This window comes from Achromobacter sp. D10, assembly GCF_035282245.1.
In the GTDB taxonomy this organism is placed as follows: Bacteria; Pseudomonadota; Gammaproteobacteria; order Burkholderiales; family Burkholderiaceae_B; genus Achromobacter; species Achromobacter insolitus.
On the sequence record NZ_JAYJLE010000015.1, the window covers coordinates 56,244 to 111,844 of the forward strand.

Consider the following 55,601-nt stretch of genomic DNA (forward strand, 5'->3'; position numbering starts at 1 on the left):
CGCCAGACGGCTGATTTCCTCGAACGAGAGCAGCGCGGAATGCGGCATGAAGGTGTAGCTGCTGTCGAAGACTTCACGCGGCATGCAGTACGTGCAGCGGAAATTGCAGCGGTCCGTGACCGAGATCCGGAGGTCGCGCAGCGGCCGCGCGCGCTGGTCCCGCGCGGGCTGCCCATGCGGCGGCAACTCGCCGGGCGCGACGGGCGCCAGAGGACCGCCGCGGCGATCGGCAAGAAAGATCACTTTGCTCATGGGGACATCATATCCCGGCGCATCGCGTTCCGTGCTCATGAAAAGGCCTCTTCCAGCGTCTGCAGCCGGCCCGTGTCCCGGGTGTCGTAGCCCGCCAGCTGGCTGACGTAGCCAACGTAGTCCGGACTGCGCATGATGGAGAGCAGGTCGCGCATGGCTGGCGTCTCCAGGGAGGACTTGCGGATGGCGAAGAAGTAGCGCTCGCGCACGAGCGGGATGAAATCCAGGCCGAAGCGGGAGGCGGCCGTCTCCACCCCCATGCCCGTGTCGGCCATGCCGCTGGCGATATGCGCGGCAATGGCCATGTGCGTGAATTCGTTGGTTTCGTACCCCTGTACCTCGCTGATGGAGACTCCCGCCCGCTGCAGCATCAGGCCCACCAGATAGCGGGTGCTGGAGCCGATCTGGCGGTTGACGAAGCGCACGTCGGGCCGCGCCAGGTCCGCCATGCCGCTGATCTGCTTGGGATTGCCCGCGGTCACGAACAGGCCGGCATTACGCACGGCCAGGTGGATGAGCATGTACTCGTCGGCGTGCAGCCATTGGGCGTAGCGCTCCATGATGGGCGCTTCGAAATCGCCCAGCGGCACCTGAAAGCCCGCCAGGTCGCATTCGCGCCGCTCCAGCGAGGCCAGCGCCTCGATGGCGGTGCGGTAACGCAATTCCAGGCCGGGCTTGCGGTTGCCCATATGCTGCATCAGCGATTCCACGGCGAAACCGTGGCTGGCGTGCAAGCGCAGGTGCGGGCCGCTTTCGGGCAACAGGCGCTCCAGTTCTTCCTGCAATTCCGAGGCCATGCTGTCCAGCGTGGGCATCAGGCGCGCCTCGATGCGGCGGTTGGCCCACAGCAAACGCTGGGCGAAAGGGGTCAGCTGCGTGCCCTGGCGCCGATTGGTGATGAGCAGCTGGGTACCGAAGATGGCCTCGAAACGGCGCAGCACCCCCCAGGCATGCCGGTACGACAGTCCGCAGGCGCGGCAAGCGCCCGCGATGTTGCCCGTGGCGTCGATCGCGGACAGCAGGGCGAGCATGTCCTGCAGCGGGACGGGCGCCGGGTCGTCATCTCCGCCCAGAGTCCATTGCGGCCGCAGGCCGATACGGAACTTATATGTCATTTATTTCTTATTGAAGAGGGTGCATTACCCCGTTAGAGTACACAAATAACGCGGCTTGAGGGATTTTTATATGTTTTTAAAAACATATAAACAGCAAGCTCCCACCCGCCACAACAGCAACACAGGAGGAGACCGACGTGCACCAGCGCGAGGCAACATCCGATCTGGCGTCCAGCGGCGGCGCGCGCGGCGGCCAGATGGCCCTGGACGCGGCCCGGGCGTCCCACACCCCGGCCATCGCGGCCACGGCCCGCATACTCGCCCGGCTGAAGGACCAGCCCGGCCCGCTGCTGCCGGTGCTGCACGCGGTCCAGGATGAACTGGGCTGTATTCCGGCCCCGGCGGTGCAGACCATCGCCGAGGCCCTGAACCTGTCCCGCGCCGAGGTCCACGGCGTCATCACCTTCTATCCCCATTTCCGCAGCGAACCCGCGGCGCGCCACACCCTGGAGGTCTGCCGCGCCGAAGCCTGCCAGGCCATGGGCGGCGAACATCTGGCCGCCCATGCCCGCAGCGCACTGGGCTGCGACTTCCACGCCAGCAGCAAGAACGGCGACTTTTCGCTGGAACCGGTGTACTGCCTAGGCCTGTGCGCGCAGTCGCCGGCGGTGATGATCGACGGCCGCCCCCACGCCCGCGTCACGCCGCAAAAACTGGACCGCCTGCTTGCCCGCACCCTGGAGGCCAAGGCATGAGCCTCCCTATCGTCATCTACGTGCCGCGCGACGCCGCGGCGCTGGCCATGGACGCGGATACGGTCGCTCGCGACATCGAGCGCGCAGCCGACGCCCGCGGGCTGTCCGTGCAGATCGTGCGCAACGGATCGCGTGGCCTGCTGTGGCTGGAGCCCATGGTCGAAGTCGTTACGCCGCAGGGCCGCATTGCCTATGGACCGGTGCAGCCCGAAGACGTGGACGCGCTGTTCGACGCCGGCTGGCAGAGCGGCGGCGAGCATCCGTTGCGCCTGGGCCTGACCGAAGAAATCCCCTACCTGAAGCATCAGGAACGCCTGACCTTCGCACGGGTCGGCGTCACCGATCCGCTGTCCTTGCAGGACTATGCCGCGCACGGCGGCTTGCAGGGGCTGCAACGCGCGCTGGCCATGGAGCCAGGGCAGATCATCGACGAAATGGTCGCCTCGGGCCTGCGCGGCCGCGGCGGCGCGGCATTCCCGACCGGCATCAAATGGAAGACGGTGGCCGGCACCCCCGGCGACCAGAAGTACATCGTCTGCAACGCGGACGAAGGCGATTCCGGCACCTTCGCCGATCGCCTGCTGATGGAAGGCGACCCTTATGTGCTGATCGAAGGCATGACCATCGCCGGCCTGGCGGTGGGCGCGACCTACGGCTACATCTACGTGCGCTCCGAGTACCCACAGGCCATAGCCACGCTGGAGGCCGCGATCACGCGGGCGCGCAGCGTGGGATGGCTGGGCAAGGACGTGCACGGCAGCGGCCGCCGCTTCGATCTCGAAGTGCGCAAGGGCGCGGGCGCCTATATCTGTGGCGAGGAAACGTCCCTGCTGGAAAGCATCGAGGGCAAGCGCGGCGTGGTCCGCGCCAAACCGCCCCTGCCCGCGATCTCGGGCCTGTTCGGCAAGCCCACCGTGATCAACAACGTGATTTCGCTGGCTACCGTGCCCATCATCCTGGCCAAGGGCGCGGCCTATTACCGGGACTACGGCGTGGGCCGCTCGCACGGCACGCTGCCGTTCCAGCTGGCCGGCAACCTGAAGCATGGCGGACTGGTCGAGAAGGCCTTCGGCCTGAGCCTGCGCGACCTGCTGTACGGTTTTGGGGGCGGCAGCGCCTCCGGCCGGCCGCTGCGCGCGGTGCAGGTGGGCGGCCCGCTGGGCGCCTACCTGCCCGAATCGCAATGGGACGTGCCACTGGACTACGAGGCATACATCCAGATATCGGCCATGGTGGGCCATGGCGGGCTGGTGGCGTTCGACGACACCGTCGACATGGCGCGCATGGCGCGCTACGCGATGGAGTTCTGCGCGGTCGAATCCTGTGGCAAATGCACGCCTTGCCGAATCGGCTCCACGCGCGGCGTGGAAACCATAGACAAGATCGTCGCGGGCGGCCCCGGCCGCGAACAGCAGGTGCACCTGCTACGCGACCTGTGCGACACGATGCTGGGCGGCTCGCTGTGCGCCCTGGGCGGCATGGCGCCCTATCCCGTGCTGTCGGCGCTGAACCACTTTCCGCAGGACTTCGGCATCGAGTCCTCCCATTCTGCCGCGCACGCGGCTTGAACCCGAGACCGTCATGCTAGAAACCGTCATCAAGCGCGATCGCGACATGGGCACGCCGGCGCGCGAGTCCGCCGCAACCGTCACCCTGACCATAGACGGCCAGGAAATCACGGTGCCCGAAGGCACCTCGCTGATGCGCGCGGCCGCCGAGGCCGGCATCAATATTCCCAAGCTGTGCGCCACCGACAGCCTGGAGCCCTTCGGCTCCTGCCGGCTGTGCCTAGTGCAGATCGAAGGCCGCCGCGGCTACCCTGCCTCGTGCACCACGCCCGCCGAAAACGGCATGGTGGTCCATACCGAAACGCCCAAGCTGCACGACCTGCGGCGCGGCGTCATGGAACTGTACATTTCCGACCACCCGCTGGACTGCCTGACCTGCCCGGCCAACGGCGACTGCGAACTGCAGGACATGGCCGGCGTGGTGGGGCTGCGCAACGTGCGTTACGGCTATGACGGCGCCAATCACCTGAAGAGCGAAAAGGACGAGTCCAATCCGTACTTCACCTATGACGCGTCGAAGTGCATCGTCTGCAACCGCTGCGTGCGCGCGTGCGAGGAAACCCAAGGCACCTTCGCCCTGACGATCTCCGGCAAGGGCTTCGAGTCGCGGGTATCGCCGGGGCAGGACCAGCCCTTCCTGGACAGCGAATGCGTGTCCTGCGGCGCCTGCGTGCAGGCCTGTCCGACCTCCACCCTGCAGGAAAAGACCGTCATCATGATGGGCCAGGCCGAACACTCGGTCGTGACCACCTGCGCCTACTGCGGCGTGGGCTGCGGCTTCAAGGCCGAGATGAAGGGGCAGGAAGTGGTGCGCATGGTGCCCTGGAAGGACGGGCAAGCCAACCGCGGCCATTCCTGCGTCAAAGGCCGCTTCGCCTGGGGTTACGCGACGCACAAGGAACGCGTGACCAAGCCCATGATCCGCAAGCACATCACCGATTCCTGGCAGGAAGTGTCCTGGGACGAGGCGATCAACTATGCGGCCTCCGAATTCCGCCGCATCCAGGCCCAATACGGCCGCGATGCGGTCGGCGGCATCACGTCGTCGCGCTGCACCAACGAAGAGACCTGGCTGGTGCAAAAGCTGGTGCGCGCGGCCTTCGGCACCAACAACGTCGACACCTGCGCGCGCGTCTGCCATTCGCCCACCGGCTATGGCCTAAAGCAGACGCTGGGCGAATCCGCCGGAACGCAGACCTTCGATTCCGTCATGCACACCGACGTGGTGATCGTGATGGGCGCCAACCCGAGCAGCGGCCACCCCGTGTTCGCTTCCCGGTTGAAGCGCCGGCTGCGCCAGGGCGCTCGCCTGATCGTGATCGACCCGCGCCGCATCGAGCTGGTGAGTTCGCCGCACATCAAGGCCGACTTCCACCTGCAAGTGCGCCCCGGCACCAACACGGCGCTGCTGTCTTCGATGGCGCACGTCATCGCCACCGAGGGCCTGATTGCCGAGAACTTCGTGGCCGAGCGCTGCGAAACCCGCGCTTTCAATGAATGGCGCGATTTCGTATCGCTGCCGGAGAACTCCCCGGAAGCCATGGAGGAAATCACCGGCGTGCCGGCTCAGGCCGTGCGCGGCGCTGCGCGCCTGTACGCCACGGGCGGCAACGGCTCCATCTACTACGGCCTGGGCGTGACCGAGCACAGCCAGGGCTCCACCACCGTAATGGCCATCGCCAACCTCGCCATGGCCACCGGCAACGTCGGCCGCGAAGGCGTGGGCGTGAATCCGCTGCGCGGCCAGAACAATGTGCAGGGTTCCTGCGACATGGGTTCCTTCCCGCACGAGCTGCCGGGGTACCGCCACATTTCCGACAACGCGGTGCGCGCGCAGTTCGAACAGGACTGGGGCGTCACCCTGCAGCCCGAACCGGGCCTGCGCATCCCCAACATGTTCGAGGCCGCCCTGGGCGGCTCGTTCAAGGGGCTGTACTGCCAGGGCGAAGACATCGTCCAGTCGGATCCCAACACCCAGCACGTGGCCGCATCGCTGGCGGCCATGGAGTGCATCGTGGTGCAGGACCTGTTCCTGAACGAGACGGCAAAGTACGCGCACGTCTTCCTGCCCGGTTCTTCGTTCCTGGAAAAGGACGGCACCTTCACCAACGCCGAACGCCGCATCTCGCGCGTGCGCAAGGTGATGGAGCCCAAGAACGGCAAGTCCGACTGGGAAGTGACCGTGGCGCTGTCCAATGCGCTGGGCTATCCCATGGACTACAAGCATCCCAGCGAGATCATGGCCGAGATCGCGCGCCTGACCCCGACGTTCGCCGGCGTCACCTACGAAAAACTGGACAAGCTGGGCAGCCTGCAATGGCCCTGCAACGACGAAGCGCCAGACGGCACCCCCATCATGCACATCGACGAGTTCGTGCGCGGCAAGGGCAAGTTCATGATCACCAAGTACGTGCCCACGGACGAACGCAGCACGCGCCGTTTCCCGCTGCTGCTGACCACGGGCCGCATCCTGTCGCAATACAACGTGGGCGCGCAGACCCGGCGCACGCCCAACGTCATGTGGCATGGCGAGGACGTACTTGAACTGCATCCACAGGACGCCGAGGACCGCGGCGTGAAGGAAGGCGACTGGGTCGGCATCCAGAGCCGCGCCGGCGAGACCGTGCTGCGGGCCACGCTGACCGACAGGGTGCAGCCGGGCGTGGTATACACAACCTTCCATTTCCCCGAGTCCGGCGCCAACGTCGTCACTACCGACAGCTCCGACTGGGCCACCAATTGCCCCGAGTACAAGGTGACGGCCGTGCAGGTCACGCGCGTGTCGCAGCCTTCGGAGTGGCAACGCCAGTGGTCGCGCTTTGCGGACATCCAGCAAAAGCTGCTGCACGAGCGTTCGCGTGAAGGCGAGACGGCGCTGGCCGGGAAATAACCGCCAGCCCGAACCGCCAGGACGCCTTCATGCCCACGCCACCGACTTCCCGCCCCGACTGCACGCAGGTCCAGGTCTCGCGCGTGCGGGGCGGAGTCCTGTTGCCGGGCGCCGAAAGCGACTCCGTGGCCGAGGAAACGCCGGTGGCGCTGGAGTTCAATGGCATCAGCCACGCCACCATGCTGGCCACGCCCGCCGACCTGGAGGATTTTGCCGTGGGCTTCTCGCTGTCCGAAGGCATCATCGACAGCGTCAGCGACGTGCGTGGTATCGACCTGCTGCCGCAATGCGACGGCATCGTCGTGCAGCTGGAAATCTCCACCGCCTGCGAAGTGCGGCTGAAGTCCCGCCGACGGGCGATGGCAGGCCGCACGGGTTGCGGGCTGTGCGGCGTGGAAACACTGCCTGAGGTGCTGCGGCCGGTGGCGCCGGTCACCAACGGGGCGCCGGTGCGCATCCAGGCCGTGCTGGCCGCCATGCGCGACATGCGCGCCCGCCAGGCACTGCACGACATCACCGGCGCGACCCATGCCGCGGGCTGGGCCGGCGCGGATGGCGCGGTGGCGTTGGTGCGCGAGGACGTGGGCCGGCACAATGCGCTGGACAAGCTTGTGGGGGCCCTGGCGCGCCAGGCCATGCATGCCGGTGATGGCATTGTGGTGGTGTCCAGCCGCGCCAGCTTCGAGATGGTGCAGAAGACCGCGGCTGCGGGCGTCGCGGTGCTGGCGTCCGTTTCCGCGCCCACGGCGCTCGCCATCCGTCTTGCCCACCAGGCCAACGTCAGCCTGCTGGGCTTTCTGCGCGGCGAAGACGCCACGCTGTATTCACACCCCCAACGCATCATCTCCTGAACCGGACCTCACGCACGCATGGAAATCGGCAACCTGATCCGCATGGCCAACCGCATCGGCCAATTCTTCGAAGCCATGCCCGACCGGCAGGAAGCGCTGGAAGGCGTGGCCAACCATATCCACAAATTCTGGGAACCCCGCATGCGCAATGAGTTGCTGGGTTTCCTGGAACGGCATCCCGACGGCAACGCCACAGACGAACGCCTGCACCCGCTGGTGCTGGAAGCGGTTACGCAGAACCGCCAGCGCCTCACCCCGCTAGCCCGGGTGGCCTAGCCCGGCGCAGCCTGCCGCGGTTGGGGCGCGAAGCTGCTACATTGGCAGCCCGCCCCTTCTTTTTGTCTTTCCCCATGAACACCCTGCCCTGCGCGCCCCGCCTTGCTGGAGCGACACGTTGACCGTCCCCGAAATCCGCTGGGAAGAAAACCAGACCCCGCACTCTGCCCGCTGGCGCTCGGAATCGGGCGCCGCGCCGCCCAAGCGCGTAGTGGTCGCGGATGACACCCTGACCGCCGACATGGCTTACCGCCAGGCCTGCGAAGGCGTCGGCCTGCTATGGCGCGGGGATTTCCAGAATGCGCGGCAACTGCTGCAGGCCATGACCCGGCGCGTGGACAAGCGGCCACGCAAACCGGTGGATACCCTGCTGGACGCCTTTAACCAGCACCGCCAGATCCAGTCGCAGCGCGCGCGTATCCTGGGCATGCTGCTCATTCCGTTCGACGCCGGCCATGGCATTCCGCTGCGCCGCGCACCGGACGCCCGGCAGGCCTGCGAAGAGGCCCATGGCCCGGCCGCCGAACCCTATGTCGCATCGCTGCGCGAGTTGCTGGGCCTGATCGGCGCCTTCGAATGGCGCAAGAAAGGCGTGGAAATCCCCGCCCTGAATGCCCGCATCCATCCGCACTACGGCGTGTTTTCGCCGCTGCGCGGCGAATACATAGATCTGGTGGCGCGCACCCCGATGCCTCGCGGCAGCGTGGCCTTCGACGTCGGCACAGGCACGGGCGTGCTCGCCGCCGTGATTGCGCGCCGCGGCGGCAAGCGTGTCATCGCCACCGACATGGATCCCCGCGCCTTGGCCTGCGCCCGGGAAAACCTGGAACGGCTGGGCCTGTCCAAGCAGGTCGAGGTCGTTCAGGCGGACCTCTTCCCCGAAGGCCGGGTGTCGCTGATCGTCTGCAATCCGCCGTGGTTGCCCGCCCGCCCCAGTTCGCCCGTGGAACATGCGGTCTATGATCCCGACAGCCGCATGCTGCGCGGATTCCTCAATGGCCTGACGGCGCACCTGACGCCCAACGGCGAAGGCTGGCTGATCCTGTCGGACCTGGCCGAGCACCTGGGCCTGCGCAGCCGCGAAGCGCTGCAGGAAATGATCAGCCAGGCCGGCCTGCGCGTCATCGAACGCATCGACACGCATCCCACGCATGGCCGCGCGCAAGACGCGAGCGATCCGTTGCACGCGGCCCGCTCGAAGGAAGTCACATCCCTGTGGCGCCTGGGCGCGGCCTGACGCGGCCCGGCCTGACGCGGCCCGACCTGACGCGGCCCGACCTGACGCGGCCCGGCCGGGCTAGATGCTAGGCCCGGCCGGCCGCCACGTTTACGCTGATCGCGATGATGAAGACGTTGAAGAAAAAGGCGATGACGCTGTGCGTCAGCGCGGTGCGACGCACGCGCCGGTTCACGATCTGCACGTCCGACACCTGGAACGTCATACCCAGCACCAGCGCGAAATAGGCGAAATCCCAGTAATCGGGTTCGTCAGTGCCCGGGAAGTCCAGGCCCTTGTGCATGGCGTTGCCATGGCCGTAGTAGCCGTGCGCATAGTGCAACGCGAAGATCATGTTCATGTAGAGCCAGGACAGGATGATGGTCGCGGCGGCGGCCAGCATGGCGAGCACGCTGCTCACCCCGCCCTCGCCTTGCAGCTCCACCCACAAGGCCATCATGACCATGCAGGACAGCGCCACGCTGCTCCACAGCACGCCGGTGCGGCCCACGTCCTGCTGCTGGGCGTGCCGGCGCATCGCCGCCGCGCTGGTCCGGCCGAAAACCCTGGCCGTCATCAGCAGGAAAACCAGCGCCCCCGCATCGAATCCCAGCAATAGCGCCAGCACCCACGGCACGCCCAGGGCGTACAGGCCGCCTGCCGTGGCCAGAAGCAAGCCGGCGCAAGCGACGAGCCGGCGATGCGCATGGAAGAACGGCAGCGCGGCGCCGGAAGCGGAATCGTCCTCGGGCTCGAAATCCTTGACCGGCGGCATGCGGCGCTCCTTGGCGTAAGCAGACCCCGTGGGGCCCGTTGACGCTAACGCTAACCGATGCCGAGCAAACCGACCAGTGCACCGCCGAACAGCAGCCACAACGGGTGGATGCGGGTGCCGCTGCCCAGCAGCGCCACCACTGCAGTGATGGCGCCCAGCAGCCAGGTATGCACCGAGGCCTCGGTAATGAGCGCCGCGCTGGCCGCCACTAGCCCCACCGTCATGGGAAAGATGCCTGCCTGTATGACTCCGCGCCACGGGCGGTCCTTGAAGCGTTCCCACAGTCCCAGGGCGATCACGGTGATGAGGGAGGACGGACCGAACTTGGCGATGGTGGTGACCAACATGCCCAGCCCGCCCGCCACATGCCAGCCGACCAGCGTGACCACCATCAGATTGGGTCCCGGCGCGGCCTGTCCCAAGGCGAACAACGCGGAAAAGTCCGCCGCGCTCATCCAGCCGTGCACCTCCACCACCTGGCGCTGCATCTCGGGCAGGATGGTGTTGCCGCCGCCAAACGCCAGCACGGACAGTTCAGAGAAGATCAGGGCCAGGGCGATCAGTGTGTGGATCATCGACGTTGCCTCCAGACCATCAGAATGCTCAGTGGCGTCAGCACCGCCATGGTGGGCAAGAGAGGAATGCGCAGCACGGCGATAGCGATGAAACAGGCGGTAGCCACCACGCCGGCCAGCCAGTCCCGCCGCTTGATGACCGGCAGCCCGATCTTCACCGCCATCGAGATCAGCAGGCCCGCGGCGGCCGCCGCCAGTCCGGCGAACAGGTGCTGGATATGCGGGTCGTTCTGGAAACGGTCGTACACCATGCCCAGCAACACCACGATGGCGGACGGCGCCAGGATCAGCCCCATCAACGCCGCAAAGGCTCCTCGCGGACCGCGGAATTTCATGCCCAGCGCCACCGACAGGTTGATGATGTTGCCGCCGGGCAGGAACTGGCACAGGCCCAGCAGATCGGTGAATTCGGCGCCGCTGAGCCAGCGGTGCTTTTCGACGACCATACGCCGCGCCAGTGGCAGGGCGCCGCCGAAGGCCGTCAGGCCCAGCATGAGAAATCCGTAGAACAGTTGCCCGCAAGTGGGCGCGGGCCGAAGTTCGGCCTCAGGGATGGAAGGTGCTGCGTTCATCATTTTTATGCCGGCGCCGGGGGAAGGGCGCGGGGTGGAATATGGGGAAACCAACGAGATTGCAGCCTACTCTTCGGTTCGGATAATGTCTAATATATGACTATCTATATATTCATATCGGTTAAATATGGCATCCGTCGATCTCAGGCTGCTGCGCTACTTCCTGGCCGTCGCCGAGGAATCCCATCTGACCAAGGCCGCCGCCCGGCTGGGCATACGCCAGCCGCCGCTCAGCCAGCAGATCCGCGTGCTGGAACAGGAATTGGGCGTCACGCTGTTTCACCGCCTGCCGCGCGGCATGGAGCTGACCGAAAGCGGCCGCGCGCTATTGGACGATGCGCGTAACATCGTGACCCTGGTGGACCAGGCCGTGGAAGGCGTGCGGCGCGTATCGCAGGGAGAGGCGGGACGCCTGACCGTCGGCTTCACAGGATCGGCCGCTTTCCATCCCTTCGTGCCATCCGTCATCCGCCGTTTCCGGGAAGCCGCGCCGAACGTGCGGCTGGTGCTGGAGGAAAGCAGCACGGGCGAACTGATGGAGGCCGTGGGCGCGGGCCGCGTGGACGTGGCTTTCATCCGCGGCCCCTACGGGCTGGGGCCCGGCGTGGTGGTGGAGACCGTGCTGGAAGAACCGATGCTGGCTGCTTTTCCCGCCGACCACCCTGCCGTAAAGGGTCGGTCGCGCAAGCGCATCGCGTTGTCCGAGCTGGCCGAGGAATCCCTGATTCTCTACCGCCGCCACAGCGGCCCCGGCCTGTACGACGCCATCATCGCCGCCTGCGGCGCCGCCGGCTTCAGCCCCCGCGTGGCCCAGGAAGCGCCGCGCATGCTGTCCACCCTCAGCCTCGTGGCGGCGGGCCTGGGCGTGTCGCTGGTGCCCGCGTCGCTGCGCCGCGTGAACATCGAGGGGGTGGTCTACGTCAACCTGGCCCAGCCCGCGGAACTGCGCGCGCCGCTGAACCTGATCTGGCGCGACGAATCCCTGTCCGGCGCCGCCCGCAAGCTGATCGACGAGGCGCGCCGGCAGCGGGAGGAATCCCTGGCCTGAACGCGCGGCGCTACACTGCCCGGCACCCGCACTCCGCATTGCAGCCATGTTTTCAGATTCACCCATAGGCATATACGACTCCGGCGTCGGCGGCCTGAGCGTGCTGCGCGCCATCCGCGACGCCCTGCCCCACGAATCCCTGCTGTACGTGGCCGATTCGGCCCACGTGCCCTACGGCGAAAAGACGCAGGAGTATGTCGAGCAGCGCGCCAGCATGCTGGCCGACTACTTCGTGTCGCGCCAGGCCAAGGCCATGGTGGTGGCCTGCAACACCGCGACGGCGGCCGCCATCGCCCAGCTGCGCCAGCGCCACCCAGGATTGGTCATCATCGGCGTGGAGCCCGCCATCAAGCCCGCGGCGCACCTGACCAGCACCGGCGTGGTGGGCGTTTTCGCCACCACCGGCACCTTGGCCAGCCCAAAGTTCGCTTCGCTGGTCCAGCGCGAGGCGCCCGAAGTCCGCATCCTGTTCAAGCCCTGCCCCGAGTGGGTGCGGCTGGTGGAGCAAGGCGTGCTCGGCGGCCCCGAGGCCGAGGCCGCGGTGCGCGCCCCCGTGGCGGAGCTGCGCGAAGCTGGCGCCGACGTGCTGGTGCTGGGCTGCACGCATTTTCCCTTCCTGCGCGAGGCAATCCAGGCAGCCGCCGGCCCCGGCGTGCCGCTGCTGGAAACCGGCGCGCCCGTCGCGCGCCGGCTGCGTCACCAGTTACAGGAACGCGGCCTGCTGCGCGCCTCGGGACCGGGCGCACTGCGCCTGGAAACCAGCGGCGCGGCGGATTCCCTGGGCACGCTGGCGAGCCGCCTCCTGGGACAGGCGCTTGCAGCGCACACGCTGGAGCCGCGCTGGCGCTGAATGCGCCCGGTTTGATCCCGCGCATTCCGCGCCTGTCGGATTCGGCCAATAATTCGGATACAGTGAACGACAACGCCGCCCGCGGCGCGCACAAGGAGACGCTCATGAAACGCATCCTGATCCCCGTGGACGGCTCGCAGCCGGCCGTCCATGCGGTCCAAGCCTTGCTCGACGCCCGCGACTACGACCCGGTCGAACGCGTGGAGCTGCTTACCGTCCAGATCCCCCTGAAGGCAGGCAAGATCGGCCGCGGCTTGTCGCAAGCCGAAATCGACGCCTATCACGAAGAAGAGGGGCGCAACGCGCTGCAAGCCGCCAGCGACCTGCTGACCCGGGCGGGCGTGCCCTTCCAGGCGCGCGTGGAAGTGGGCGCGGCGGCGGAGACCATCGTGCGCGTCGCCGACGAATCCGGCGCCGACGAGATCTACATGGGTTCGCGCGGGCTGGGCTCGGTGTCGTCCTGGTTCCTCGGGTCCGTCGCCACCCGCGTGCTGCACTTGACGGAGCTGCCCGTCACCCTGGTCAAGTAACCGTCAAGGAGCATCCATGCTGAACATCCTGGTCCCCGTAGACGGCTCCGACAACGCCAACCGCGCCGTCCTGTATGCCCGCCAGCTTGCCCAAGGCGCCGGTTCCGCGCGCGTCCACCTGCTTAACATCCAGACTCCCGTGCAGGGCCGCGCGGGCCTGTCGCGCCTGATCACGCAGGACATGATCGACGAGTTCTACCTGCGCGAAGGCCAGGAAGCCACGGACGAGGCGCGCAAGCTGCTGGACGTGACCGGCACCGATTACACCAGCCATGTCGAATTCGGCCACGTGGCGACGGAAATCGCCGGCTACGCGCAAGACCATGGCTGCGCCCGCATCGTCATGGGCACGCGCGGCAACGGCTCGCTGACGAACATCCTGATCGGCTCGGTGGCCAACCAGGTGCTGCAACTGGCCGAGGTACCCGTCACGCTGGTCAAGTGAGCCTGGGCGCCGGCCTCAAGCGGCCGGCAGCCACAAGCACACTCTCAAGCCGCCCAGCGGGGATCGCTCCGCTCTCACCTGCCCGCCGTAAGTGCTGGCCAGGTCGCGCACGATGTCCAGCCCCAGGCCCGATCCCGGGCGCTGTTCATCCATGCGCACACCACGCAGGAAGATGAGCTCGCGCTCCTCGTCGGCAATGCCGGGACCATCGTCGTCGATCTGGATGAGCAACTGGCCGGCGCCGGTCGCAAGCGCCGTGACCTGCACCTGGCGTTCCGCCCATTTGCAGGCGTTATCCAACAGATTGCCGACCATCTCCTGCAGATCCTGCTCTTCGCCACGGAACACCAGGCCCTCGGCAAACGCGGGCATTTCCAGCAGCAATCCGCGCTGCGCATACAAGCGCTGCATGACGCGCAGCAGCCCTTCGATGGGTTTGCGCAATGGGGTGCGGCTGTCGGCCGCGCCGGAGGCCGCGGCGGCGCGGGCGCGCGCCAGGTGATAGTCGATCTGGCGGCGCGCCACGCCAACCTGTTCCTGCACCAGCGCCGCCAGCGGCCCCTCTTCGCGCGCCGCGGCATTGCCGAGGATCGTCAGTGGCGTCTTTACCGCATGGGCCAGGTTTCCGGCCTGCGTGCGTGCGCGTTGGACCATGTCGGCGTTGACATCCAGGACACGGTTGAAATCATCCACCAGGGGCTGGATTTCGCTGGGAAAGCGGCCTTCTATACGCGTGCTGGCGCCCCCGTGCTGGGTGGCCAGCTGACGCCTGAGCCTTGCCAGAGGCCGCAGCCCGACCACCACCTGCACCACCGCGGCCACCGTCAGTCCTGCCGCCAGCGCGCCCAGCGAAATCAGCAGCATATGGTTGAAGCGGCCGATGGGCTCGGCGAGCACCTGACTGTCGGCGGCCACGATCAGGCGCAGCGGCGAAGCCTCGGTCTCTGCGGGCTCGAGCGTGCGCGTCAGTGCCGTCAGGCGGTGTTTTTCCGGACCCGCGATGTCGTAGATGCCGTCGGCGCTGTCCGCCGCGGGAATCTCCAGCACCTGGTCCCAAAGAGAACGCGAGCGCGCCGCGCCCACGGCTGCCGGGCGGCCCTGTTCATCGAGCCGGTCGATCTGCCAGTACAGGCCCGATAGCGGCTGCTCCAGGCGCGGATCGCTCAAAGGCGGCGACACGACGAGGCGGCCGTCCGGACCGGTGTTCACGGCGGCCGTGAGCTGATTCAGGTGCAGGGTCAGTTCGGCGCGCAACTGTTCGGTGATGTGCTGGCGGAACAGGCTGGCCAGGCCCCACCCGGCCAGCACTACCGTGATCAGGATCCAGGCCAGCGTACCGGCCAACAGACGCCAGCGCAGCGAGCCCGGCGCGCGCGCGCGTCCGGCCATCATGCGGCGCATGCCAGGCGGTAGCCCAGGCCGCGCACGGTTTCGATGGTGTCGGGCGGCAGTTTCTTGCGCAACCGCGCGATGAACACATCGATGGTGTTGGAATCGCGGTCATGGTCCTGGGCGTAGACGTGCTCCGTCAGTTCGCTGCGCGAAATGACTTCGCCCGCGCGCTGCATCAAGACGGCCAGCACCTTGAATTCGTGGCTGGTCAGGGACAGCGCCTGGCCGTCGACCGTGACCTTGGCCAGTCGCGTGTCCAGCATCAGCGATCCGCAGCGCCACTGCGCGCTGGCGTGGTTGCTGGAGCGGCGCAGCAGCGCCCGCACCCGCGCCAGCAGCTCTTCCATGTGGAAGGGCTTGGTCAGGTAATCGTCGGCGCCGGCGTCGATGCCGGCGACCTTCTCATGCCAGTTGTCGCGCGCCGTCAGGATCAACACCGGCATGCCCTGACCGCCGGCGCGCCATTGCTTGAGCACCGTCAGGCCGTCCATGACCGGCAGGCCCAGATCCAGCACGACGACGTCGTAGGCCTCGACCGCACCCATGTATTGCGCCGTGCCGCCGTCCGCCGCGGTATCCACCGTGTAGCCCGCCTGGCGCAAGGCATCGGCCAGCTGCGCGGCCAGCGTGGGTTCGTCTTCGACCACCAGTATGCGCATCAGTGCTTGTCCCGGAATTGGATGTCGCGGCCCTTCACGCCCAACACCTTGCCGTCGCGTGCATCGATCTTCAGCTTGACCAGGCGGCCGCCGTTTTGCAGCAGCCGGATCTCGTAGATGAATTCGCCATCGTCTTCCTCGAATTCGACCTTGACCACCTGCCCAGGATAGTCGCGCTCGACGATGTCGAGCACCGAGCGCAGGGGCAGGACCTTGCCCGCCTGCAGCGCCTGGCGCGCCTGTTCGTGGTCGCTTTCGTCCGCGAGGCCCGCGCTGGGGCCCGCGGCCAGCGCCAGCATCAGCGCGCCGCAAGACAGCCAGATTCGGGTACGGGTTCCAGGGATCATGGTTTCTTTCGCATTCAGGGTCCGCCAAAAGAGGCGATTGCCCGCCCAGTTATAGCGCCGGAAAAATGAACGGCACGTGAACGGCAGCTTCAGAATTGGTTCATCCGCACACCCGAATAATGCGGTCATGGTCGCCATTCCGGCAACCCGCAACAACCTAGGAGCCATTCCATGACCGCAATCCGCAACACCCTGGCCGCCCTGGCGCTTGGCGCCGCCACCCTGACCGGCGCCGCCGCCGTGCACGCCCAGACGCCCGCCCCGGCGCCGGCCCAGCCCGCCGCCACGGCCCCCGCCAGCGCGACGCTGACCGTGCGCCAGATCTACGACACGCTGACCGCCGCAGGCTATCGCAACATCACCGAGATCGAGCTCGAGCACGGCCGCTACGACGTCAAGGCCGACAACGCGCAAGGCCAGCGCGTGAAGCTGCGGGTGGACGCCCAGAGCGGCGCCGTCCTGCGCAGCCGCATCAAGGACTGAAGCGCCGGCGCGCACGCGCCTTCCCACGCTCCGCCCGCATCCGGCGGGCCGGGCGCCCGACACGGATACCATCATGAAACCGATAGGAACCGGCGCCGCCCTAGGCGGCTTTTTGCTCGTCCTCACCCTGGCCTGGGGCCTGGACGCGTTCATCCTGCAGCCGCCAGGCGTAGGCGCCTGGTACTGGGTGGCGCGCCAGCAAGGCCTCTACCTCACCGGCGTCTGGTCCATCGGACTGATGGCATTGATCATGCTGCTGGCGCTGCGGCCCGCGTGGCTGGAACGCCCCCTGGGCGGCATGGACAAGATCTACCGGCTGCATAAATGGGCCGGCATCCTCGCTGTGTCAGCCGGCGCCATGCATTGGTTGCTGAAGCTGGCCAGCGGCCCGTTGAAAAGCCTGGCGGACGCGGCCAACCGCCCCGCCCGCGACGTCGTACTGCCGCTCTTTGAAAGCTCCCGCGGCCTGGCCAAGGACCTGGGCGAATGGTCGATCTACCTGCTGCTCGCGATGCTGGCAATCACGTTGTGGCGGCGCTTTCCCTACCGGGGATGGCGTCTCCTGCACCGCGCCATGCCTGTGCTGTTCCTGGCGCTGGTGTTCCACACGGCGGCGCTGGCTCCCGCGCGCTACTGGAGCGGTCCCGCGGGCCTGCTGCTGATTCCGCTGTTGTCCGCCGGTTTGTATGCCGCACTGATGGCGCTCTTGGGACGCGTGGGCAGCGGCCGCCGCGCGCAAGGCAGGATCGTGTCGCTGACTCACCAGCCAGGCGGCATCCTGGAGGTCAGCTGCGAACTCGACGGCAACTGGCGCGGGCATCAGGCGGGACAGTTCGCCTTCGTCACTTTTGACCGCAAGGAAGGCGCCCATCCCTATACCATCGCCAGCGCCCCGCATCAGGGCGAGCGCCGCGTCACGTTCCAGATCAAGGCGCTGGGCGACTACACCCGCAAGCTGGCGCGCACGCTGCGCATCGGCCAGCCGGTCGGCGTCGAGGGCCCCTACGGGCGCTTTCAGTTGACGCCGGACGCGGGCGCAACGTCCCAGGCCCAGGTCTGGGTCGCGGGCGGGATCGGCGTTACGCCGTTTCTCGCGTGGCTGGAGGCCTTGCAGGACGGACAGGCCCCGACGCCGCGCGTGTGGCTGCATTACTGCGTGCGCGACGCCTCGACCGATCCGTTCGTGCCGCTGCTCAAGGAACGCTGCGCTGCGCTGGACGGCGTGACGCTCACCGTCCACAGCGCGCGCGACGGCGACACGCTGACGGCGGGTACGCTGGCACAGGGCGCGGTGGCCGCGGGCCACGTCGCCGACGTCTGGTTCTGCGGACCCGCCGGCCTGTCGGACGCGCTCAGGCGCGGCCTGCGCAAGCTGGGCGTCCAGTCCGTGCGCTGGCATCAGGAAGCATTCGAGATGCGTTGACCGCGCCGGGGCTGCGTAAGTCCAAGCGTATGATGGGCCTCACCGCCCCCGGAGCATGCATCATGCCCACTCCACGCCTACTGCTGGCGGCAGCGCTGGCTGCCGCCACCCTCAACGCCTGCGGCGAAATGGCGACCCTGCCGGTCGAGGCCGGCATGGGCCCATCGCCACAGTTGCCCGCCCCCAACCCCACGACGATTCCGACCGTAAAGACAGCCAAGGCCGTAGGCTGGCCTGCGGGCGCGCATCCCGTGGCCGCCAGCGGCATGGCGGTGACGGAATTCGCCAGCGGCCTGGATCATCCGCGCTGGCTGTACGTGCTGCCCAACGGCGACGTGCTCGTGGCCGAGACCAATGCGCCGCCCAAACCCGAATCGGCCTCCGGCGGCTTCAAGGCCTGGGTCGCAGGCCTGGTGATGAAGCGCGCCGGCGCCAGGACCCCCAGCGCGAACCGCATCACCCTGTTGCGCGATACGGACAGCGACGGCGTCGCCGACGTGCGCAGCGTGCTGCTCGAAGGCCTGAACTCCCCATTCGGCATGGCCTTGATCGGCAATCAGCTGTACGTGGCCAATGCCGATGCCGTGGTCCGATTTCCGTACGAAACCGGGCAGCAGCGGATCAGCGCCGCGGGCGTGAAGGTCACGGACCTGCCAGCGGGCCTTAACCACCACTGGACCAAGAACCTGCTGGCCAGCCCGGACGGCAGCAGGCTGTACGTATCCGTCGGCTCGAACAGCAACGTCGGTGAAAACGGCATGGACATCGAAGCAGGCCGCGCGGCCATCTGGGAGATCGACGTCGCCAGCGGCGACAAGCGCCTGTATGCCACCGGTTTGCGCAATCCGGTGGGCATGGCCTGGGGCCCGGACGGCAAGACGCTGTGGACCGCTGTCAACGAGCGCGACGAACTGGGCAGCGACCTGGTGCCCGACTATATGACCTCGGTACAGGACGGCGGCTTTTACGGCTGGCCATACAGCTACTTCGGCCAGCACGTCGACACCCGGGTCCAGCCGCCGCGTCCGGACCTGGTGGCTCGCGCCATCGTGCCCGACTACGCGCTGGGTCCGCACACCGCCTCGCTGGGGCTGGCCTGGTCGGGAGGATCCCGCCTGCCGGCACCCTACACAAACGGCATGTTCGTGGGCCAGCATGGTTCATGGAACCGCGATCCGCGCAGCGGCTACAAGGTCATCTTCGTGCCCTTTCGCGACGGCAAGCCCGACGGACCGGCGCGCGACGTGCTGACGGGATTTCTGAACGAAAGCGGCGAGGCCCAGGGACGCCCGGTAGGCGTGGCGATCGACCGCCAGGGCGGCTTGCTGACGGCCGACGACGTGGGCAATGTGGTGTGGCGGGTCGCTCCCGCTTCTACAATGGCCGCTCCCCAATAATTCGAGACCAGGAGTGAGCATGAGCACGGAAAAAGTGGCGATCGTCACCGCCGGCGGCAGCGGCATGGGCGCGGCGGCGGCGCGCAAACTGGCGGCTGACGGTTGGCGCGTAGCCATACTGTCTTCCTCCGGCAAGGGCGAAGCCCTGGCCCGGGAACTGGACGGTCTGGGCATCACGGGATCCAACCGGTCGCCCGAGGATCTGGCGCGGCTGGTGGATGCGACCCTCCAGAAATGGGGCAGGATCGACGCCGTGGTCAACAGCGCCGGCCACGGCCCCAAGGGTCCGCTGCTGGAGATCAGCGACGAGGACTGGCACCTGGGCATGGAGTTCTACCTGCTGAACGTGGTGCGCATCGCCCGCCTGGTCGCCCCCGTGATGAAGCGCCAGAAGTCCGGCGCCATCGTCAATATCTCGACCTATGCCACCTTCGAGCCGGAGGCCCTGTTTCCCACGTCGGGCGTGTTCCGCGCCGGGCTGGCCGCCTTCACCAAGGTGTTCGCGGACGAATACGCGGAACACAATGTGCGGATGAACAACGTGCTGCCGGGCTTTATCGACAGCCTGCCCGAAAAGGAAGACCGCCGCGTGCGCATCCCAATGGGCCGGTACGGCACTGCGGAAGAGGTCGCGGACCTGATCGCCTTCCTGGCATCCGACGCCTCTTCCTACATCACGGGCCAGAACATCCGCATCGACGGCGGCATCACGCGTTCGGTCTGAAACTCATGCTTTAGGACTAGTCTCTCGTCCGAATGACGGTATTGAAGCCCGCCCGGGGCTTCAGTACCGTAGGTTTTCGCATTCGACGAGGTGCCGCGCATGTCCGCTACGCCGTCAGCGGCTGCGCCGCAGTCCGCCGAGATCTCCCACGCAAAACCCACCCCGGGCCAAGCTTCGCGCTTCCTGGCGCAGGCCACGTTCGGCCCCACGCCCGCGGACATCGACGCGGTCGTGCGCGACGGCTACGCGGCCTGGCTGGACGCGCAACTGGCGATGCCTGCCTCGCAGACCCATTTCGACTGGCTGCTCCAGCAAGGCAAGAACACCGAAGAATTCAAAGGCAATGGTATCAACGCGCCGCTGGAGTCCACGCTGTGGCGCAAGTTCATCTCGGCGCCGGACCAGGTGCGCACGCGGGTGGCGTTCGCGCTGTCGGAGATCTTCGTGGTGGGCGTGTCGTCCATCACAGCGTCCTGGCCCCTATTCGGCGCGGCGGGCTTCATGGACCTGCTGGCCGAGCATGCCCTGGGCAATTACCAGCAGCTGCTGACGGCCGTCACCCGCAACCTGTCGATGGGATGCATGCTGACCTATCGCGGCAATCGCAAGGAAGATCCCAAGACCGGCCGCCATCCCGACGAGAACTATGCGCGCGAGGTCATGCAATTGTTCAGCATCGGCCTGCTGGAACTGGAACCGGACGGCACCATAAGAATGGTCGATGGCGCACCCGTGGAAACCTATTCCAATGCGGACGTGCAAGGGCTGGCCAAGGTCTTTACCGGTTGGGATATCAATGGTCCGGAAACCGATGTGGAATTCCACCGCCGCCCCATGGCCCTGAACAACGCGTTGCACTCGCTGGCCGAAAAGCGCTTCCTGGGCGCGGTGGTGCCGGCAGGCACCGACGGCCACCTGTCGCTCAAGCGCGCCATGGAGGTGATTTGCGCCCATCCCAACGTAGGGCCATTCATCGGCACGCAACTCATCCAGCGGCTGGTGACCAGCAACCCCAGCCGCGCCTATGTCGCCCGGGTATCCGCGGCCTTCAACGACGACGGCGCCGGCACGCGGGGAAACCTGAAGGCGGTAGTGCGCGCCATTCTGCTGGACCCGGAAGCGCGCAACCCCGACCTGGCGGCCCCCGGCTGGGGCAAAGTGCGCGAACCCATCGTGCGCTTTGCGGCCTGGGCGCGAGCCTTCGGCGCCACCTCCAACACGGGCGCCTGGGCCATGCCGGACACCACCGACAATACGATCCGGCTGGCCCAGAGCCCGATGCGGTCGGCGACCGTCTTCAATTTCTTCCGGCCGCGCTACGTGCCGCCAGTGACCGAGCTGGCGCGCCAGCACCTGGTGGCGCCGGAACTGCAGATCACCGACGAAACCAGCATCGCTGGTTACCTGAATTTCCTGGCCATCTACGTGGACCGGGGCTGGGAAGACTTGCAAACGCCTTATGCCGCCGAGATCGCGCTGGCGCCGGACCCTGCCGCGCTGGTGGCACGGATCGTGCTGCTGCTGGCCGGCGACGCCTATTCCGCCGAGACCGCCGACGCCATCGCCCGCGCCGTGGCCACGATACCTGCGGGCCGCCCGCGAGACCGGGTGCGCGCCGCGATCATGCTGGTGGCCGCCAGCCCCGAATACCTGGTGCAGAAATGACGAACTCCCGCCACGACGCATCCGCCCGCCGCCGCGAATTCCTGCTGCGCGCCTGCGCGCTGGGAGCCACGGGGGCTGGCGCGCCGCTGGCGCTGAACCTGGCCGCCTTGGGCGCGGCGGCGGCACAGTCCGCCCCGGCCGCTACCTACAAGGCGTTGGTCTGCGTTTTTCTGTATGGCGGCAACGATCCCTACAACTCGCTGGTGCCTTATGACGCCGCCGCATACAAGGCATATGCCCAGGCGCGCAGCGATATCGCCTTGCCGCGCGACGCTCTTCAAACCACCGCCCTGCGCGGGAAAGCGCCCGCGCCCGGCGGCGCTCAATTCGCGCTTGCGCCCTCGCTGGCGCCGCTCAAGCCCTTGTACGAAAGCGGCGACATGGCGGTGCTGCTGAACATCGGCCCCCTGGTGGCGCCCACGTCCAAACAGGAATACATCGGTGCGCGCGTGCCCTTGCCGCCCAAGCTGTTTTCGCACAACGACCAGCAATCCTATTGGCAGGCGCTGGCGCCGGAAGGGGCCGCATCGGGATGGGCGGGGCGGCTGACGGATCTGTACGCGAATGCCAACGCACAGCGTACCTTTACCGGGATCACCGCCGGCGGCAGCAGCGTGCTGCTGGCGGGACGCAAGGTCGCTGGCTACCGCGTGGGCATCCACGGGTCCACGCAGATAGAACTGCTGACCCGCGACATGTATGGTTCCAGCGCGTGCACGGCCTTGCTGCGCCAACTGATCACGCAACCGCGCGAGCATCTGATGGAACGCGAGATGTCGCGCATCGCCGCCCAGTCCATCGACGCCGACACCCGCCTGCGCGCGGCGCTGGCCGACGTGGCCGTGCCGGGCGACTTCTCTTCGCCCCTAGCCCAGCAGCTGAAGATCGTCGCCCGCATCATCGCAGCCCGGCAAGCGCTGGGCGCCCGCCGCCAGGTGTTCTTCGTGTCGCAGAATGGGTATGACAACCATGCCGGCCTGAACGACACCCATCCCGCGCTGCTGAAGGAATTGGGCCAGGCCTTGGCGACATTCCAGCAGGCGTTGTCGAAGCTGGGCGTGGCGGATCAGGTCACCACGTTTACGGCATCGGAGTTCGGCCGCACCCTGGGCTCCAACGGCAACGGCTCGGACCATGGCTGGGGTTCGCATCATTTCGTGCTGGGCGGCGCCGTCCAGGGCGGACGCTACTACGGCAGCCACCCCGAGATTGCCTTGAACGGTCCGGGCTTCGTGGACAACGGACGCCTCTTGCCCACCCTGGCCGTGGACCAGCTCGGCGCGGCCCTGGGAGGCTGGTTTGGCGCCAGCCGCGATGACCTGGGCGTGGTGTTTCCCAACCTGCGGCGCTTCGACGCGCAAGCGCTGGACCTGCTGCTGCGCGCTTAGAAAGGCGCCGCGCCGCCCCCCACATTTACAGCTGCCGCGCCTGTTCGCGCAGCAGGTATTTCTGGATTTTTCCCGTGGCGGTCTTGGGCAAGGGTCCGAAAACAAACGTGCGCGGGACCTTGAAGCCGGCCAACCGGGCTCGGCAGAAGCCGGTCAGTTCGTCCGCGGTCGCGCCGCAGCCGTCCTTGAACGTGACGAAGGCGCAGGGCGTTTCGCCCCACTTGGCGTCGGGCCGCGCCACCACAGCCGCTTCCAGCACCGCGGGATGCGCATACAACACATCCTCCACCTCGACCGTCGAGATATTCTCACCTCCGGAGATGACGATGTCCTTGGCGCGATCCTTGATCTGGATATAACCGTCGGGGTGCACCACGCCCAGGTCGCCGGTGTGGAACCAGCCGCCAGCGAAGGCGTCGGCCGTGGCCTGCGGGTTCTTCAGGTAGCCCTTCATGAGCGTGTTGCCGCGCATCATGATTTCGCCCACGGTAGCGCCGTCTGGCGGCACCGGCGCCAGAGTGGCGGGATCCAGGACTCGCACTTGTTCCATCGTGTGTTTGCGCACGCCGATGCGCGCCTTCAGCGCCGCCTGCTCCTCCAGCGGCAGATCGTTCCAGGCCTCGTGCCATGCGCAGCTGATCGACGGGCCATAGCTCTCCGTCAGGCCGTACAGATGCGTGACGTCTATGCCCAGCTCATCCATCGCAGCGATGACGGCGGCCGGCGGCGCGGAGCCGCCAGTCAGCACTTGCACGGGTCGCGCAGCGCGGCGCTTCACGCCCGGCTGGCTGTTGATGAGCATGCTCAGCACGACCGGCGCGGCACAGAAGTAATCGACTCCATGCGACTGGATGGCGTCGAATATGGCGCCGGCCTCGACCCGCCGCAGGCAGACGTTGGTGCCCGCCAACAGGGCAATGGTCCAGGGGAAACTCCAGCCGTTGCAATGAAACATGGGCAAGGTCCAGAGGTACACGGCATGCTGGCGCATGTCGCAGGCCAGGGCGTTGCCCATGGCATTCAGATAGGCGCCGCGATGGTGGTACAGCACTCCCTTGGGGCGGCCGGTCGTGCCAGAGGTGTAGTTCAGGCAGAGCGACTGCCATTCATCCGCCGGCCAGGCAAAGCCGGACGCTTCATCGCCCATCTCCAGCAATGCCTCGTAGCGCATCTCGCCGATCGGCTCCCCCGGCCCGGCATATTCGGGATCGTCGATGTCCACGACCCGGATCGGCTTGCGTATCCTGGCCAGCGCCTGCGCCATGACGGGCGCGTACTCTCGGTCCGTCAGCAGCACGACTGCCGCGCCATGCTCCAGGATGAATGCCAGCGTGTCGGCATCCAGCCTGGTGTTCAGGGCATTGAGCACCGCGCCCGCCATGGCGACGCCGAAATGGGCCTCGTACAGCGCCGGGATGTTGGGCGCCATCACGGCCACCGTGTCCCCGGGCCGCACGCCCAGGCGCGCCAGTCCGCTGGCCAGCCGGCGACAGCGGGCATAGGTCTGCCGCCAGGTCTGGCGCAGCGCGCCGTGGACGATGGCGGTGCGTTCTGGATAGACCTTTGCCGCGCGCTCTATGAAGGTCAGCGGCGAAAGCGCCAGGTGGTTGGCGCCATTGCGCTCGATATCCAGGGCATCGGAGTCACGGGTGTCGGCGGGCATCGGAGTCTCACAGGGGCGGAGCGCTCACCATGCCCTTCAGGCGGCGGCGAGCGGGGACAGGCCGCGCATCGTGGCGCGCAGCAGGGAATCTGACAGGTCCGCGTCCGCATGCATCAGGCGCTGCAGCAGGCGGGCGGGACTGTCGCCAGGCGCTTCCAGATGCCAGCCGTACAGATGCAGGCCGCTCAGCGTGCAGGCATCCTCCAGGCCGTCCAGCGCGGCATGCCCCTGCGTCCGGCGCGAGGAGAGCGGCAAGGCGTTGTCGGTGCAGTCCACCACCAGGATGGACGTAGGCCGGGAGAAATAGTCCGCCACCCGGGCGCGGGCCTCGTCCAGCCGACGCAACGCCGCGGCGTCCAGCAGCTCTCCGGCCAGGCGCGTCTTGAGCAGCACGTTGCGCTCATCGAGTTCGACGATGTGCAGGTCTTTTTCCACCCAGTCCGCATGGACCGGCACCCGCTTGCGGCGAAAGACTTCGGCCGCCGCCAGGCCCGTGCTCAATCCTTCGCCCGCAAGCAACTGTTTGAAGAAGTCCCGCTCGGCCATGGCGCGGTCCAGTTCCTGCAGTTCCAGATCGAGCGCATGGCGTTCGCGCAGGCACTGCGCGCGGCGGGCATGCAGTTGTTCGTCGGCCGGGCTGCGTTGCAGATCCAGCCATGCCGCCAGGCGCACGCCGCTGCGTTGGCCCAGGCGTTCGATGCAGCGGCGCAGCTCCCGCAGGAACAGCGCCGCGCCCGCTTCCTCTTGGGCAAGACCGGGCGCCAACGCCGGGAGCAGCAGCAGGCGCCCTGGCGGTTCGCTGGCATAGCTGGCCAGCGCCATGCCCAGCTCGTTTTCAAGAATGCTGGCGCCCGGCGCCTGGTCCAGCGTCGCGCAAGGCTGGAAGCAGCGCGCGGCTTCGGTGAAAAGCGTGCGGAAAGGCTCGCCCGCCTGCCGGGGCGGCGCATCGCCTTCGAGGGGCAGGCTGCTCACGGGCCGCGGCAAAAGGGGATCGGACCAATCGTAGGGAAGGATGTCTTGTAGGGTGTGCACACCCACTGTGTGCGGCGCCGGCACCAGCACGACCAGCGTGCCGCCTGCGGCCAGCAGCCGCTTGAATTGCTCGCGCCAATGGCGGCTGGTGGCCAGCAGCCATTCGGAAGCGCCTACGCCAAGCACCGGCGGATCGGTACGTTCGCAGGCGGCGTCCAGCACAGGGAACAAGCCGGCGGGATTCCATATGAGGACATCCGCCTGATCCAGCGAGGCGGGCTCGTCAAAGGACAGAACGGCGGCCAGGCTGTGGGGCGCAAGCGCCAGCGGAAGGTCGAGCGTTGAAATATTCATATCGCTAATCCGTACTTGACTTTCGAAATCAATATATCATAAAGTCTAGTTAACTAGACAAATATACAAATCGTATATACATATTCCGGAACCCAGCTGTCATGTCCACTCTTACGAACGTACGCAGCGAGCCTCCCGTAGCCAGCGGCCCCGTGGCGCTGGACCGGGACTCCCCTCTGCCGCTCTATGTGCAGATCAAGCGGCGCGTGTTGATGATGATCCTGAACTGGCAGCAGGAAAGCGACCGTTTCCACACCGACCACGAGCTGAGCGAGCAGTTCAACGTCAGCCGCATGACGGTCCGCCAGGCCATCCAGGAGCTGGTCGACGAAGGCTATCTGCGACGGGTCCGCGGCTCTGGCACTTTCGTCTGCGCCCCCAAGATCGACGAGCAGTTCAGCCCGGCCATGGACTTCATCGACCAATGGTCCGCGCATGGCCGCCCGCTGAGCCTGCGCGTGCTGCACTGCGCCCAGGAACCCGCGTCCGTCGCGGTGGCACGCCAGCTGGATCTGGCGCCGGGCACGCCGGTCTGGAGCATCCTGCGCCTGCGCACCGTCCAGCAGGTGCCGATTTCAATCGACTACCGCTATGTGCGCATCGACCGCATTCCCCATATCGACGCCCGCCAGGCCGAGGCCGGTTCGCTGCTGGAACTGATCGGCCGCCAGGTCGAACTGGCCTACGGAAACCTCAAGATCGAAGGCGGGGCGGTGCAGGAAGAACATGCGGACTACCTCAGCCTGCTGCCCGGCGACCCTGTCCTGACGAGGCACCTGGTGTATTTCGACAAGCAGGACCGGCCGGTCATGTCCGGCTTGTCCCATTACCGCGCGGACCAGGTCCGGTACTCGGTGCGCGTGCCGCTGCAGAACGGCGCAGGCAAGACGGACCAGGTGTCGGACTCGCTGGAGTTCCGCAATCCCTCGGGCTCGGCGGAGACCTAGCCGACTACGTTTTCGCTGTTCGTGGAAGTTGCTGCACCCCCCAAATCCCGCATCAGGCACAGGAGTAGCACCATGACTTGCATAAAGACGTTTCTGGAATTCTCGCGCCGCGCGGCCATGGCGTTGCCCGCTGCCGCGCTGATGCTGGGCATGCACGCCGTCAGCGCCCAGGGCACGGTCCGGATAGGGTCCATCCTGTCCGTGACCGGTCCCGCGGCCTTTCTCGGCGAAGACATGAAGGCCGGCATGGAAATGGCCATCGACGACATCAACGCCGCGGGCGGCATCGGCGGCAAGAAGGTCGAATGGGTGTTCTACGACGCCGAAAGCCAGACCGCCAAGGCGATCAACGCCACCAAGCGGTTGCTGTCCCAGGACAAGGTGGACATCATCGTGGGCGGCGGCAACATGAGCGGTATCGCGATGGCCATGGTGCCAATGGTGGACAAGGCCGCCACGCCCTTCATCTCCACCGAAGGCTCGATGCAGATCGTGATGCCGGTGGCGGAACGCAAGTATGTATTCAAGAGCACCGTGGACGACGACCAGGTCATCGACCGGGTGCTGGACTATTTCGACAAAAAAGGCATTAAGCGCGCCGCCCTGCTGGCCGACAACAGCGGCTTCGGCCAGAGCGCGGTCGAGCAGATGAAGCGGCTTGCCGCCAAGCGCGGGATCGAGATCACCTACGAATCCTTCAACCCCGCCGACACCGACCTGACTCCACAGCTCACGCGCATCAAGAACGCCTCGGTGCAGGCCATCATCTGCTGGACGGTCACCCCGGCGGGCGTCGTGTTCATCAAGCAGGCGCAACAACTGGGCCTGGACAAGCTCACGCTGGTCCACAGCTATGGCTTCGTCGATCAGCGCTACATGAAGCTGGCGGGCGACTCGGTCAAGGACCTGCTGCTGGTCAGCGTCAAGTTCCCGGTGGGCCAGGACCTGCCCGATGCCGACCCCATCAAGACCCGCATCCTGGACCTCAGCAAGCGCTTCGAGGCCCGCTACAAGCGCAAGCCTAACCAGTTCGTGGCCCAGACCTACGACGCCATCATGCTGGCTCGCACCGCCCTGGACAAGAGCGGCGGCGACAAGGAAAAGACGCGTGATCAGCTGGCGGCCATTACCGGCTACCAGGGCGTGGGCGGCGTGTTCAATTTCTCGCCGCAACGCCACTCCGGCCTGGACAAGGACGACATCGTCATGCTCGGCTACCGGGACGGGCAATTCCGGCTGGCCGACTACAAGTAAGCCGCCCCTCTCTCTTAGCAATCTCCACTCACCCATTCACGCGCGCCGCGGGCGCCGCAAACCAGGGAGTGCAGTCATGAACGTAGCAAGCGCCGAGCCGCGTACGATCCTGGACGATCCGGAAAGCATCTTTCCGCTGGACCTGGACACCCGGATCCCCAAGATCCGCGACCTCTATCACCTGGCAACGGTCAAGCAGTGGGACCCGCGCACCGACATCGATTGGCATCTGTTCGACGCCTCGCAGTACACGCCCGAACAGCGCTACGCGGCCCGCCAGTACTGGAGCCGCCGGGCCTGGAGCGAATACGGCGCCATCTCGGAAAGCCCGGCCTTGCAGATCCGCTTCTGCCACGACAAATGCGAGCCCGACCTGCGTCTGTTCTTCACCATCCGCTCGCAGGAAGAAAGCCGCCACGCGGAAGCCTGCTACCGCATGGCCGAAGCGCTGGGCGGCTACATGGAGCAACCGGCGCAGGCCGCATACCAGGGTTCCGTGGCCACGCACGGTGTGCGCAAGATGGCGCTGGATCCCGAGGTGTCGGTCGAGGCGATCCTCGCGGCGCTGGTCTGCGCCGCCGAGGAAATCGCGTTCGACGTATTCCGCCATCTGGTGGAGATCACGCGCGATCCCGTCGCCAAGCAGATCTGCGCCCGCATCATGCGCGACGAGGTCCGGCATTGCGCATTCGGCTGGCGCTTCCTCGACCACCGCATCCCGCAAATGTCCCCCGCCGAAGTCAAGGTGGTGGAGAACGCGGTGATCAACATGATGGAGAAAGTCGAGCTCAACGGCTATCACAGCGCCTGGCTGGCGCCCGACAACCCCGCCTCGCGCGCCGAAATGGAGGTGGACCGCATCACCTGGGAAGCCGGTCTGGGCTCCACGGTCGAAGAACTGGAAAAGCCCCTGTTCGTTGAAACGGTGCAGCGCGTGCGACGGCAGATGGAGCCCTGGGGCGTGCGCCTGCCCCTGCTGCACCACCCGAAGATCGGCGAATTCTGAACCCGAGGACCCGTCATGAACGCAGCTACGACCAGGATTCCCGTTGAGCGCCGCTTCCCGCTGACGCTCAAGCAGTCCATCACTTCCATCCGCGAATTGTATGAAGCCGGCAAACAGCAGCGCTGGGCGCCCGAGACGGACATTCCCTGGGCCAGCCTGGATCTCGGCGCGCTGGACGCCCAGGTCCGCGACGCGGCCCGCCTGACCTGGAGCCGGCGCGCGTGGGTGGAGTACGCGGGCCTGAGCGAAACGCCGGCGCTGCTGGTGCGCCTGTGCCTGGAGAGCGGCCGCGAGTCCGACCCCAAGTACTTCCTCACCGTGCGCAACACCGAAGAAGCCTGGCAGATCGAGTGCTTCCATCGCTACGCGACGCTTTTGGGAGGCTACCTTAACCGCCCGCCCAGCCCGCAGCAGGAAGCCATCTTCAACCAGTGCCGGCATCGTCAGGTGCTGGACGCCGCATGCAATGCCGATGCCTTTTTCACCGCGCATGCCGCGGTGGAAGATGGATTGGAGCTGGAACTATTCCGGGCGTATCTGGATAACGCCACGGAACCCGTGGCGCGCCGCATCCTGGAACAATGCGTGCAGGCCAAGGAGCGCCACGCCACTTTCGGCTGGCTCTATGTCGCGGAACGCGCGACCGCATGGTCCGACGCCGACCGCGCCGCGGTGGCCCAGGCCGTCTCGGGTTACCTAAGCGACGTCGAACTGCGTGGCTACCACTGTCCCTGGCTCGCCGATCCCGACGGCCCCGAAAGCCGGGCCAACGCCCTGACCGCCGCGGCCGGACTGGGCGCCGTGGCGGCGGACAAGGAATACGAGATCCTGTGGCAGTACCTGGAGACGGTGACGCGGCGCCTGGCCGAGTTCGGCGTCGAACTGCCCGGCATCGCGCTTTCGATGCGTCGGCCCAACTGAGCGCGACGGGGCCCCGCCATGGATATGTCCGCGCAAATCGTCCAATTGCTGGTCGCCGGAATCACCACCGGCAGCATCTACGCCATCGTGGCAGTGGGGTTCAACGTCATATTCAAGAGCACCGACGCCATCAATTTCGCACAAGGCGAATGGGTCATGATGGGCGGTATGGTAGCGGCGGCCTGTTACGCGGTCGCCGAGTTGCCGCTGTGGCTGTCCTGCCTGGCGGCCGTGGCCCTGGTTGCCCTGGCAGGCGGGCTATCGGAGCGCCTGGTGATCCATCCGTTGAAGAAGCCCGCGCCGTTGCTGGTGACGCTGCTCAGCATCGGCCTGGCAATTTGCACCAAGAGCCTGGTGATGCTGGGGCTGGGCAAGACGCCCATGGGCTATCCGGCGTTCTCGGGCGATGCGCCGGTACCGCTGGCCGGCGCGCAGATTCCGCCGCAGAGCTTCTGGGTGATGGGGGTGGCGCTTCTCTTCATGCTGGGCACCCACTTCTTCTTCGAACGCACGCTGCTGGGCAAAACGCTGCGGGCCACGGCCATCGACCGTGACGCCGCCGCCCTGGTCGGTATCAATGTCCGGCGGTCGGTGACCGTGGCCTTCGTGCTGGCAGCGCTGGCCGGCGGCATCGCGGGCGTGATCATCGCGCCGCTGACCTTTACGTCCTATGACCACGGCACGATGCTTGGCTTCAAAGGCTTCAGCGCGGCTATGTTGGGCGGCCTGGGCAGCCTGCAGGGCGCCTTGCTCGGCGGACTGCTTCTGGGCGTGATCGAAGCGCTGGGAGGCGGCCTGATTTCCTCGCAGTACAAGGATGCGCTGTCCTTCATCGTGCTGCTGCTGGTGCTGTTCTACCGCCCCCAGGGCTTGCTGGGCAAAGCCGAAATCAACAAAGTCTGAAAGGGGCTGACGATGAAATCCGAACTGCATCCGCCCGGCGAAGGCGCGCACCGCGACCTGCGCATCCTGCTGGCGCTATGGGGCCTGTTCCTTCTGTTTCCGCTGGTGGCGCCCAACAGCTATGCCGTGGGCCTCGCGGTGACCTTCTGCATCAACCTGATGCTGATCGCCAGCCTCAACCTGCTGATGGGTTACTGCGGACAGATCTCGATGTGCCAGGCAGGCTTTTTCGGCCTGGGCGCGTATGTCAGCGGCGTGCTGTCCGCCAAGTACGGCCTGACGGCGCTGGCCGGCATCCCGGTGGCGCTGGCGATCGCGAGCATGGCGGCGCTCTTGATCGCCCTGCCCGTCCTGCGCCTGCGCGGGCACTACCTGGCCATGGCGACGCTGGGATTCAACGCCATCCTGTCGGTGCTGTTCGTCGAACTGGTGGACCTGACGGGCGGCCCCAACGGCCTGTCGGGCGTCGAGCCCATTACGGTCGCCGGCTACGCCTTCGATACCGATCGCCGCTTCTTCTATCTGGCCTGGGCAACGGGCCTGCTGCTGATGTGGGGCCTCCTGAACCTGACCCGCTCGCGCATCGGCCGCGCCATGATCAGCGTGGCCGGCAGCGAGGTCGGCGCGGCCAGCCTGGGCATCAATACCTATGCGCTGAAGGTAATGGTCTTCGTACTCTGCGCCGCGGTCGCGGCCCTGGCGGGCACCTTCTACGTGCACTTCAATCAGTTCGCGTCCCCCGAGACCTTCAGCTTCTCGGCGTCGGTGCTGCTGCTGGTCATGGTCGCGGTCGGCGGCTGGGGCAAGTATTGGGGGCCCTTGTTCGGCGCGCTGGTCTACACCGCCGCGCCGGAATTCCTGCGCGCATTCCACGACGTCGAATTGCTGCTGTTCGGCCTGGGCATGATCCTGGTCCTGATGTTCTTCCCGGGCGGGCTGGCGGGGCTGGCGCAGCGGCTATGCCGGCGTTCCTCCGCCCTGCCCGCGTCCCCGGTAGCCGCCGCGAAAGGAAAGGTGCGCCATGGATGATCGCGATTTCCTCTCGGTACGGAACCTGGGCATCAACTTCGGCGGGCTGGCCGCGCTTGCCGACCTGTCGTTCGACCTGAGGCAAGGCCAGATCAAGGGTTTGATCGGGCCCAACGGCGCGGGCAAGAGCACCTTGTTCAACATCGTCGCGGGCTTGCTGCAGCCGGGGCGCGGCGACGTGAGCTTCCGCGGCCGCTCGGTACAGGGCCTGCCGCCCCACCAGCGCGTCAGGCTGGGCATCGCCCGCACGTTCCAGAACCTGCAGATCTTCAAGGATCTGACGGTACTGGAGAACGTCATGGTGGGCTGCCATGCGCGCTTTGGCTCCGGCATGTGGGCCTGCATGCTGCGCACGCCCAGGCAACGCCGCGACGAACGCCAGATGCGCGACATCGCGATGCAGCGGCTGGAGCAGCTGCATCTGGCCCGCCACGCCGATGTGCTGGCTGCCGACCTGAGCTTCGGCCAGGCCAAGATCCTGGAAATAGCGCGCGCCCTGGCGGCCGACCCCAGCCTGTTGCTGCTGGATGAGCCCGTCGCAGGCGTGCCGCACGCCGAGGTGGCGCAAGTCGCGCAAGTCATACGCGAGGTCAATGCCAGCGGAGTCAGCGTGCTGCTGGTCGAGCACAACATGAGCTTCGTCATGCAATTGTGCGATGACATCCTGGTGCTGAATTACGGCCGCAAGATCGCCGAAGGCCAGGCCGATGCGGTGCGCGTCGATCCCCTGGTCCTGAAAGCCTATCTCGGGGAGGACATGCCCGATGCTTGAGATCACCAACCTGTGCGCCTCTTACGGCGCCGGCGATGTGCTGCGCGACACCAGCCTGGAGATTCCGGCCGGGCAGATAGGCTGCCTGCTCGGCGCGAACGGCGCCGGCAAGACCACGGTCATGCGCAGCCTGAGCGGCCTTTTGCGGCCGCTGCGCGGAAGCGTCCGCTTCGAAGGGGAAGCGATAGAAGCGCTGTCCGCGGATCGCATCGTCGATCGCGGCATCGTCCTGGTGCCCGAAGGCAGGCGCGTCTTCGCCCCGCTGTCGGTCAGCGAAAACCTGGAGATGGGCGGCTACAAGCTGCTCAAGCAGCGTCGCCAGACGGAGTTCCGCCGCAACCTCGACTTCGTGCTGGACCTGTTCCCGCGGCTGTCCGAGCGCGCGCGCCAAGCTGCGGGAACGCTGTCTGGCGGCGAACAGCAGATGGTCGCGATAGGCCGGGCGCTGATGAGCAGCCCGCGCCTGCTGATGCTGGATGAGCCCTCCATGGGCCTCGCGCCCCTGGTCGTGAAGGACATCTTCCTGTCGCTGCGGCGGCTCAAGCAGGAAGGACTGACGCTGTTCATCGCCGAACAGAACGCCAGGCTCACCTTGAGCGCCGCGGACTACGGCTACGTGCTGCAGGAAGGCCGGGTGGCGTATTCGGGCAGCGCCCAGGCGCTGCGCGACGATACACGGGTACAGGCGGCCTATCTGGGCGCCTGACAGGAGACAGGTGAAGCGATGACGTTTTCTTCCCAGGAGCAGGCGATCGATCCGGAGCAGGAAGCGCAGTACAACCTGCGCGCCAGGCATCCCGAACGCGAGGAGATCTACTTTACCTATGCGCGCCGCAGCGCGCGCACCCGTGCCCGCCACGAAGCGCGTCTGGACCTGCGCTTCGGCGACCGGCCCTCGAGCGTGCTGGACCTGTTCGTTCCCGACCAGGTCCCGGCGCCGCCGCTGCTGGTCTTCATCCACGGCGGCTACTGGCGGGCCCTGGACAAACACGGCTTCTCGTTCATCGCCGACGAGTACCTGGCGCGGGGCGTCGCCGTGGCGCTGCCCAACTACACGCTGGCGCCTCATGCGCGCGTGTCCGAGATCGTCGATGAAGCCTGTACGGCCGTGTCCTGGCTGACCACCCAGGGCGAACGCCATGGCTACGATGCCAGCCGCATCGTGCTGTCCGGCCACTCGGCGGGCGGACATATGGCCGCCCGGGCGTTGTGTCGCGATCTGGTGCCCGCCCTGGCCGGCAGGATACGGGGCTATGTCGGCCTGAGCGGCCTGTTCGATCTCGAACCCTTGCTGCGCACGTCCATCAACCGCGATCTCAACATGAGCGCGGCCGAAGCGCGCAGCCTGGGACTGTATGAGCGCGCCGCGCTCTATGAGGTCCCCCTGGTGTTCGCGGCGGGCGCCCTGGAAACCGAGGGTTTTCGCGGACAGAGCCGGGACTTCTCGCAGCATTGCGCCAGCCATGGCTATGAGGTCGAAAACCTCGTGGTGCCGCAACGCAACCATTTCGATCTGCTGACCGATTTCGCCAGCAGCGGCTATCCGCTGTTCAACAAGACGCTCGATCTGCTGCTGCCAGGCGCGGGCCGGGCGTGATCTTCCACGAGGAGTCCCCATGGCAGGCCATCCACTCAATCCCGCCAGCGTCTGCGCCCCCTTGGGCCCCTACAGCCAGGGCGTGCTGACAGAAGGCGCCGGGCGCTGGCTGCACATCGCCGGCCAGGTCGGAGTATCGTCCGAGGGTGAGCTCGCGCAAGGCTTCGAGGCCCAGGCCCACGCCGCCTGGCGCAACATCCAGGCCATGCTAGAGGCCGCGGGCATGAACGCGGGCGACCTGGTCAAGGTGGTGACGTATGTCACGGACGAAAGCCAGTTGCCATTGCTCGGCCCCGTCAGGATGGCCTATCTGGGCGAGGCGCGCCCTGCCGCGACGTTGGTCGTGGTCCGCGCCCTGGCGCGGCCGCAGTGGCTGATCGAAGTGGAAGCGTCGGCGTACAAGCCCGCATGACCCCCGGGGCGGCATCGCCCGAAGGAGAGTGAGCATGTTCGAGGACCTACGCAACAAGCGGGCCCTGGTGACCGGCGCCTTCGGCGGCCTGGGCGCGGAGTTCGCTCGCACCCTGGCCAATGCGGGCGCGCACGTCGCCCTGGCCGGACGCAGGCTGCAGGCGGGCGAACAACTGGCCGCGCAGCTGGCCGCGCCGGACCGGCGGGCATGCGCCATCGCGCTGGACGTGACCCAGCCCGACAGCGTGGCCGGCCTGTTCGACGCGGCGTCCGAACGCCTGGGTGGCGCCATCGATATCCTGGTCAACAACGCCGGCATCACGACCGCCCGACCTGCGCTGGAACATACCGAATCCGACTGGATGGACGTGATCGACGTCAATCTGAACGGGACCTGGCGCGTAGCGCAGGCCGCGGGCCGCCACATGCAGGCGCAGGGCGGCGGCAGCATCATCAACATCGCCTCCATACTGGGCTTGCGCGTAGCGCAACAAGTGCCCGCGTACGCGGCTTCCAAGGCCGCGCTGATCCAGCTGACACAGGCGCTGGCCCTGGAATGGGCGCGCCACGGCATCCGCGTCAATGCCCTGGCTCCCGGCTACATCGAAACGGATCTCAACCGCGAATTCTTCGCCAGCGACGCGGGACAGGCGCTGATCCGGCGCGTGCCGCAGCGCCGGCTGGGGCAGGCACGCGAACTCTCCGCCCCCTTGCTGCTGCTGGCTTCCGACGCCTCTTCCTTCATGACCGGGTCGGTCCTGGTCGTGGATGGCGGACACCTCATTTCCACGCTCTGACTCCGGGATCATTATGGACTTCAGCCTCACGCCAGAAATCGAAAGCTACCGACTACGCATCAAGGCATTTGTCGAGACGCATATCCTGCCCGTGGAGGCGGACCCGTCCTCCTACGACGAACACGAGAACATCCGCGAGGAAGTCCTGCAGCCCTTGCGCCGCCGCGCCCGCGAAGCCGGGCTGTGGGCCCTGCAGATGCCGCGCGAACGCGGCGGCCAGGGCCTGTCGCGCGTCGGCATGGCGGCCTGCTACGAGGAAATGAACGTGTCCATCTTCGGACCCGTGGTGTTCAACAGCGCGGCCCCCGACGACGGCAACATGATGGTGCTGGAGAAGGTCGCCACCGAGGCGCAGAAAGCGCGCTGGCTGCAGCCCATCGTGGACGGCAAGGTGCGCTCATCCTTCGCCATGACTGAGCCGCATCCGGGCAGCGGTTCGGACCCTTCCATGATGCGCACCACCGCCACCCTGAAAGACGGCACGTGGCGCGTGCACGGCAAGAAGTGGTTCATTACCGGCGCGGGCGTGGCACAGCATTTCATCCTGATGGCCAAGACGTCGGACGATCCGCGCAAGGGCCTTACCGCCTTCCTGTTCGACGCGGACCAGCCCGGCTGGCGCATCGAGCGCCGCATCCCCATCATGGGTCCGGAAGAACATGGCGGCCACTGCGAACTGGTGTTCGACGGACTGGAGATCCCCGACGAGAACCGCCTGCTCGGGGTGGGCGATGGCCTGAAGGTGACCCAGATCCGGCTGGGACCCGCGCGGCTGACCCACTGCATGCGCTGGCTGGGGCTGGCCCGGCGCTCCCTGGCGATCGCGCGCGACTACGTGGCAACCCGGCAGAGCTTCGGCACCGCCCTGGCCGAGCGCGAAGGCGTGCAATGGATGCTAGGCGAATGCGCCATGGCGATCGAGATCGGCCGCCTGCTGACCATGCGCGCCGCCGTCAGCCTGGACCAGGGCAGCTTCGCGCGCAAGGAGGTGTCCATGGCGAAGATCGTCGTCTCGGAGACGCTGCACAAGGCGGTCGACACCGCCATCCAGTTGACCGGCGCGCGCGGCTACTCCCGCGATACGGCCCTGGCATGGATCTACCGTTACGCGCGCCAGGCCCGGCTGGTCGATGGCGCGTCCGAAGTCCACAAGATGGTGCTGGCGCGATTCCTGATGGACGAAGGCGATGACTTCTGGCGTTGGCAAGCGCAGAAGCAAGCCGGGGCGCAATCGTGACGGGCGCGGCGCAAGCCCTTGCCGGCCAGGACGCGCTGGCCGCCTATCTGGTGCGCGCGGGATACGCGGGGCAGGCTGACGAGGTGGCAGTGCGGCGCCTGGCGGGCGGCCAGTCGAATCCGACCTACGTGGTAACCACGAGCCGCGGCCAGTATGTGCTGCGCAAGCAACCCGCAGGCAAGCTGCTGCCCTCGGCCCACGCCATCGACCGGGAGTTCCAGGTCATGCGGGCACTGGAGCGCAGCGAGGTGCCCGTGCCGCGCATGCTGGACTACTGCGCGGACGACAGCCTGCTCGGTACGCCTTTCTACCTGATGGACTATGTGCAGGGGCGCACCTTCGTCGACCCTGCCCTGCCGGGCCTGGATCGGGCCGAACGCGGCGCGATCTACGCGGAGACCAGCCGCGTGCTCGCGGCCCTGCATGAACTGGACTACACCGCCCTGGGCCTGGAAAGCTATGGCCGCCCCGGCAATTATTACGCCCGACAGATCTCGCGCTGGACGCGCCAGTACCGGGAAAGCCGGCCGGCGGCGGATTTGCCCGCCATGGAGTCGCTGATCGACTGGCTGCCGCGCAATATCCCCGCCAGCGACGAAACCCGGCTGGTGCACGGAGACTTCCGCCTGGACAACCTGATCTTCCACCCCGTCGAACCCCGGGCCCTGGCCCTGCTGGACTGGGAGCTTTCCACCCTGGGGCACCCGCTGGCGGACCTGGCCTACTACTGCATGTGCTGGCGGGTATCGCCGCAGCTGTGGCGCGGCGTGGCCGGATGCGATCTTGCCACCCTGGGCATCCCCACGGAGGACGAAGCCGTGGCGGCGTATTGCCGCGCGCGCGGGCTTTCCGGCGTGTCCGACTGGGGCTTCTACCTGGCCTACAGCTTCTTTCGCATGGCGGCCATCCTGCAAGGCGTTGCCGCTCGCGCCTCGGGCGGCAACGCCGCTGCCGACGACGCCCAGGCCATGGGCGCCAAGGTGGAACCGCTGGCCGAGCTGGGTTGGGAATGCGCGCGCAACGACGCGCCTTGATTCCTGACCGGCCGGGCGCCGACGGCGGGCTGGCGCCCGGAGCCCAACCGCTCTATAACCTGAGAATCAGGCCGGCATGCCCGCCGGACGCCCTCGCCTCCTTCCCCGTCCATGACCTTGTCCTGCTCCCTGGCGCTGCAGCCCGCCACCGAAGACGATCTGCCCTTCCTGCTCACCCTGCGCAAATCCACCATGCAGGAACACCTGCGGCGCGCCGGCGCGCCGCTGGATGACGACCACCACCTGGCCCGCATCCGCTACCGTTTCGATGACGCCAGGATCGTCTGGCTGGACGGCCGCCCCGCCGGCCTGTTCAAGCATGGCCGTGACGCGGCCGCCTGGCGCATCATCCAGATCCAGATCGACCCGGCGTTCCAAGGCCGCGGGCTGGGCCGCCGCTTGCTGCAACGCGTGCTGGACGAGGCCGACGCCGAAGGCGTCCCCGTTACCCTGAGCGTGCTGAAGGGCAACCCCGCCCGGCGCCTGTACGAAGCGCTGGGCTTCATCCCCATGGAGGAAACCGAACTGGAATTCGAAATGCGTCGCGAACCCGGCGCTGTCCGGCCGGCCGGCTGACCCTTTGCAACTTCTTTCAGCCCGGCTGGAATAAAGCCGGGACCGGCAGCGTCTGTAGAGGGCAGTCTCCCACTTTCCCCTATCTACGTACGAGGCAAACCATGCGCAAACACATCGCCGCAGCCCTGGCCATTTCCGCCGCCGCCCTGTTTTCGGCTGGCGCCCATGCCCAGGCCGTCAAGACCCAGGACGGCATGCTGGTCAATAGCGCCGGCATGACGCTTTACACCTTCGACAAGGATGCCGGCGGCAAGAGCGCCTGCAATGACCAGTGCGCCAAAATCTGGCCGCCGGTCATGGCCAGCGCCGACGCCAAGCCCATGGGCGACCTGACCGTCATCACCCGCGACGACGGCAGCAAGCAATGGGCCAGCAAGGGCAAGCCGCTGTACACCTACGCCAAGGACGCCAAGGCCGGCGACAAGACCGGCGACAACTTCAAGGAAGTCTGGCACATCGCCAAGCCCTGACGCGGTGGTTCCCATCAAACGCAGCAACCCATGCGCGCCGAAGACGAAGCCCTGATCCTGGCCTGCATCCCCAGCCTGCGGCGCTATGCCCGCGGGCTGACGGGCGACCCCCATCGGGCCGACGACCTGGTTCAGGACACGCTGGAGCGCGCGTGGAGCCGCTATTCGCGATGGCAACGGCGGGGCGAACTGCGCGCCTGGATGTTCGGCATCATGCACAACCATTTCATCGACGGCGTGCGCGCCAGCAGCCGGCGCGCCGAACAGACCGCCTTGGGCGAGTTGCCCGACGCACCGGTGCGCGCCACCCAGACGGATCACCTGGAGGTGCGCGACCTGGACCGCTGCCTGCAAGCCCTGCCCGGCGAGCAGCGGGAGGTGCTGCTGCTTATCTGCGTGGAAGACCTGTCCTATCAGGAAACCGCCCGGATACTGGACGTGCCGATGGGCACCGTCATGTCGCGCCTGTCGCGCGCCCGCGAGAAGCTGGGCGCGCTGATGCAGGCGCGCGACACCGTCAGCAAGCTCCATCGCGTGAAATGACATGAACGAAAAACGCCTCCATGCGGTGCCCGGCACGGGCACCCCGATTACCGAAGCCGACCTGCATGCCTATGCGGACGGCCAATTGCCGCCGGCGCGGCGCGCCGAGGTCGAGACTTTCCTGGCCGCGCACCCGCAGGACCAGGGCCGCGTCGATGAATGGCGGGAACAGCGGCGCCTGCTGCACGCCATGCTGGATCCGGTGCTGGACGAGCCGCTGCCGCTGCGCCTGCCCCTGGCGCGGCCCGCGAACCCGTGGCCGTGGCGCGCACTGGCGGCCGGCGTGGCAATTGCCGCCGTGAGCGCCAGCGCTGCCTGGATCACCCGAGGCGCCATGGACGCCCGCCAGCTGCAAGCGGCGCTGGCCACGGCCAGCCCGGAACGCGTCGCCGGCGGCTACGCTCAGCGCGCCGCCATCGCCCACGCGGTCTACGCGCCCGACATGGGGCGCCCCGTGGAAGTGGGCGCCGACAATGAGAAAGGCCTGGTCACCTGGCTCACCAAGCGCATGGGCGCGACCATGCGCCCGCCGTCCCTGTCGCAGGCGGGTTACGAGCTGGTGGGCGGCCGCCTGCTGCCGGGCGGCGCAGGCCCGGTGGCGCTGTTCATGTATGGCGCGGCGGACGGCCAGCGGCTGACGCTTTACGTGACCCGCGAGGCTGCGGGCGGCCAGACGGCATTCCAGTTCACCCAGGAAGGCCCGGTGCGGGTGTTCTATTGGGTCGAAGGACAGTTCGGCTACGCCCTGTCCGGCGCGGTCAGCCGCGACGAGCTGCTGCGCGTCTCGCAGGAAGTCTACCGGCAACTGCAGGGCTAGCCCAAGGACGGGGCGCGCCCGCCGGCTTGCGCCCGCGCCTCGTGCAGCATATGCAGCGTGATCTTGCGCACCTCCGCGCGGCTCATGCCGATATGCGAACGCAGCATGCGGGCGGCTTCATCGGCCCGCCGCGCCAGCACGGCGCGCAGGATCGCGGCGTGCTCCTCATAAGTGGCGTCCACGCGGAAGTCCTTGGTGAAGTCCAGCCGCCGCACGATGCGGATCTTCTCGGTCACGTCGCGATGGATCTGCGCCATCTCGGGGTTGCCGGCCGCGGCCACCAGCGAACAATGAAACGCTTCGTCCAACTGCGCCACCAGCCGCCCGTCCAGGATGCGCTGCCGCGGCGGCGCCAGCCACACGTCTTTCAGCGCGCCCAGGATGCCAGCGGGATCCATATGCTCCCGGGCGCATAGCCGTTCCACGGCAGCCTGCTCCAGCACCACGCGCACGTCGTACAGCGCTTCGAAGCGCTCGAAATCGAAAGGCCGTACCTGCCAGCCGCTGCGCGGCTGCGGCAGCACGTAGCCTTCGCGCTCCAGCCGTGCCAGGCCCAGCCGCACGGGAGTGCGGCTGACGCCCAGCCGAGCCGCCACCTCGGCTTCGGTGAAACGTTCGCCCGGCAGCACGCGGAAGTCGAACAATTCTTCCTTCAGGCATTGGTAGACCTGATCGGCCAGCGAGCCGGCCAGGGCCGGCGCCTGGCGCATGGCCGGAACGGTTTGCACGGATTCCAGGCGCATGCTCAGGCGACGGGGCAGGCCACGTCTTCGGCCAGCACGATCAGCGGGTCGCCGGCATTTACGGGTTTGCCGGGCACGCAGCGGATCGCGGCCACGGTCCCGGCCGCGGGCGCGATGACGGACAGCTCCATCTTCATGGCCTCGACCACCACCAGCGTGTCGCCGGCCGAAACGCTCTGGCCCACTTGCACGGGGATCTTCCAGACGTTGCCGCACATGTCGGCGCTGACCAGGCTTTCCCCTTCGCGCAGCGCTACCTCGGGGTCTGGCTCGGGACCCGGCGCATCCTGCTCCACCGCGGCGCCCTCGCTTTTCCACAGCGCCACCTCGGCATCGAAGGCGCTTCTTTGACGCATCTGGAAGGCAGCAATGCTGTCGGCCTCCTCCGCCAGGAAACGCTGGTGCGCCGCGAAATCGAAGACCTCTTCCTCGATGCGGATCGTGGCGCGGCCTTCGCGGAAGTCCTCGCGCAGCACGTCGAGTTCCGCCTCGCTCACGGGGTAGAAGCGCACCTGATCGAAAAAGCGCAGCAGCCAGGGCTTGCCATCCTGGAACACCGGATTCTTCAGGAACTTGTTCCAGATCGGCAGCGTGCGCCCGACCAGTTGATAACCGCCAGGCGAATCCATGCCGTAAATGCACATGTACACGCCGCCTATGCCCACCGTGCCTTCGGCCGTGTACGTGCGCGCCGGGTTGTACTTGGACGTCAACAGGCGGTGACGCGGATCTATCGGCACGGCGCAGGGGGCCCCCAGGTACACGTCGCCCAGCCCCATGATCAGATAGCTGGCGTCGAACACAATGTCGCGGACCTGCTTGCGGCTGGCCAGGCCATTGATGCGCTGGATGAAGTCCACATTGTTCGGCAACCAGGGCGCGCTGGCGCGCACGGTCTCCTGATAGCGCTGCACCGCGCCCAGCGTGGCCGAGTCCTCGAACGCCATGGGAAGGTAGACCACGCGGGTGGGCACCTTGAGCGTGGCCACGTCGGCCAGGCCCGCTTCAATGCGCAACAAGCGCTCGATCAGCTCGCCTTGCAGGATGACGCGGCTGTCATAGCGGATCTGCAGCGAACGCACGCCGGGCGACAGCTCCTGCACGCCGCCGATAGGATCGGCGTTGAGCGCCTCCATCAGCAGGTGTATGCGCATGCGCAGCGCCAGGTCCAGCACGTTGTCGCCGTATTCCAGCAGCAGGTAGCCGTCGCCCGCCTGGCGGTAGGAGACCGAAGGCCGCGCGCCCTGCGCCGGCAGCGCAGCCACAATGGGCTCCGCGACCGCGGTCGCGACGGGCGCTTGGTCCGGGCCGGCCTGCACCGGTGGGGCCAGTTCGGCCACGCAGCGATCCTGCGCCGCCTCCAGCGCCACGGCCTGCCGGTAATCCATGCGCACGAAGCGGATGCGGTCGCCGGGCTTGACCTGCCCCACCTTCCACAGTTCGGCGCGGGCGATGGTGACGGGGCAGACGAAGCCGCCAAGGCTGGGACCGTCGCGCGTCAGGATGACGGGGCTGTCGCCGGTGAAGTTGATACTGCCGATGGCGTATTCGCAGTCGTGGATATTGGACGGGTGCAAGCCGGCTTCGCCACCGTCCTCACGCGCCCACGTTGGCTTGGGGCCGATCAGGCGCACGCCCAGCCGGTTGGAGTTGTAGTGCACCTCCCAGTCCGCCGCGAAAAACGCGTCTATGGCTTCGGGCTGGAAGAAATCCGGCGCGCCATGCGGACCGTAGAGCACGCCGATTTCCCAGGCATTGCCGTAAGCCGGTATCAATCCGGCGGGCGCTGCCTGGGGCTCGGACACGGCGGGCGCCGCTTCAGCCAGCCCGGGGCGGACCAGCGGCAGCATGTCGCCCACGCGCAGCGTGCGGCCGGCGTGGCCGCCGAACTGCCCCAGCGCAAAGGTAGAGCGGCTGCCCAGATAGACCGGCACGTCCAGGCCGTTACGCACGGCCAGGTAGCTGCGGCAGCCCGACAGCGCGCGGCCGGTCGCCAGCACCTGGCCCGAGCGCACGGCCACCGGGGCCCACATAGGCACCGGTTCGCCATCCAGCGTGGCCTCGCAGGCGGCTCCCGTCAACGCCACGATGGCGTCGCCATGAAAGCGCAAGGTCGGACCGACCAAGGTGGCCTCGATGCCGGCGGCATCGGCGGCATTGCCGACGATGCGGTTGGCCATGCGGAAGGCATAGTCGTCCATCGGTCCCGACGGCGGCACGCCGATATCCCAGTAACCCACCCGCCCCGGATAATCCTGCACGCTGGTATAGGTGCCTGCCACCAGCACCTCGATCGCGGCGGGCCGGTAGGCGAAGCTGTCCAGGAAGCGCGTGGACAGCTCGCCGGCGCGAAAGCGCGCGTCGTCCACGATCTGCCGCAGATAGTCCAGGTTGGTGGCAATGCCATGCAGGCGCGTGCGGGCCAGCGCGGCGGACAACTTGTCCAGCGCGGCCTCGCGCGTGTCGGCGTGCACGATCAGCTTGGCCAGCATGGGGTCGTAGAACGCAGGCACGTCGGTGCCGGTCTCGACCCAGCCATCCACTCGCACGCCATCCGGGAAGGACACCTCGGTCAGCATCCCCGGCGATGGCTGGAATTGGCGCAGAGGATCCTCGGCATAAAGACGCACTTCAATAGCCGCGCCCTGCGGCGCGCGCGACATGGCGGCGTAGTCCAGCGGTTCGCCCGCGGCAACGCGCAACATGCATTCCACCAAGTCCAGCCCGGTCACCGCTTCGGTCACGGGATGCTCGACCTGCAAGCGGGTGTTCACTTCCAGGAAGTAGAAGCTGTCGCGCGCCGGATCGTAAATGAATTCCACGGTGCCGGCGGAGCGGTAGTTGACCGTTGTGCCCAGCCGCACGGCGGCGTCGAGCAACGCCGCGCGCGTCGCCGCGGGCAGCAGCGGCGCGGGGGTTTCTTCGATGACTTTCTGGTTGCGGCGCTGCACCGAGCAGTCGCGCTCCCCCAAGGCCAGCACCCGGCCGGCGCCATCGCCGAATATCTGGACTTCCACATGGCGCGCATTCTCGACGTAGCGCTCGATGAAGGCGCCGCCATCGCTGAAGAAGTGTTCGCCCATGCGCTGCACGCTGTCGAAGGCGGCGGTCAGCTCGGCTTCGTTTTCGCAGCGCGACAAGCCGATGCCGCCGCCGCCCGCCGTGCTTTTGAGCATGACCGGATAGCCGATGCGTTCGGCCTGCGACAGCGCTTCGCCCAGGCTGCTCAGCAGGCCCGTGCCGGGCGTCATCGGTACGCCGGCCTCGGCCGCCAGCTCGCGGGAACGGTGCTTCAGGCCGAATTCGCGTATCTGCAAAGGCGTAGGGCCGACGAATGCAATGCCCGCGGCCTCGCAGGCCTGCGCGAAATCGGCGCTCTCGGACAGGAAGCCATAGCCGGGGTAGATCGCCTGCGCGCCATGCTCGCGGGCGGCAGCCAGCAACAGATCCATGCGCAGGTAGCTATCGGCGGCCTTGTCGCCGCCAAGGGCCACGGCCACGTCGGCGGCGCGCACGTGCGCGGCGTTGCGGTCCGGGTCGGAGTAAACAGCCACGCTGCGTATGCCCAGGCGCTTAAGCGTGCGGATGGCGCGGACGGCGATTTCGCCGCGGTTGGCAATCAGAACGGTATCGAACACGGTGCGACTCCCTGATGACTTTGCGGGGGGATTGGCTTAGGCGGGGATCAGGCTTTGGCGGCCAGGCTGGCCAGATAGGCGCGCCAGCCGCCGAACCCGGTGATGTCGCGCGCGCCCTCCAGGCCGCGCGGCTCGCAGATGAAGCCCTTGACCTCGCGGCCATCCTCCAGCGTCAGCGTGCCGATTCCGAGCGGCGCGGGGATTTCGGCCACGAATGCGCCGAAGGCAGTCAGCGGCACATCCCAGAGCTCCACCTCGATGGGCGCGCCACTGGCCGACTTCACCAGCCCGGGCTTGGGCGGCGAGGTGTTGGCCAGGGCATACAGGCGGTAGTCGCCCGCCGTTCGCGTCTGCTCGACGAACACGGCGCCGCGCGAGGTCAGTTGATGATTCAGCGGCATGCCGCGCAGGTGCGCGCCGACCACCGACACGCGCACTGTGTCACGCGTTGGCGCGCGGCCCGGGCCGGCGGCGGGCAACGCGGCGCCGGTGGCGCCCAGGGGCAGCCCGAGACGCGCCTGCCATTGGCGGCCGAACTGCGCCAGGGCATGGTCCTGCCACGCCAGGCCCAGCAACGTGATGCCCGCGGGCAGCCCATCGCCGCGCATGCCGGCCGGCAGCGCCAGCGCCGACAGATCCGCCAGGTTCGCGAAGTTGGTGTAGATGCCCAGGCGCGAATTCAGCGTCACTGGATCGGCTTGCAGTTGAGCGATGGTGTAGATCGAGGGAGCCGTCGGCACGACCAGGGCGTCGAAGCCTGCCAGCGACTGATGGATGCGCCGCGCCAGTTCCGCGCGCCTGTACTCGGCCTTGAACGTGTCCAGCGCGGTATAGCTGGCGGCCTGCTCGACAATGCCGCGCACCACCGGGTGGATGGCGTCGGGATTTCGCTTCCACAGTGCCTCCACGGCCGCGAAGCGCTCGGCCACCCACGGGCCTTGATAGAGCAGCGCGGCCAACTCGTTGAACGGCGTGAAGTCGATGGGTTCGACCGTCGCGCCGGAATCTTTCAGGACACGCACCGCCTCGTCGAACGCGGCCGCCGCCTGCGCGTCGCCGAAGAACTCCCGCTGCGCGGGTATCGCCAGCCTGGGCTGCGCGGGCCAGGGACGCTCGCTCGCGACAGGCTGCGGGCGCGAATAGGGATCGCGCTCATCGAAGCCCGCCGCGATGTCTGCCACGAGCTCAGCGTCATCGACCGTCAGCGCAAACACCGACACGCAGTCCTGGGTGCGGCATGCCGGCACTACCCCGGCCGTGCTGAGCCTGCCCTTGGTGGGCTTGAGACCGACGATGTTGTTAAAGCCTGCCGGCACGCGGCCCGAGCCCGCGGTATCGGTGCCCAGCGAGAATGCCGCAAGCCCACGCGCCACCACGGACGCCGAGCCCGAACTGGAGCCGCCGCTGACGTATTCCGCATTGAAAGCGTTGGCCACGGCGCCCAGCGGCGAACGCGTGCCCACCAGCCCGGTGGCGAACTGATCCAGGTTGGTCTTGCCGACCAGGATGGCGCCTGCCGCGCGCAGCCGGCTGACCACGGTGGCATCCTGGTCCGGCATGTACGCAAAGTCCGGGCAGGCCGCCGTGGTGGGCCAGCCAGCGGCATCGATGTTGTCCTTGATGGCGAACGGCACCCCATACAAGGGCAAGCGCGCCAGGTCGCCGCCAGCGGCTTCCAGCAGCCCATGCAGGGCATCGAGCTGCCGAGCCAGCATGGCGCCGTCCACGCGTTTGATCCAGGCGTTGTCTGACGGGCCGCCGCGTTCGGCCCACGCGGCCAGCAAGGTCTCGGGCGTGGCGCCCTCCTCGCGATAGGCAGCCTGCCACTGCGCGATCGTCCAACCTACCGGGCCCTTCAGCGTTGCTACGGCGTTCATGCTGGAATCCTTTCTTGTATACAAGTACGGATTCCCAAGCAATCGGCGTGCCATGTTGGCCGACGCCCGGTGCTTGCCCCTTGTTCTCCCGGCGACGCTGCGCCCCGCGACCATCCGCGCGCATGTCGCCATCCCGCCCGCGCACCGCCAGCGGGCGGGACGCGCACCCATGTTGTGCACGCGGCACCACATCGATCCCTACCGCCCGGGTTCCGCCACCGCCCGCGCGCGCACGCCGGACTGCCCCTTCCTATAGCGATCCCCGCCAGCTTGCGCGGCTGGCATGCCTTTTGCTTTGAGGTCCTTGTTGTCGGGTGTTGTTCAGATCGTTCTCGCCGGCCCAGCCGGCACATTCCATTCAGGAGTCACCATGAAACGCAGACTAGCCCTTAAGCAACTGACCGCCGTGAGCCTGTTGGCCATGTCCGGATGGATGCCGCAGGTACTCGCCGCCGAGGACACCATCAAGGTCGGCATCCTGCATTCGCTGTCGGGCACGATGGCGATCTCGGAAACGTCGCTCAAGGACGTGGCCCTGATGACCATCGACGAAATCAACGCCAATGGCGGCGTGATGGGCAAGAAGCTGGAAGCCGTGGTGGTGGACCCCGCGTCGAACTGGCCGTTGTTCGCCGAGAAGTCGCGCCAGTTGCTGTCCCAGGACAAGGTGGCGGTGGTCTTCGGCTGCTGGACCTCCGTGTCGCGCAAGTCCGTGTTGCCGGTGTTCAAGGAACTGAACGGCCTGCTCTTCTACCCCGTGCAATACGAGGGCGAAGAACTGGAGAAGAACGTGTTCTACACGGGCGCGGCGCCCAACCAGCAAGCCATACCGGCGGTGGAATACCTGATGAGCGAGGACGGCGGCGGCGCCAAGCGCTTCGTGCTGCTGGGCACCGACTACGTCTACCCGCGCACCACCAACAAGATCCTGCGCGCGTTCCTGCATTCCAAAGGCGTCAAGGACAGCGACATCGACGAGGTCTACACGCCCTTCGGCCACTCCGACTACCAAACCATCGTCGCCAACATCAAGAAGTTCGCCACCGGCGGCAAGACCGCCGTCATCTCCACCATCAATGGCGACTCCAACGTGCCCTTCTACAAAGAGCTGGGCAACGCCGGCCTGAAGGCCACCGACGTGCCGGTGGTGGCCTTCTCGGTCGGGGAAGAAGAACTGCGCGGCGTGGACACCAAGCCGCTGGTGGGCCACCTGGCCGCGTGGAACTACTTCCAGTCGGTCAAGAACCCGGTCAACGAGGCCTTTATCCAGAAGTGGAAGGCCTATGCCAAGGCCAAGAACCTGCCCAACGCGAATACGGTGGTAACCAACGATCCGATGGAAGCCACGTACATCGGCATCCATATGTGGAAGCAGGCGGTCGAGCAGGCCAAGACCACGGACGTGGACAAGGTCATCGCGGCCATGGGCGGCCAGACCTTCAAGGCGCCGGACGGCTACACCATCGAGATGGACAAGACCAACCATCACTTGCACAAGCCGGTCTACATCGGCGAAATCAAGGCGGACGGCCAGTTCAGCGTGGTGTGGAAAAGCAAGGGCCCGATCCGCGCCCAGCCCTGGAGCCCGTACATCCCGGGCAATGAAGGCAAGCAAGGACTCTAACGCTCTCGGGACAAGCAGCCATGCGCATCGCGGCAATCACACTGTATTTGCGTCGTTTCCTGCTGGCATGGCTGTTGTCCGTGCCGCTCGCGGCCGCTCCGGCGGCCGCGGCGGGCGTGGACCCGGCCCTGCTTGCGGCGCTGGCCGGCGACGATACGGACGCCAGGCTGCAGGCGATTGCCGCGCTGGGGCAATCGCCCGACCCGGGCGCCGCCCAGGTGCTGCAGGCGTTGGGCGAAGACCGGCTCTATGCCACCGATGACGGCCGCGTGCTGATCGGCGACGGCGGCACGCGCGCCACCGACGCGGCGACGGACGCCGCCGCCGAGGTGCCCGCGGGCACAGGCACCATCGGCATCAACAACCGGCTGCGCCGCGCTATCGAAGCCGCCCTGGCAAGCTCGCGCCTGTATTCCGAGCAGCCCGCCGAACGCCTGGCCGCGGCCCGCCGCCTGCAGCAGACCGGCGACCCCGCCCGCCTGCCCATGCTGGAAAAGGCGCTGGCTTCGGAAAAGAACGACGCCGTGCGAGATGCGCTGCTGATCGCGCAGGCCAATCTCGAACTCAAGAGCAGCGACCCCGCCAAACGGCGCCATGCGGTGGAGGTGCTGGGCGCCACCCGCAATGCCGCGTTCCGCCCCACGCTGGCCGCGCTCACGCAGGAGCGCGACGGCGTCCATGCAGAGCCCGATGCCGGCGTGCGCGAGGCCGCCGCGCATGCGCTCAAGCAGATCGACCGGCACCTGGCCACCATTGAATGGGCCGGCAACCTGTTTTACGGGATCAGCCTGGGCAGCGTGCTGCTGCTGGCGGCGCTGGGGCTGGCCATTACTTTCGGTTTGATGGGCGTTATCAACATGGCGCACGGCGAACTGCTGATGATCGGCGCCTATGCGACCTATATGGTGCAGACGGCGTTCCGCGCCTGGCTGCCGGGATGGCTGGACTGGTATGTGCTGGCAGCGCTGCCGCTGGCCTTTGTCGTGACCGCGCTGGTCGGCATGGCGCTGGAACGCACCGTCATACGCTGGCTCTATGGCCGTCCGCTGGAAACGCTGCTGGCGACCTGGGGCATCAGCCTGATGCTGATGCAAGGCGTGCGCACGCTGTTCGGCGCGCAGAACGTGGAAGTGGGCAATCCCAGCTGGATGTCTGGCGGCATCACCGTGCTGGGCGGGCTGGTGCTGACCTACAACCGCCTCGTCATCATCGGCTTCGCGTTCTTCGTGGTGTTCCTGGTCTGGGCGCTGCTGAATCACACGCGCCTGGGCCTGTTCGTGCGCGCCATCACACAGAATCGCCGGATGGCCGATTGCGTGGGCGTGCCCACCGGCCGCGTCGACATGCTGGCCTTCGGGCTGGGTTCCGGCATCGCTGGATTGGCCGGAGTCGCGCTCTCTCAATTGGGCAACGTGGGGCCGGACCTGGGCCGCGGCTACATCGTGGATTCGTTCATGGTGGTGGTGCTGGGCGGTGTGGGCCAGCTGGCCGGCACCGTCATCGCCGCGCTGGGCCTGGGCGGCGTAAATAAATTCCTGGAGCCCTATGCCGGAGCCGTCATGGCCAAGATCACCATCCTGGCGCTCATCGTGCTGTTCGTCCAAAAGCGGCCACAAGGCCTGTTCGCCCCCCGTGGCCGGAGCGTCGAATGAAACAGAACGCGCTGACTGACCTGAATCTGCTGACCCGCCGCCCGCTCTTCTCGGGCCGGGTCTGGACGGCCCTGGCTGCGGCGGTGGCCCTGCTGGCGCTGCTGCCCTTGCTGAATCTCGTTTTCCCGCCGGGCCATGCGCTGCACGTGTCCGCGTATGCCGTGGCGCTGCTGGGCAAGTTCATGTGCTACGCCATGGCGGCGCTGGCGCTGGACCTGGTGTGGGGCTATGCCGGCATCCTGTCTCTGGGCCACGGCCTGTTCTTCGCGCTGGGCGGCTATGCGCACGGCATGTACCTGATGCGCGCCATCGGCCGCGACGGCGTCTACCAGAGCGACCTTCCGGATTTCATGGTGTTCCTGGACTGGAAGACCTACCCCTGGTACTGGTCGTTCACGGAACACTTCTGGTACGCCATGCTGCTCGTCGTTCTGGTGCCCGGCCTGCTGGCCTTCGTGTTCGGCTACTTCGCGTTCCGTTCTCGCATCAAGGGCGTGTACTTTTCGATCATCACGCAGGCCCTGACCTTCGCCGCCATGCTGCTGTTCTTCCGCAACGACACGGGCTTCGGCGGCAACAACGGCTTTACGGACTTCAAGCGCATCCTCGGCTTCGACATCACCGCGCCGGGCACGCGGGCGGCGCTGTACTGGATCACGCTGGGCGCGCTGGCCGGCGCGCTCATCCTGGCGCGCGCGGTCACGCAGAGCAAGCTGGGCCGGGTGCTGACCGCCGTGCGCGACGCCGAAAGCCGCCTGCGTTTCATCGGCTACGACCCGCTGGGCTTCAAGCTGTTCGTATGGACCCTGTCCGCCGTGCTCTGCGGCATCGCCGGCGCGCTCTACGTGCCGCAGGTCGGCATCATCAACCCCAGCGAAATGTCCACCGAGACCTCGATCGAAATGGTGATCTGGGTCGCCACCGGCGGGCGCGGCACGCTGGTCGGCCCCATCATCGGGGCAGGCGCGGTCAACGGACTGAAGACCTGGTTCACCAGCGTGCTGCCTGAGTTCTGGCTATACGCGCTGGGCCTCATCTTCGTGCTGGTGACGCTGTTCCTGCCCACCGGCATCGTCGGATTGGCACGCCGCGCCGCCGCCCGCCTTTCCGTCCGCTCCCAGGGGAAACAAGCATGACCAGCACGCACATCGAATCCGCCGCGCTCGACGGCGGCCCCAGCGGCGAGGCGGGCTACGGCCGCGTCAGCCCCAAGGGCCTGGACACGAGCCACGGCGCCATCCTCTACCTGGAGGGCATCACGGTCAGCTTCGACGGCTTCAAGGCCCTGAACGATCTGACGCTGGACATCGGGGTGGGGGAACTGCGCTGCATCATCGGCCCCAATGGCGCGGGCAAGACCACGATGATGGACGTCATCACCGGCAAGACTCGGCCCACGTCGGGCACGGCCTACTTCGGGCAGAGCATCGACCTCACCACGCTGAACGAAGCGCAGATCGCGCACGCCGGCATCGGCCGGAAGTTCCAGCGGCCCACGGTGTTCGAACAGCACACCGTCTTCGAAAACCTGGAACTGGCGATGAAAACCGACAAGCGCGTGCGACCCACGCTGTTCTCCCGGCTGAGCGGCGAGCAGGCCGACCGCATCGGCGAAACGCTGGACCTGATCCGGTTGCGGCCGGAAGCGGCCCTGCCCGCGGGGCTGCTGTCGCATGGACAGAAGCAATGGCTGGAGATCGGCATGTTGCTGATGCAGGAGCCGCAATTGCTGCTGCTGGACGAACCGGTGGCCGGCATGACCGATGCCGAGACCGAACGCACCGGCGAACTGCTCAACGAGTTGCGCGGACGCCATTCCCTGATGGTGGTGGAACACGACATGGACTTCGTCAACCAGATCGCGGGCGACGGCAAAGTCACGGTGCTCCATGAAGGCTCGGTGCTGGCCGAAGGGCCGATGAGCAAGGTACAGGCCGATCCGCGCGTCATTGAAGTCTATCTGGGGCGCTGACATGCTGGACGTGAACGCGATCGACCAATACTACGGTGGCAGCCACACGCTGCGCGGCGTGTCGTTGGCGCTGCGCCAGGGCGAATGCCTCGCGCTGCTGGGCCGCAACGGCGTGGGCAAGACCACCTTGCTCAAGTGCGTGATGGGCGTGCTGCCCGTGACCCGCGGCCACATCGCCTTCGATGGCGCCGACGTCACGCGGCTGGCGCCGCACCAGCGCGCCGCGCGCGGCATGGCCTACGTGCCGCAAGGCCGCGATATCTTCGCGCGCCTGACCGTGGAAGAGAACATCCTCATGGGCATGGCGGCCAAGCCGGCGGCGCGCGCGCGCCGCATCAAGGAAGAAGTGTACGAACTGTTCCCGGTGCTGCGGACCATGCTGCCGCGCCGCGGCGGCGACCTGTCCGGCGGGCAGCAGCAACAGCTGGCCATTGCCCGCGCCCTGGTGGCCGAGCCCAAGCTCATCATCCTGGACGAACCCACCGAAGGCATCCAACCTTCCATCATCAAGGACATCGCCCGCGTCATCCACATGTTGCGCCAGCGCGGCGACATCGCCATCCTGCTGTGCGAGCAGTACTTCGACTTCGCCCGCGAACTGGCGGACCAGTTCGTGGTGCTGTCACGCGGCGAGGTGGTGGCGCGCGGCGACCGTGGCGCGATCGACGGGGAAGACGTGCGCCGCCACTTGTCGGTCTAGCGCCTCCGGCGCGAGGGCTGTTTTTATTGAGCCGCCTCTGGACGACGAGCCCATCTGCTCCGATATAATCGAGCGCCATGTGCTCCGCTGCCTTCCTGACCCGCCCCGCCCTGTGGATCGCGCTCCTCGCGATCCTGTGGGCGTCATTGGCGCCGTCGTTGGCCCATGCGCTGAGCCTGTCTCCCGCCAGCCACAACGCCCATCGCGTCAGCGTCGACTTCTGCACCACCGAAGGCGCCGCGCAAGCTTCCCTGACTCTGGACGTGCCGGGCAAGAGCGATGATGGCACGCAGGCCGCCGACCATGGCGACGGCCATCACTGCCCGCTTTGCCGCAACCCCAATGCCGACGTGGGCATCCTGCCCGCGCCCGTGCCCGTCGTGCCGGCCCCCCTTGGGCGCGCCATCACGTATCCGCCGCTGTTCTTCCTGGCGGCACACTCCCTTCATGCCTGGAGCGCGGCGCAGCCGCGCGCGCCGCCCGCAGCCTGAGCCGGCGCGCCCCGCCGCCTGAGCGCGGCCGGTCTGCGTCCGCACCCGTCATTGCACCGCCACGTCCCGTCCGCGCCTGCCCGCGCGTGCGGATGCGTGCCGTCATTCAGGCTTGACGCGCCCCCTGCCCGCCTCCGTGGGCGGGCACCCGGGCGCGCGGGCCGGACCACCGGTTTCAGACATGAAGACAACCACGATCCACTCCCTGCTGCTGGGCGCGCTTGCCAGCGGCCCCGCCCTTGTGTTGGCCGCGGAACCCGCCGTGCCTACCCTGGCGCCCACCACTGTGCATGGCGCCGCAGCCGAAACGCCCGCGCCCAACGGCCCCATCGATCTGAATATCCGCGACACCACCGGCAGCCGCCTGGGCCTGACCCTGCGCGAAACGCCGGCCAGCGTTACCGTGATTTCGCGCGAACAGATCGAAGCGCGCGGATCCCTGAACACACAGGAAATCGCCCGCGGCATCCCGGGCGTGGACAACGCGTCGCCTCCCGGCAACGCCGGCGCGGTCAGCTACCGCGGCTTCTCCGGCGGCCAGGTCTCGCAGCTGTTCAACGGCATTTCCGTGCAGTACGACTCCATTGCCGCGCGGCCCGTGGACAGCTGGATCTATGACCGGGTGGAAGCGATAGGCGGCCCCTCCACCTTCCTGTTCGGCGCGGGCGCCGTGGGCGGCGCCATCAACTATGTCACCAAGCTGCCCGAGCGCGACACCTTCTACGATGGGCAACTGCGGCTGGGCTCGTTCGACAGCCGCCAACTGTCGATGGGCCTGAATCAGCAACTGGCCGGCGAACCCGGCGGCCGCGGGCACTATCTGCGCATAGACGCCAACACCGGATCCAGCCACGGCTGGGTCGACGGCAACCATTCCCGCGCCAGCCAGGTCGCCGCCTCGCTGCTGTCCGACCTGGGCGCGGACGTGACCCAGACGTTTGCCTTCGAGTATCAGCGTGAACAGGTCGACCGGCCCTATTGGGGCACGCCGCTGAAAACGGATGCAAATGGCGTGGTGCAGGGAACCGGACGCATCCTGGATGGCACACGCTTCAAGAACTACAACGTCAACGACGGCCTGTATGAGCAGGAAGTGCTGTGGGCTCGATCTCTGACGGAATGGCGCGCGGGCACCAACCTGACCTTCAAGAACACGCTCTACTACTATCGCGCCGAACGCGACTACCGCAACCTGGAGAGCTACCGCCTGAACGCCGGCAACAGCCTGGTGCTGCGGTCCGGCGCCCTGCTGCAACGCCACGAACAGAGCCTGATCGGCAATCGCGTGGAGGGGCTGTACCGCTCCACACTGGCCGGCCTGCCCAGCGATTGGTCCTTCGGCGTGGACGTCAGCCAGAACAAAATCACGCGCTATCCCACCAGCCTGCCGGGCCAGGTGGACGCGGTGGATCCCTATGACTTCTCTGCCGGAGACTTCTACGACATACCCGGCATGACGCGCGGCCACGTCGCCGACCGCGACAACCGCATCCGCACGCTGGCGCTGACGATGGAAAACCGCACCACGGTGCTGCCGGGCGTGGCCATCGTATCGGCGCTGCGCAAGGACTTCATCGACGTGGACCTGACCAACCGCCGCGCCGTCACGGCAGCCTCGCCCGCGAGCGCCCAGCGCAGCTACTCGCCGCTGACCGGCCGCCTGGGCGTCAACTGGGAGCTGAGTCCCGAGGCCTCGCTATATGCGCAGTACGCCACCGCGGCCGACCCTCCTTCGGGCCTGCTCGCGACCGCGTCGTTCGCGGACGTCCTGAACAATGACAAGCTCACCACCGGCAGACAGGCCGAGGTGGGCGGCAAGTTCAACTTCTGGGACGGCCGAGGATCGGCCACGGTGGCGGTCTACGAGATCAAGCGCAAGAACATGGCCACCTCGGATCCCGACAATCCCGGGGTCAGCGTGCCCGTGGGCGCGCAATCGGCGCGCGGCATCGAACTGGCTGGCGGCCTGCAGCTGACCTCCCAGTTGTCCCTGCAGGGCAACGTGGCCTTCGTAGATCCCAAGTACGACGACTTCTCGCAGTCCGTGGGCGGCGTAGCGGTCTCGCGCAATGGCAATGTGCCGACCAACACCCCGCGCCGTCTCGCCAATGTCTGGCTGGATTATGCCTTCCTGCCTGACTGGACGGCGAGCATGGCCGCGCGCTACGTGGGCCGCATGTACGCGGACGCCGCCAACACCGTCTGGACGCCGTCCTACACCGTGTTCGACGCGGCCCTGTCGCACCGGATCAACCGCAACCTGAGCGTGACGGCGCGCGTGCGCAACCTGACCGACAAGGTCTACGCGGCAAACGCGACGCCCACCATGTACTACCTGGGCGCACCGCGCTCGGTGGAACTCACGCTGCAGGCCCGCTTCTGAGCGGCGCGCCAGGACAGACCACCATGAACACGACGCTACCTTCCTCGTCCCGCCGTCGCGACGGGCCGCCACTGTCGGCGCG

54 protein-coding genes (2 of these 54 cut by a window edge) are annotated in these 55,601 nt (G+C 67.3%); 41 read left to right on the top strand and 13 right to left on the bottom strand.

Annotated elements, in window-relative coordinates; translation table 11 throughout:
* Both moaA and VCS63_RS26920 read right to left on the bottom strand, forming a co-directional pair.
* Nucleotides 1-252, bottom strand: the start of a protein-coding gene (gene moaA / locus VCS63_RS26915; protein WP_042797288.1) for a GTP 3',8-cyclase MoaA. Its footprint begins 852 nt before the window's first position; only the first 252 of its 1,104 coding nucleotides appear in the window; the start codon lies at nt 250-252; its stop codon lies off the left edge, out of view.
* Nucleotides 253-287: 35 nt separating this feature from the next.
* Nucleotides 288-1,367 (bottom strand): substrate-binding domain-containing protein, encoded by a 1,080-nt coding sequence (locus tag VCS63_RS26920; RefSeq protein WP_042794834.1) that lies wholly within the window; start codon nt 1,365-1,367, stop codon nt 288-290.
* Between the two features lie 137 nt (nt 1,368-1,504).
* Here VCS63_RS26920 and VCS63_RS26925 point away from each other — a divergent pair, with 137 nt between their 5' ends.
* The 6 genes from VCS63_RS26925 to VCS63_RS26950 all read left to right on the top strand — a co-directional run bounded on the left by VCS63_RS26925 (nt 1,505) and on the right by VCS63_RS26950 (nt 8,884).
* On the top strand, nt 1,505-2,062 hold the full coding sequence (locus VCS63_RS26925; protein ID WP_323881538.1) for a formate dehydrogenase subunit gamma: 558 nt from the start codon (nt 1,505-1,507) through the stop codon (nt 2,060-2,062).
* Nucleotides 2,059-3,630: a formate dehydrogenase beta subunit gene (locus VCS63_RS26930; protein ID WP_042794835.1), complete on the top strand. Its 1,572-nt coding sequence runs from the start codon at nt 2,059-2,061 to the stop codon at nt 3,628-3,630. Before VCS63_RS26925 ends, VCS63_RS26930 begins: the two co-directional genes overlap by 4 nt.
* Nucleotides 3,631-3,643: 13 nt before the next feature.
* A complete protein-coding gene (gene fdhF, locus VCS63_RS26935; protein ID WP_323881540.1) occupies nt 3,644-6,520 on the top strand; it encodes a formate dehydrogenase subunit alpha in 2,877 nt (958 codons plus the stop codon).
* Nucleotides 6,521-6,549: 29 nt separating this feature from the next.
* Complete coding sequence (gene fdhD, locus VCS63_RS26940; RefSeq protein ID WP_076815148.1) at nt 6,550-7,371, top strand: formate dehydrogenase accessory sulfurtransferase FdhD; 822 nt, start codon at nt 6,550-6,552, stop codon at nt 7,369-7,371.
* Between the two features lie 18 nt (nt 7,372-7,389).
* Nucleotides 7,390-7,647, top strand: coding sequence for a formate dehydrogenase subunit delta (locus tag VCS63_RS26945; RefSeq protein WP_042794838.1), 258 nt, complete (start codon nt 7,390-7,392; stop codon nt 7,645-7,647).
* A 118-nt stretch (nt 7,648-7,765) separates the two neighbouring features.
* Nucleotides 7,766-8,884, top strand: a complete 1,119-nt coding sequence (locus VCS63_RS26950) for a class I SAM-dependent methyltransferase (protein WP_323881542.1) — start codon at nt 7,766-7,768, stop codon at nt 8,882-8,884.
* Between the two features lie 67 nt (nt 8,885-8,951).
* Here VCS63_RS26950 and VCS63_RS26955 read toward each other — a convergent pair whose 3' ends face one another.
* The 3 genes from VCS63_RS26955 to VCS63_RS26965 are packed head-to-tail and all read right to left on the bottom strand — an operon-like array spanning nt 8,952 to nt 10,788.
* Complete coding sequence (locus tag VCS63_RS26955) at nt 8,952-9,638, bottom strand: DUF1345 domain-containing protein (protein WP_063643427.1); 687 nt, start codon at nt 9,636-9,638, stop codon at nt 8,952-8,954.
* A 50-nt stretch (nt 9,639-9,688) separates the two neighbouring features.
* Nucleotides 9,689-10,213: a chromate transporter gene (locus VCS63_RS26960; protein ID WP_042794841.1), complete on the bottom strand. Its 525-nt coding sequence runs from the start codon at nt 10,211-10,213 to the stop codon at nt 9,689-9,691.
* Nucleotides 10,210-10,788: a chromate transporter gene (locus VCS63_RS26965; protein WP_082884786.1), complete on the bottom strand. Its 579-nt coding sequence runs from the start codon at nt 10,786-10,788 to the stop codon at nt 10,210-10,212. The genes VCS63_RS26960 and VCS63_RS26965 overlap by 4 nt, the downstream gene beginning before the upstream one ends.
* A gap of 124 nt (nt 10,789-10,912) precedes the next feature.
* Here VCS63_RS26965 and VCS63_RS26970 point away from each other — a divergent pair, with 124 nt between their 5' ends.
* The 4 genes from VCS63_RS26970 to VCS63_RS26985 all read left to right on the top strand — a co-directional run bounded on the left by VCS63_RS26970 (nt 10,913) and on the right by VCS63_RS26985 (nt 13,658).
* Complete coding sequence (locus VCS63_RS26970; RefSeq protein WP_063643428.1) at nt 10,913-11,833, top strand: LysR family transcriptional regulator; 921 nt, start codon at nt 10,913-10,915, stop codon at nt 11,831-11,833.
* 46 nt (nt 11,834-11,879) lie between these two features.
* Nucleotides 11,880-12,683 carry a glutamate racemase gene (gene murI / locus VCS63_RS26975; RefSeq protein ID WP_088607853.1) on the top strand — a complete coding sequence of 268 codons (804 nt, stop codon included), beginning with the start codon at nt 11,880-11,882 and terminating at the stop codon, nt 12,681-12,683.
* 104 nt (nt 12,684-12,787) lie between these two features.
* Nucleotides 12,788-13,213: a universal stress protein gene (locus VCS63_RS26980; RefSeq protein ID WP_042797291.1), complete on the top strand. Its 426-nt coding sequence runs from the start codon at nt 12,788-12,790 to the stop codon at nt 13,211-13,213.
* A gap of 16 nt (nt 13,214-13,229) precedes the next feature.
* Entirely contained in the window at nt 13,230-13,658 is a 429-nt protein-coding gene (locus VCS63_RS26985) for a universal stress protein (RefSeq protein ID WP_323881545.1), read from the top strand.
* Nucleotides 13,659-13,673: 15 nt separating this feature from the next.
* Here the strand turns inward: VCS63_RS26985 and VCS63_RS26990 are convergent, their stop codons facing one another.
* From VCS63_RS26990 to VCS63_RS27000, 3 genes are read right to left on the bottom strand one after another with little or no spacing between them, the layout of a single operon-like run.
* Nucleotides 13,674-15,050: a sensor histidine kinase gene (locus tag VCS63_RS26990; RefSeq protein WP_149063944.1), complete on the bottom strand. Its 1,377-nt coding sequence runs from the start codon at nt 15,048-15,050 to the stop codon at nt 13,674-13,676.
* Complete coding sequence (locus VCS63_RS26995) at nt 15,047-15,709, bottom strand: response regulator transcription factor (protein ID WP_042794845.1); 663 nt, start codon at nt 15,707-15,709, stop codon at nt 15,047-15,049. The genes VCS63_RS26990 and VCS63_RS26995 overlap by 4 nt, the downstream gene beginning before the upstream one ends.
* A complete protein-coding gene (locus tag VCS63_RS27000; protein WP_372341678.1) occupies nt 15,709-16,008 on the bottom strand; it encodes a PepSY domain-containing protein in 300 nt (99 codons plus the stop codon). The genes VCS63_RS26995 and VCS63_RS27000 overlap by 1 nt, the downstream gene beginning before the upstream one ends.
* 219 nt (nt 16,009-16,227) lie before the next feature.
* On the opposite strand from VCS63_RS27000, the gene VCS63_RS27005 reads away from it, so the two are divergent.
* From VCS63_RS27005 to VCS63_RS27030, 6 genes are all read left to right on the top strand, one after another.
* Nucleotides 16,228-16,539 carry a PepSY domain-containing protein gene (locus tag VCS63_RS27005; protein WP_063643432.1) on the top strand — a complete coding sequence of 104 codons (312 nt, stop codon included), beginning with the start codon at nt 16,228-16,230 and terminating at the stop codon, nt 16,537-16,539.
* Between the two features lie 73 nt (nt 16,540-16,612).
* Complete coding sequence (locus VCS63_RS27010) at nt 16,613-17,962, top strand: ferric reductase-like transmembrane domain-containing protein (RefSeq protein ID WP_063643433.1); 1,350 nt, start codon at nt 16,613-16,615, stop codon at nt 17,960-17,962.
* A gap of 62 nt (nt 17,963-18,024) precedes the next feature.
* A complete protein-coding gene (locus VCS63_RS27015) occupies nt 18,025-19,359 on the top strand; it encodes a sorbosone dehydrogenase family protein (RefSeq protein WP_323881549.1) in 1,335 nt (444 codons plus the stop codon).
* Nucleotides 19,360-19,378: 19 nt separating this feature from the next.
* Complete coding sequence (locus tag VCS63_RS27020) at nt 19,379-20,083, top strand: SDR family oxidoreductase (RefSeq protein ID WP_042794846.1); 705 nt, start codon at nt 19,379-19,381, stop codon at nt 20,081-20,083.
* Nucleotides 20,084-20,182: 99 nt separating this feature from the next.
* Nucleotides 20,183-21,748, top strand: a complete 1,566-nt coding sequence (locus VCS63_RS27025; protein WP_076815156.1) for a DUF1800 domain-containing protein — start codon at nt 20,183-20,185, stop codon at nt 21,746-21,748.
* Nucleotides 21,745-23,136: a DUF1501 domain-containing protein gene (locus tag VCS63_RS27030; protein WP_063962205.1), complete on the top strand. Its 1,392-nt coding sequence runs from the start codon at nt 21,745-21,747 to the stop codon at nt 23,134-23,136. The genes VCS63_RS27025 and VCS63_RS27030 overlap by 4 nt, the downstream gene beginning before the upstream one ends.
* A 25-nt stretch (nt 23,137-23,161) precedes the next feature.
* On the opposite strand, the gene VCS63_RS27035 is transcribed toward VCS63_RS27030, so the two are convergent.
* Both VCS63_RS27035 and VCS63_RS27040 read right to left on the bottom strand, forming a co-directional pair.
* A complete protein-coding gene (locus VCS63_RS27035; protein ID WP_323881551.1) occupies nt 23,162-24,799 on the bottom strand; it encodes an acyl-CoA synthetase in 1,638 nt (545 codons plus the stop codon).
* A 36-nt stretch (nt 24,800-24,835) separates the two neighbouring features.
* Nucleotides 24,836-26,125, bottom strand: coding sequence for a hypothetical protein (locus tag VCS63_RS27040; RefSeq protein WP_076815161.1), 1,290 nt, complete (start codon nt 26,123-26,125; stop codon nt 24,836-24,838).
* A gap of 101 nt (nt 26,126-26,226) precedes the next feature.
* On the opposite strand from VCS63_RS27040, the gene VCS63_RS27045 reads away from it, so the two are divergent.
* The 17 genes from VCS63_RS27045 (at nt 26,227) to VCS63_RS27125 (ending at nt 40,439) form a co-directional block, all read left to right on the top strand.
* Nucleotides 26,227-27,072, top strand: coding sequence for a GntR family transcriptional regulator (locus VCS63_RS27045; protein ID WP_063643438.1), 846 nt, complete (start codon nt 26,227-26,229; stop codon nt 27,070-27,072).
* 72 nt (nt 27,073-27,144) lie between these two features.
* On the top strand, nt 27,145-28,326 hold the full coding sequence (locus tag VCS63_RS27050) for an ABC transporter substrate-binding protein (protein ID WP_323881554.1): 1,182 nt from the start codon (nt 27,145-27,147) through the stop codon (nt 28,324-28,326).
* A 76-nt stretch (nt 28,327-28,402) separates the two neighbouring features.
* Entirely contained in the window at nt 28,403-29,332 is a 930-nt protein-coding gene (locus VCS63_RS27055) for a ferritin-like domain-containing protein (protein WP_042794849.1), read from the top strand.
* Nucleotides 29,333-29,347: 15 nt separating this feature from the next.
* Nucleotides 29,348-30,253: a hypothetical protein gene (locus tag VCS63_RS27060; RefSeq protein ID WP_042794850.1), complete on the top strand. Its 906-nt coding sequence runs from the start codon at nt 29,348-29,350 to the stop codon at nt 30,251-30,253.
* An 18-nt stretch (nt 30,254-30,271) separates the two neighbouring features.
* Complete coding sequence (locus VCS63_RS27065) at nt 30,272-31,156, top strand: branched-chain amino acid ABC transporter permease (protein ID WP_042794851.1); 885 nt, start codon at nt 30,272-30,274, stop codon at nt 31,154-31,156.
* A gap of 12 nt (nt 31,157-31,168) precedes the next feature.
* Complete coding sequence (locus tag VCS63_RS27070) at nt 31,169-32,185, top strand: branched-chain amino acid ABC transporter permease (RefSeq protein WP_063962200.1); 1,017 nt, start codon at nt 31,169-31,171, stop codon at nt 32,183-32,185.
* The gene (locus VCS63_RS27075; RefSeq protein WP_323881557.1) at nt 32,178-32,957 is read left to right on the top strand and encodes an ABC transporter ATP-binding protein; all 780 of its coding nucleotides are present in this window, start codon (nt 32,178-32,180) and stop codon (nt 32,955-32,957) included. The genes VCS63_RS27070 and VCS63_RS27075 overlap by 8 nt, the downstream gene beginning before the upstream one ends.
* The gene (locus VCS63_RS27080; RefSeq protein ID WP_042794853.1) at nt 32,950-33,663 is read left to right on the top strand and encodes an ABC transporter ATP-binding protein; all 714 of its coding nucleotides are present in this window, start codon (nt 32,950-32,952) and stop codon (nt 33,661-33,663) included. Before VCS63_RS27075 ends, VCS63_RS27080 begins: the two co-directional genes overlap by 8 nt.
* Before the next feature lie 18 nt (nt 33,664-33,681).
* Nucleotides 33,682-34,554: an alpha/beta hydrolase gene (locus tag VCS63_RS27085; protein WP_063643443.1), complete on the top strand. Its 873-nt coding sequence runs from the start codon at nt 33,682-33,684 to the stop codon at nt 34,552-34,554.
* A gap of 19 nt (nt 34,555-34,573) precedes the next feature.
* Nucleotides 34,574-34,966: a RidA family protein gene (locus VCS63_RS27090; protein ID WP_042794854.1), complete on the top strand. Its 393-nt coding sequence runs from the start codon at nt 34,574-34,576 to the stop codon at nt 34,964-34,966.
* A 34-nt stretch (nt 34,967-35,000) separates the two neighbouring features.
* Nucleotides 35,001-35,762, top strand: a complete 762-nt coding sequence (locus VCS63_RS27095; RefSeq protein WP_063643444.1) for an SDR family NAD(P)-dependent oxidoreductase — start codon at nt 35,001-35,003, stop codon at nt 35,760-35,762.
* 13 nt (nt 35,763-35,775) lie between these two features.
* Entirely contained in the window at nt 35,776-36,999 is a 1,224-nt protein-coding gene (locus tag VCS63_RS27100; protein ID WP_063643445.1) for an acyl-CoA dehydrogenase family protein, read from the top strand.
* Nucleotides 36,996-38,033, top strand: coding sequence for a phosphotransferase (locus VCS63_RS27105; RefSeq protein WP_063643446.1), 1,038 nt, complete (start codon nt 36,996-36,998; stop codon nt 38,031-38,033). The genes VCS63_RS27100 and VCS63_RS27105 overlap by 4 nt, the downstream gene beginning before the upstream one ends.
* Nucleotides 38,034-38,144: 111 nt before the next feature.
* On the top strand, nt 38,145-38,609 hold the full coding sequence (locus tag VCS63_RS27110) for a GNAT family N-acetyltransferase (protein ID WP_042794856.1): 465 nt from the start codon (nt 38,145-38,147) through the stop codon (nt 38,607-38,609).
* 101 nt (nt 38,610-38,710) lie between these two features.
* The gene (locus tag VCS63_RS27115; RefSeq protein WP_076815166.1) at nt 38,711-39,079 is read left to right on the top strand and encodes a hypothetical protein; all 369 of its coding nucleotides are present in this window, start codon (nt 38,711-38,713) and stop codon (nt 39,077-39,079) included.
* Nucleotides 39,080-39,109: 30 nt separating this feature from the next.
* Nucleotides 39,110-39,622 carry an RNA polymerase sigma factor gene (locus VCS63_RS27120; protein ID WP_323881560.1) on the top strand — a complete coding sequence of 171 codons (513 nt, stop codon included), beginning with the start codon at nt 39,110-39,112 and terminating at the stop codon, nt 39,620-39,622.
* 1 nt (nt 39,623) lies between these two features.
* Nucleotides 39,624-40,439: an anti-sigma factor family protein gene (locus tag VCS63_RS27125; protein ID WP_042794859.1), complete on the top strand. Its 816-nt coding sequence runs from the start codon at nt 39,624-39,626 to the stop codon at nt 40,437-40,439.
* Here the strand turns inward: VCS63_RS27125 and VCS63_RS27130 are convergent.
* From VCS63_RS27130 to atzF, 3 genes are read right to left on the bottom strand one after another with little or no spacing between them, the layout of a single operon-like run.
* Entirely contained in the window at nt 40,436-41,182 is a 747-nt protein-coding gene (locus VCS63_RS27130) for a GntR family transcriptional regulator (protein ID WP_112966145.1), read from the bottom strand. The genes VCS63_RS27125 and VCS63_RS27130 overlap by 4 nt on opposite strands.
* Nucleotides 41,183-41,184: 2 nt before the next feature.
* Nucleotides 41,185-44,820 (bottom strand): urea carboxylase, encoded by a 3,636-nt coding sequence (gene uca, locus VCS63_RS27135; RefSeq protein ID WP_042794860.1) that lies wholly within the window; start codon nt 44,818-44,820, stop codon nt 41,185-41,187.
* Between the two features lie 47 nt (nt 44,821-44,867).
* A complete protein-coding gene (atzF, locus tag VCS63_RS27140; protein ID WP_042794861.1) occupies nt 44,868-46,697 on the bottom strand; it encodes an allophanate hydrolase in 1,830 nt (609 codons plus the stop codon).
* A 370-nt stretch (nt 46,698-47,067) separates the two neighbouring features.
* On the opposite strand from atzF, the gene urtA reads away from it, so the two are divergent.
* From urtA to VCS63_RS27180, 8 genes are all read left to right on the top strand, one after another.
* On the top strand, nt 47,068-48,321 hold the full coding sequence (urtA, locus tag VCS63_RS27145) for an urea ABC transporter substrate-binding protein (protein WP_042794862.1): 1,254 nt from the start codon (nt 47,068-47,070) through the stop codon (nt 48,319-48,321).
* Nucleotides 48,322-48,341: 20 nt separating this feature from the next.
* The gene (urtB, locus tag VCS63_RS27150; RefSeq protein WP_323881562.1) at nt 48,342-49,973 is read left to right on the top strand and encodes an urea ABC transporter permease subunit UrtB; all 1,632 of its coding nucleotides are present in this window, start codon (nt 48,342-48,344) and stop codon (nt 49,971-49,973) included.
* The gene (urtC, locus tag VCS63_RS27155; protein ID WP_042794864.1) at nt 49,970-51,109 is read left to right on the top strand and encodes an urea ABC transporter permease subunit UrtC; all 1,140 of its coding nucleotides are present in this window, start codon (nt 49,970-49,972) and stop codon (nt 51,107-51,109) included. Before urtB ends, urtC begins: the two co-directional genes overlap by 4 nt.
* Nucleotides 51,106-51,945 (top strand): urea ABC transporter ATP-binding protein UrtD, encoded by an 840-nt coding sequence (gene urtD, locus VCS63_RS27160; RefSeq protein ID WP_323881564.1) that lies wholly within the window; start codon nt 51,106-51,108, stop codon nt 51,943-51,945. Before urtC ends, urtD begins: the two co-directional genes overlap by 4 nt.
* A 1-nt stretch (nt 51,946) precedes the next feature.
* On the top strand, nt 51,947-52,645 hold the full coding sequence (gene urtE, locus VCS63_RS27165; protein WP_323881566.1) for an urea ABC transporter ATP-binding subunit UrtE: 699 nt from the start codon (nt 51,947-51,949) through the stop codon (nt 52,643-52,645).
* Between the two features lie 77 nt (nt 52,646-52,722).
* Entirely contained in the window at nt 52,723-53,136 is a 414-nt protein-coding gene (locus VCS63_RS27170; protein ID WP_063643453.1) for a DUF2946 family protein, read from the top strand.
* Nucleotides 53,137-53,317: 181 nt separating this feature from the next.
* Nucleotides 53,318-55,519 (top strand): TonB-dependent receptor, encoded by a 2,202-nt coding sequence (locus tag VCS63_RS27175; protein ID WP_063643454.1) that lies wholly within the window; start codon nt 53,318-53,320, stop codon nt 55,517-55,519.
* A gap of 23 nt (nt 55,520-55,542) precedes the next feature.
* Nucleotides 55,543-55,601, top strand: the 5' end (the start) of a protein-coding gene (locus VCS63_RS27180; protein WP_323881568.1) for a PepSY-associated TM helix domain-containing protein. 1,471 nt of this gene lie beyond the right edge of the window; only the first 59 of its 1,530 coding nucleotides appear in the window; its start codon is at nt 55,543-55,545; its stop codon lies beyond the right edge, outside the window.

What these genes read in the sequence shown, in the direction of transcription:
- VCS63_RS26920 (WP_042794834.1), bottom strand. Translation starts at nt 1,367, where the DNA reads ATGACATATAAGTTCCGTATCGGCCTGCGGCCGCAATGGACTCTGGGC.
- VCS63_RS26930 (WP_042794835.1), top strand. Translation starts at nt 2,059, where the DNA reads ATGAGCCTCCCTATCGTCATCTACGTGCCGCGCGACGCCGCGGCGCTG.
- fdhF (WP_323881540.1), top strand. Translation starts at nt 3,644, where the DNA reads ATGCTAGAAACCGTCATCAAGCGCGATCGCGACATGGGCACGCCGGCG.
- fdhD (WP_076815148.1), top strand. Translation starts at nt 6,550, where the DNA reads ATGCCCACGCCACCGACTTCCCGCCCCGACTGCACGCAGGTCCAGGTC.
- VCS63_RS26945 (WP_042794838.1), top strand. Translation starts at nt 7,390, where the DNA reads ATGGAAATCGGCAACCTGATCCGCATGGCCAACCGCATCGGCCAATTC.
- VCS63_RS26955 (WP_063643427.1), bottom strand. Translation starts at nt 9,638, where the DNA reads ATGCCGCCGGTCAAGGATTTCGAGCCCGAGGACGATTCCGCTTCCGGC.
- VCS63_RS26960 (WP_042794841.1), bottom strand. Translation starts at nt 10,213, where the DNA reads ATGATCCACACACTGATCGCCCTGGCCCTGATCTTCTCTGAACTGTCC.
- VCS63_RS26965 (WP_082884786.1), bottom strand. Translation starts at nt 10,788, where the DNA reads ATGATGAACGCAGCACCTTCCATCCCTGAGGCCGAACTTCGGCCCGCG.
- VCS63_RS26970 (WP_063643428.1), top strand. Translation starts at nt 10,913, where the DNA reads ATGGCATCCGTCGATCTCAGGCTGCTGCGCTACTTCCTGGCCGTCGCC.
- murI (WP_088607853.1), top strand. Translation starts at nt 11,880, where the DNA reads ATGTTTTCAGATTCACCCATAGGCATATACGACTCCGGCGTCGGCGGC.
- VCS63_RS26980 (WP_042797291.1), top strand. Translation starts at nt 12,788, where the DNA reads ATGAAACGCATCCTGATCCCCGTGGACGGCTCGCAGCCGGCCGTCCAT.
- VCS63_RS26985 (WP_323881545.1), top strand. Translation starts at nt 13,230, where the DNA reads ATGCTGAACATCCTGGTCCCCGTAGACGGCTCCGACAACGCCAACCGC.
- VCS63_RS26990 (WP_149063944.1), bottom strand. Translation starts at nt 15,050, where the DNA reads ATGATGGCCGGACGCGCGCGCGCGCCGGGCTCGCTGCGCTGGCGTCTG.
- VCS63_RS26995 (WP_042794845.1), bottom strand. Translation starts at nt 15,709, where the DNA reads ATGCGCATACTGGTGGTCGAAGACGAACCCACGCTGGCCGCGCAGCTG.
- VCS63_RS27000 (WP_372341678.1), bottom strand. Translation starts at nt 16,008, where the DNA reads ATGCTGGCGCTGGCCGCGGGCCCCAGCGCGGGCCTCGCGGACGAAAGC.
- VCS63_RS27005 (WP_063643432.1), top strand. Translation starts at nt 16,228, where the DNA reads ATGACCGCAATCCGCAACACCCTGGCCGCCCTGGCGCTTGGCGCCGCC.
- VCS63_RS27010 (WP_063643433.1), top strand. Translation starts at nt 16,613, where the DNA reads ATGAAACCGATAGGAACCGGCGCCGCCCTAGGCGGCTTTTTGCTCGTC.
- VCS63_RS27015 (WP_323881549.1), top strand. Translation starts at nt 18,025, where the DNA reads ATGCCCACTCCACGCCTACTGCTGGCGGCAGCGCTGGCTGCCGCCACC.
- VCS63_RS27020 (WP_042794846.1), top strand. Translation starts at nt 19,379, where the DNA reads ATGAGCACGGAAAAAGTGGCGATCGTCACCGCCGGCGGCAGCGGCATG.
- VCS63_RS27025 (WP_076815156.1), top strand. Translation starts at nt 20,183, where the DNA reads ATGTCCGCTACGCCGTCAGCGGCTGCGCCGCAGTCCGCCGAGATCTCC.
- VCS63_RS27030 (WP_063962205.1), top strand. Translation starts at nt 21,745, where the DNA reads ATGACGAACTCCCGCCACGACGCATCCGCCCGCCGCCGCGAATTCCTG.
- VCS63_RS27035 (WP_323881551.1), bottom strand. Translation starts at nt 24,799, where the DNA reads ATGCCCGCCGACACCCGTGACTCCGATGCCCTGGATATCGAGCGCAAT.
- VCS63_RS27040 (WP_076815161.1), bottom strand. Translation starts at nt 26,125, where the DNA reads ATGAATATTTCAACGCTCGACCTTCCGCTGGCGCTTGCGCCCCACAGC.
- VCS63_RS27045 (WP_063643438.1), top strand. Translation starts at nt 26,227, where the DNA reads ATGTCCACTCTTACGAACGTACGCAGCGAGCCTCCCGTAGCCAGCGGC.
- VCS63_RS27050 (WP_323881554.1), top strand. Translation starts at nt 27,145, where the DNA reads ATGACTTGCATAAAGACGTTTCTGGAATTCTCGCGCCGCGCGGCCATG.
- VCS63_RS27055 (WP_042794849.1), top strand. Translation starts at nt 28,403, where the DNA reads ATGAACGTAGCAAGCGCCGAGCCGCGTACGATCCTGGACGATCCGGAA.
- VCS63_RS27060 (WP_042794850.1), top strand. Translation starts at nt 29,348, where the DNA reads ATGAACGCAGCTACGACCAGGATTCCCGTTGAGCGCCGCTTCCCGCTG.
- VCS63_RS27065 (WP_042794851.1), top strand. Translation starts at nt 30,272, where the DNA reads ATGGATATGTCCGCGCAAATCGTCCAATTGCTGGTCGCCGGAATCACC.
- VCS63_RS27070 (WP_063962200.1), top strand. Translation starts at nt 31,169, where the DNA reads ATGAAATCCGAACTGCATCCGCCCGGCGAAGGCGCGCACCGCGACCTG.
- VCS63_RS27075 (WP_323881557.1), top strand. Translation starts at nt 32,178, where the DNA reads ATGGATGATCGCGATTTCCTCTCGGTACGGAACCTGGGCATCAACTTC.
- VCS63_RS27080 (WP_042794853.1), top strand. Translation starts at nt 32,950, where the DNA reads ATGCTTGAGATCACCAACCTGTGCGCCTCTTACGGCGCCGGCGATGTG.
- VCS63_RS27085 (WP_063643443.1), top strand. Translation starts at nt 33,682, where the DNA reads ATGACGTTTTCTTCCCAGGAGCAGGCGATCGATCCGGAGCAGGAAGCG.
- VCS63_RS27090 (WP_042794854.1), top strand. Translation starts at nt 34,574, where the DNA reads ATGGCAGGCCATCCACTCAATCCCGCCAGCGTCTGCGCCCCCTTGGGC.
- VCS63_RS27095 (WP_063643444.1), top strand. Translation starts at nt 35,001, where the DNA reads ATGTTCGAGGACCTACGCAACAAGCGGGCCCTGGTGACCGGCGCCTTC.
- VCS63_RS27100 (WP_063643445.1), top strand. Translation starts at nt 35,776, where the DNA reads ATGGACTTCAGCCTCACGCCAGAAATCGAAAGCTACCGACTACGCATC.
- VCS63_RS27110 (WP_042794856.1), top strand. Translation starts at nt 38,145, where the DNA reads ATGACCTTGTCCTGCTCCCTGGCGCTGCAGCCCGCCACCGAAGACGAT.
- VCS63_RS27115 (WP_076815166.1), top strand. Translation starts at nt 38,711, where the DNA reads ATGCGCAAACACATCGCCGCAGCCCTGGCCATTTCCGCCGCCGCCCTG.
- VCS63_RS27120 (WP_323881560.1), top strand. Translation starts at nt 39,110, where the DNA reads ATGCGCGCCGAAGACGAAGCCCTGATCCTGGCCTGCATCCCCAGCCTG.
- VCS63_RS27125 (WP_042794859.1), top strand. Translation starts at nt 39,624, where the DNA reads ATGAACGAAAAACGCCTCCATGCGGTGCCCGGCACGGGCACCCCGATT.
- VCS63_RS27130 (WP_112966145.1), bottom strand. Translation starts at nt 41,182, where the DNA reads ATGCGCCTGGAATCCGTGCAAACCGTTCCGGCCATGCGCCAGGCGCCG.
- atzF (WP_042794861.1), bottom strand. Translation starts at nt 46,697, where the DNA reads ATGAACGCCGTAGCAACGCTGAAGGGCCCGGTAGGTTGGACGATCGCG.
- urtA (WP_042794862.1), top strand. Translation starts at nt 47,068, where the DNA reads ATGAAACGCAGACTAGCCCTTAAGCAACTGACCGCCGTGAGCCTGTTG.
- urtB (WP_323881562.1), top strand. Translation starts at nt 48,342, where the DNA reads ATGCGCATCGCGGCAATCACACTGTATTTGCGTCGTTTCCTGCTGGCA.
- urtC (WP_042794864.1), top strand. Translation starts at nt 49,970, where the DNA reads ATGAAACAGAACGCGCTGACTGACCTGAATCTGCTGACCCGCCGCCCG.
- urtD (WP_323881564.1), top strand. Translation starts at nt 51,106, where the DNA reads ATGACCAGCACGCACATCGAATCCGCCGCGCTCGACGGCGGCCCCAGC.
- urtE (WP_323881566.1), top strand. Translation starts at nt 51,947, where the DNA reads ATGCTGGACGTGAACGCGATCGACCAATACTACGGTGGCAGCCACACG.
- VCS63_RS27170 (WP_063643453.1), top strand. Translation starts at nt 52,723, where the DNA reads ATGTGCTCCGCTGCCTTCCTGACCCGCCCCGCCCTGTGGATCGCGCTC.
- VCS63_RS27175 (WP_063643454.1), top strand. Translation starts at nt 53,318, where the DNA reads ATGAAGACAACCACGATCCACTCCCTGCTGCTGGGCGCGCTTGCCAGC.